The following is a 57,671-nucleotide window of genomic DNA, read 5'->3' as shown; positions in this document are numbered from 1 at the left end:
GCCGGCCCGCCGGGCCGGCGTCGAACGATCGAAGGCAGGAGGCGGTCCCACGCAAGCGGGGCCGCCTTCCGCCGTCTTGCAGGCCCACGTCTTGGAGAGGCCCGATCCCGTGAGCGCCAGGACCCCGGAGGACGCTGCGGCTGCCCGTTACCGCCTCGTCGCCTTCGACTTCGACGGCACGCTCGCCGACACCTTTCCCTGGTTCTGCGCCAACCTCAACGACGTGGCCGCGCGCTACCGCTTCCGCCGGGTCGAGGCGAGCGAGTCCGAACGGATGCGGGGCTTGAGCGCACGGGCGATCCTGAAGGATCTCCGCATTCCCGCTTGGAAGGTCCCGCTGATCGCCCGTCACATGCGCGCGCTCGCGACCCGCGACGCCCCTCAGATGCGGCTGTTTGCCGGCATTTCGGAGATGCTCGCGGGGCTCGATGCGGCGGGGTTCACACTGGCCGTCGTGAGTTCCAACAGCGAGGCGAATGTCCGCTGTGCTCTCGGCGCGTCGGCCGGTGACATCCGGCACTATGCCTGCGGTGCCTCGCTGTTCGGCAAGGCGCGCCATCTGCGCGCGGTCGCGCGGGCGGCGGGCATCGATCCCGCGGCGATGCTGGCGGTGGGCGACGAGATCCGCGACGCGGACGCGGCGGCGCAGGCCGGATGTGCCTTTGCCGCGGTGGCCTGGGGCTACAACAGCCCCGCGGCTCTGGCCGGTACGAGGCCGGCCTTCCTGTTCGCCGAGCCGGACGCGGTTGCGCGGGCCCTGGTGGGCCCGCCCGGACGCCCTTACTGACCGGCGCGGGCGCCGGGGACGACCGAGGCGCCGGCGCCGCTGCCGAACGGCTCGTAGCGGGTCAGGCCGCGGAAGAGCTGGCTGATGAATGCACGGTCGGAGCCGCTGGCCGGCGTAGTGCGCTCGATGAAGTCGAACACGCGTCCGTCCTGCAGGCCGTAGAGCGCGACGCGCTCCACCTTCATGCCGGCGTTGAAGTAGACCGCCGTGACCTTCTGGTCCTCGATCTGCTCGCCGAGGAACATCACTGTGCGGCGGGTGTTCTGGCTGATGTAGTACCAGGACTTGTTGCCGACCGTGGAGACGGTGGACGGGGTGCCGAGGATCTGCAGCACCTGTTCGGCACCCATGCCCGGCTTCACCGTGGCCAGGGCCGCCTGATCGATCTGATAGCCGTGGCGGATATCCTCGCCGATGCAGCCTGATACGCCGATCGCGACGGAGCCGAGAACGGCCGCGCGGGCAAGCGACGAGACGAGACGGCGCGACATCGGCCCCCCTGATTTCCAGCCAAAAAGGGCCTGCATCCGCGGCGCGTTTCAACTCGCGCGTCTTCGGACTTGCACCCTGGTCCGCGGTTGCCGTACCGCGGGGTTATGGCTTTGACAAGGCAAGCTCGGCCACAGCGTCGGCACATGCGGTGGGACCGAACCCATCACCGTGGATATCGGATCCGCGGAGATGGGTTCGGCCTCGATCTTCGCATCGTCTGCTTCCGAAAGCCGGCCGCCACCTTTCAGGACGACGCACGATGATCGCGGGCTTATTCCGCCGCGCCGACCGGCGGCGGCGGACGATCCAGTCGCTGCATCGGACAATCGGCGAGGCCGCACGCCGGCCCGGCCTCTATACGGCGCTCGGCGTGCCCGACACCGTGGAGGGCCGGTTCGAGGCGTTGAGCCTGCACGTCATCCTCGTGCTGCGCCGCCTCGGCCAGTTGCCGCCGCCGGCCGCGGACGTGGCGCAGGATCTGGTCGATTCCGTCTTCATGCAGCTCGACTCCGAGCTGCGCGAACTCGGCATCGGCGACATGGGCGTGCCCAAGCGCATCAAGAAGCTCGGTGCCTCGTTCTACGCCCGCGCCGGGGCCTACGGCGCTGCGCTCGATGCGGGCGACCGGGCCGGGCTGGCCGAAACCCTCGCCCGCAACGTCCTCAACGGCGTCGAACCCGATGCCGCTCGGCCGCTGGCCTCCTATGTCGAGGCCGCCGCCGCCGCGCTGGGGGCCCAAGATCTCGACGGCCTGCTCGGCGAGGGGCCGCGTTTCCCGGAGCCCGTCGGCGCGACCGCGGCAGACGATTCAGGAGACCATCGATGACGCCGAAGCCGCAGGGGCCGCTCTCCCGCTCCGTCAACGTCGAGCGCCTGCCCAAGGACCGCGCCGAGATCGTCGTCGAGGCGAATCCGGCCGAGTGCGAGGCGCTGGCCCGCGACTTCAAGATCCCCGCCCTTCGCGACCTCGTCGGCCGCTTCACCTTGAGCGGTTCGCTGACCCGGCTGCGCGCCGAGGGCCGGGTCGAGGCCGTGGTGACCCAGGTTTGCACCGTGACGCTGGAGCCGTTCGAGGCGAAGGTCTCCGAGCCCGTCGAAATCGACTTCACCAATGCCGACATCCTGGAGGACACCGACGCCGAGGATGTCGATCTCCCCGATCCGATCGTGAACGGGCGCGTCGATTTCGGCGTGCTGACCGCGGAATTCCTGGCGCTCGGCCTCGATCCCTACCCGCGCAAGCCCGGCGTCGCCTTCGATGCGGTCACGGTCGGCGAGGACCCGCTGCCGTTCTCCGATCTCGCGGCACTGCGGGCCAAGCTCGGTGGGGACAAGGGTTGATCGATGGGCCACCAGCCCTCCGGTGAGCCTCATCGCGACGATGGGTGAGTTTTTGTTTGCCCGGCGGGGCGCTGCCGCTATTTTGCGCCGCCGATTCCGGGGCCTGTGATGCCCCTTCACGCTCGCTGCCCGCCGGCTTGCCCCGCGGCGTCCCGAAGGAACCATGTCGAACCGCGTTTGCATCTCGCTCGACGCCATGGGCGGCGATCACGGCCCCACGACCGTGGTGCCCGGTGCGGCCATCGCCCGTGAGCGCCACCCCGAACTCCATTTCATCCTGTTCGGTGACGAGGCGGTGGTGCGCCCCCTGGTCGAGGCCGAGCCGCGCCTGACCGGCGCCGTCGAGATCCGCCACACCACGGTCTCGATCGCCATGGACGACAAGCCGAGCCAGGCGGTGCGCCAGGGTCGGGGCAAGTCCTCGATGTGGCGGGCGATCCAGGCGGTGCGCGACGGCGAGGCCCAGGCCGCGGTCTCGGCCGGCAACACCGGCGCCTTGATGGCGATGTCGAAGATCTGCCTGAAGACCATGGCCGGCATCGAGCGCCCGGCCATCGCCTGCCTGTGGCCGACGGTGCGCGGCGAGAGCGTGGTGCTCGATGTCGGCGCCACCATCGGCACCGATGCGGAGCATCTCGTCGAGATGGCGGTGATGGGCTCGGCCATGGCCCGGATCGTCCTCGACGTCGAGCGCCCGACAGTCGGCCTGCTCAATGTCGGCACCGAGGAGATGAAGGGCAACGAGGCCGTGAAAGAGGCCGCCCGCCTCCTGCGCGAGTCGGAGCTGGCCAATTTTTCGTATCACGGCTTCGTCGAGGGTAACGATCTCGGCCGCGGCACCACGGATGTCGTGGTGACGGAAGGCTTCACCGGCAACATCGCCCTCAAGACGGCCGAGGGCACGGCCAAGCAGATCGCCTCCTATCTGAAGGCGGCGATGGGGCGGACCCTCTCGGCCAAGATCGGCTACCTGTTCGCGCGCCAAGCTTTCGCGGCTTTGCGCGAAAAAATGAACCCGAGCCGGGCCAATGGCGGCGTGTTCCTCGGGTTGGAGGGCATCGTCATCAAGAGCCACGGCTCGGAGAACGCGCAAGGCTTCGCCGCCGCCGTCGATCTTGCCCACGACATGGCGCGTTACGACCTGATGCGAACGATCCGGGACATGCTGGAGCAGACGCCCGCGGTCGCCGCCGGGCTCGAAGCCGGCTTGGTCGAGAAGTGAGCTTGGCAGAGAAGTGAGAGAGGGACGGATCTGATGGCGCATCGGCGCTCCGTCGTGGTCGGCTGCGGGGCGTACCTGCCCGAAACCGTCGTCACGAACACAGACCTCGCCGAGCGCGGGATCGAAACCTCCGACGAGTGGATCGTCCAGCGCACCGGCATCCGGCAGCGCCACATCGCGCGCGTCGACGAGACGACCTCGGTGCTCGGCACCCGCGCGGCGCTCGCGGCCCTCGACGATGCCGGGCTCTCGCCCGCGGACATCGATCTCGTGATCTGCGCGACCTCGACGCCCGATCACACCTTCCCCTCCACCGCCACCCAGATTCAGGCGGCGCTCGGCATCGAGGGTGGCTTCGCCTTCGACCTCCAGGCGGTCTGTGCCGGCTTCGTCTACGCGGTATCCACCGCCGACCGCTACCTCGCGACGGGCGGGGCCAAGCGCGCCCTCGTCATCGGCGCCGAGACCTTCTCGCGGCTGCTCGACTGGGAGGACCGCACCACCTGCGTGCTGTTCGGCGACGGCGCGGGCGCCATCGTGCTGGAGGCCCGCGAGGGCGAGGGGACGAGTGCCGACCGCGGCGTGCTCTCGAGCTGCCTGCGCTCGGACGGCCGCCACCGGGCCAAGCTCTACGTCGATGGCGGGCCCGGCTCGACCGGTACCACCGGCAAGCTGCGCATGGAGGGCCGCGAGGTGTTCCGCTTCGCCGTCGGTTCCGTCACCGACGTGATCGAGGAGGCGTTCCGCGCCTCGGGCACCACCGCCGACGACCTTGCGTGGTTCGTGCCGCACCAAGCCAACCGCCGGATCATCGAGGCCTCCGCCGACAAGCTCGGCATCGCCCGCGAGAAGGTGGTGCTCACGGTCGATCGGCACGGCAACACGTCGGCCGCCTCGATTCCCCTGGCGCTAGACGCCGCCCGCCGCGACGGGCGCATCCGCGAGGGCGACCTCGTGATGATCGAGGCGATCGGCGGCGGATTCACCTGGGGCGCCGCGCTGATCCGCTGGTAGGCGAAAGGCCACGGGGCGGGCCTGGATTCCTGTCAACCGCAAGGTTCTGTTGACCGTCGCCCCTCTGCCGATTAGCGTGTTCGATCATAGAGATACACGGCGGGATCCTGTGTCGAGGGACCCGCACGGCATTTGAGCAGAGGCTGCATCCGCGCGTCCTGAGAAGGACGGTGCGGTTGTCGAGCAACTCGGCCGGAAGGGGGAGCGCATGGCAGGCAAGACGGTCACACGCGCCGATTTGAGCGAGGCCGTCTACCAGCAGGTCGGCCTGTCGCGGGCCGAATCGGCGGCCCTGGTCGAGACGGTGCTCGCCGAGATCTGCACCTGCCTGTCCGCGGGCGAGACGGTGAAACTGTCCTCGTTCGGCTCCTTCGTCGTGCGCTCCAAGGGCAAGCGCATCGGCCGCAACCCGAAGACCGGCGTCGAGGTCGAGATCGAGCCGCGGCAGGTGATGGTGTTCAAGCCCTCGAACGTGCTCAAGGCCCGCATCAATGGCGGCCACGTCAACGGGCTCGATATGGATGAGGACGAGTGACCCGGCCAAGCCGCTCCGGTCCTGTCCCGCACAATCTGGTTTGAGGCGCTGCCATGGGACTGCCGTTGGAATCGCCCGCCCTTGTTTCTCCCGCCGGTGACGAGCGGGGCGAGAAGAGTCCCGGCGCCTTCCGCACCATCACCGAGGTGTCCGAGGAACTCGGCGTTCCGCAGCATGTCCTGCGCTTCTGGGAGAGCCGGTTCAGCCAGATCAAGCCGACGAAGCGGGCCGGTGGCCGGCGCTACTATCGGCCGGAGGATGTCGATCTCATCAGGGGCGTGAGCTGCCTGCTGCGCGGAAAAGGCTACACGATCCGCGGGGCGCAGCGCGTCCTCAAAGAGAACGGCGTGCGCTTCGTCCAGGCGCTCGGCCGGGGCGAGGCTGAGGTCGGCGCACCGACCGGTATCGACCGGGACGAGGAGAGCGTCGAGGCCGCCGCCTCGGATCGTCGGGCGCTCGAGGGGGCGCTCGCCGAATTGCGCGCCTGCCGAGCTCTGCTCGCCGGCCTCGACGAGGCGGATCACGAAGCCGCCTGAGGCGGACCGACGGCCGCGATCGAAACGCGAAAACTCGCTTGCGCACAAGGCATTGGCCGGCCTCGCGGATTTCGGCCCGCTTGCGTGATGCGAGCTGAACTTTACCGGTGGATCGGCGTTGAGGCGCCATGGCTCCCCCTCGCTCCCGGATGTCTCCGACCCAGGAACTCATCGCCCGCGTGATGCGGATCGTGCGCGCCTGCCCGGAAGCTGCCAACGAGGTTCTGGAATTGATGTTCCTCGTCAGCCAGATCGAGGCCGCAACGACGGTCGATCGGGAGTACCGTGACGCGCGGCGGGTCATCAGCCGGCTGCGGGCGCCGCTCTGGGATATGGGCCCGGCCGACCGGGAGACGCTGCTCAAGGCCGCCGATACCATCCGCCGCGCCTGCGATCTAGGCGATGGGGACATTCCGGCTGCACCCTTCGCCGATCTCGGCGAGCGCGAGCGCGTCGAGAAGGCGTTGACTCAGGCGCTCGCCGGCCAGCTCGATGACGCGCAGATTGCGCGGGTGGCCGGCACGGTCGCCGCCGCGCTGCAGCACTGAGCAGGCGCCGCTTCCGGCAAGGTTCGGTTAGCAAGATTCGAAGGCACAAGCCTCGACGCGGGCCGCGGCCCTCCCCACATCGTCGTTGGCGCCCGGCGGCTCTCCGGCGGGTTGCCTGACGACGCTCGAGGAAACGCCGATGGATCTGCCGACCACTGCCACGAGACCGGCCACGAGACCGATTGCGGCGCTGCCCGCCGCCTTCGCCGCCGCCTGGCTTTGTCTCGCCGGGCCCGCCCTTGCGCAGACCACCGTCACCAAGAGCGAGACCGTGCCCGCCGGCAAGCAGGCTCGTCTCGTCATCGTGCCGAACCTGAAGAAGGATTGCTCTGCCGGTCCGATGCCCGAGATCAAGGTGGTGACGCCACCGAAATCCGGTTCGCTCATCACGAAGGCTGGCAAGCTGAAGACGCCGGCCAAGTACCGCTGCCCCAACAAGGACGCCGAGGTTCAGGCGATCTTCTACCAGCCCAACGGCGGCTATACGGGCTCCGACGGGGTCGTAGTGGAGATCAAGAACTCCGATGGCGAAATCGAGAAGCGCGACATTCGCATCACCGTCGGCAAGGACGATAAGTCCAAGGACGAGAAGAAAAGCGGCACCGATCTCTGATCGGATGAACCATTTCGTGCGTCGTCATGCTGCGATGCAGCAATTCTGACGTATTTCAGGGGCTTCCGGTCTTCGGCCGGAGGTTTCTGCCTCCGGTCCGGGGCCGGTCAAGCTCGGGCTAAATCCCGGCCAGCTTTGAGTGTGTCCCGTTTCACACGCAAGGCGGCGCTCCTGTGGGCGGTGCGACAAAACCCGCAATGTCAGTTGCGTTCGACCCGAGACAGGATGAAGCTGTCATCAGCCTGAAGGGGGTGTTCGAATGCCGCTGCACTCGACGAACGACCTGTTCCAGAGCTTCGCTCGCGGCTATGAAGCGCGCCGCGACACGGAGATGACGCTCTCCGAGTATCTCGAGGCCTGCCGCGACAACCCGCTGATGTATGCCTCCGCCGCCGAGCGCATCCTCGATGCGATCGGCCAGCCGGAGATGGTGGATACCGCCCGCGACGCTCGCCTCGGCCGGGTGTTCATGAACCGCACGATCCGGGTCTACCCGGCCTTTGCCGAGTTCTACGGTATGGAGGAGACGATCGAGCGGATCGTCTCGTTCTTCCGCCACGCCGCGCAGGGGTTGGAGGAGCGCAAGCAGATCCTCTACCTGCTCGGCCCCGTCGGCGGCGGCAAGTCGTCGCTCGCCGAGCGCCTCAAGGCGCTGATGGAGGTCCACCCGGTCTACGTGCTGAAGGCCGGCGACGAAGTCTCTCCGGTCTTCGAGAGCCCGCTCGGCCTGTTCGATCCCGAGGTCATGGGACGCGAGATCGAGGAGCGCTTCGGCATCCCGCGCCGCCGCCTCACCGGCCTGATGAGCCCCTGGGCCCTGAAGCGCCTCGACGAGTTCGACGGCGACATCTCCCGCTTCAAGGTGATCAAGGTCCGGCCCTCGCGCCTGCGCCAGATCGCCATCGCCAAGACCGAGCCGGGCGACGAGAACAATCAGGACATCTCCTCGCTGGTCGGCAAGGTCGATATCCGACGCCTTGAAACACTCTCGCAGGCCGATCCGGACGCCTATTCCTACTCGGGCGGCCTCAACCGGGCGAACCAGGGCGTTCTCGAATTCGTCGAGATGTTCAAGGCGCCGATCAAGATGCTGCATCCCCTGCTCACCGCGACGCAGGAGGGCAACTATGTCGGCACCGAGAATATCGGCGCGATCCCCTTCACCGGTGTGATCCTGGCGCACTCGAACGAGGCCGAGTGGCAGTCGTTCAAGACCAACAAGAACAACGAAGCCTTCATCGACCGCATCTACGTCATCAAGGTGCCCTACTGCCTCCGGGTGACGGAAGAGCAGCGCATCTACGAGAAGCTGATCTCAAGCTCCGAGCTCTCCACCGCCGCCTGCGCGCCGGGCACGCTGGAGATGCTGGCCCGCTTCTCGGTGCTCTCGCGTCTGCGCGAGCACGCCAACTCCAACTTGTTCTCGAAGATGCGGGTCTACGACGGCGAGAGCCTTCGCGAGGTCGATCCCCGCGCCCGCTCGATGCAGGAATACAAGGATACCGGCGGCGTCGACGAAGGCATGGACGGGATCTCGACCCGCTTCGCCTTCAAGGTGCTGGCCGCGACCTTCAATCACGACACCACCGAGGTCTCGGCCGATCCGGTCCACCTGATGTACGTGCTGGAACAGGCGATCCGGCGCGAGCAACTGCCGCCGGAGACCGAGAAGCGCTACATCGAGTTCATCAAGACCGAGCTGGCGCCGCGCTACGCCGAGTTCATCGGCCACGAGATCCAGAAGGCCTATCTCGAATCCTACCACGATTACGGACAGAACCTGTTCGACCGCTACATCGACTACGCGGACGCCTGGATCGAGGATCAGGACTTCAAGGATGCCGAGACCGGCCAGCTCCTCAACCGTGAGCTCCTGAACCAGGAACTGACCAAGATCGAGAAGCCCGCCGGCATCGCCAACCCCAAGGATTTCCGCAACGAGGTGGTAAAGTTCGCGCTGCGCTCCCGGGCGCAGTACGGCGGGCGCAACCCGTCCTGGACGTCCTACGAGAAGTTGCGCGAAGTGATCGAACGGCGGATGTTCTCTCAGGTCGAGGAACTGCTGCCCGTGATCTCCTTTGGATCCAAGAAGGACAGCGACACCGAAAAGAAGCACGGCGAGTTCGTCGATCGCATGACCGATCGTGGCTACACCGAACGGCAGGTTCGGCGGCTCGTGGAATGGTACATGCGGGTGAAGCAGGCGGGTTGAAGCCGAGCCCTTCGGCATCCGCCGCCGCACTTCCGCACCTTTGTCCCCGAGCGGGGACGTGAGACTTGAAGGCGCTGAGCGACCCCGGATGCACATCGTCGACCGTCGGCTCAATCCAGGTGGGAAGAGCCTCCCGAACCGCCAACGCTTCCTGCGCCGGGTCAAGGACGTCGCACAGCGCGCGGTTCGGGAATCCGCCCGAGAAAAGGATATCAAGAACCTCGGCAAGGACGGGCGCATCACCGTGCCCGGCGACGGGGTGCGCGAGCCGCGCTTCTCGCGCCAGCCGGGCACGGGCCATCAGGATTACATCCTGCCCGGCAACAAGACCTACGTGGAGGGCGACCGCATCGAGCGCCCGCCGGGCGGCGGGGGTGGCGGCGGCTCCGGCGAGGGCGGGGACGGCGGCGAGAATGGCGAGGACGCCTTCCACTTCGTCCTGACGCGCGAGGAATTCCTCGACCTCTTCCTCGAAGATCTTGAACTGCCCGATCTCGCCAAAAGGCGGCTGGCGGTGGTCGAGACCGAGGGCCTGCGCCGGGCCGGCTACACCGTCTCGGGTTCGCCGGCCAACCTCGCCCTGTCGCGCACTTTGCGCAACTCCATGTCCCGGCGCATCGCCCTCAAGCGGCCGAAGCTGGAGGAGGTGGCGGCGTTGGAAGCGGAGATCGCCGCGGCCGAGGTCGCGAACGATCCGCGCCTGCCTGATCTGCAACTTAAGCTGCTCGGCTTGCGCGAGCGCTCCAAGCGCATCCCCTACGTCGATCCGATCGACCTGCGCTTCCGCCGGTTCGAGCCCTATCCAAAGCCGATCGCCCAGGCCGTGATGTTCTGCCTGATGGACGTCTCGGGCTCGATGACCGAGCACATGAAGGATCTGGCCAAGCGCTTCTACATCCTGCTGCACATCTTCCTGACGCGCCGCTACAAGCACGTCGAGATCGTCTTCATCCGCCACACCGATAAGGCGGCCGAGGTGGACGAGGAGACCTTCTTCCGCTCCCGCGAGACCGGCGGCACGCTGGTCTCCTCGGCGCTCGCCGAGATGAAGCGCATCGTCACCGAGCGATACTCGCCGGACGACTGGAACATCTACGCCGCGCAGGCCTCCGACGGCGACAACGTCTCCTCCGACGGGCCGACCTCGACGGAATTGCTGCGGGCGCACATCCTGCCGGCCTGCCAGCACTTCGCCTATCTCGAAGTCGGCGACGAGAACGGCCCGCGTGCCGGCTTCGTCGAGCACCGCACCACCCTGTGGCGGACCTACGAGGCCCTGGCCAAGGCCGGCGAACCGCTCGCCATGCGCAAGGTGAACCACCGCCGCGACATCTACCCCGTGTTCCGCGAGCTGTTCGGTCGCAAGGATGCGCGGGCGGAGGCGTGAGCCAGCGATCGCCCTTCCGTCAGGAGGGGCGACACAGCGTCGAAGAGAAGGGCCGACATGGTCGCGAGCCTGAGCCGCACGAAGTCGACGGCGCCCAAACCGGGCGAGCTGTTGTTTTCCGGCAATGACTGGGACTTCGAGACGATCCGGCGCATCCACGATGCCTGCGAGGCGGTGGCGGGGCCCGAACTCGGCCTGTCGTGGTACCCGAACCAGATCGAGATCATCACCGCCGAGCAGATGCTCGATGCCTATGCCTCGATCGGCATGCCGCTGTTCTACAAGCACTGGTCCTTCGGCAAGCACTTCGCCCAGCAGGAGGCGAGCTACCGTCGCGGCCTGATGGGGCTCGCCTACGAGATCGTCATCAACTCCGATCCGTGCATCTCCTACGTCATGGAGGAGAACACGGCGACGATGCAGACGCTGGTGATCGCCCACGCCGCCTTCGGGCATAACCACTTCTTCAAGAACAACTATCTGTTCCGGCAGTGGACCGATGCCGAGGGCATCCTCGACTACCTGGACTTTGCCAAGAGCTACATCGCCCGCTGCGAGGAGCGCTACGGGCATCAGGCGGTCGAGCACGTGCTCGACGCCGCCCACGCGCTGATGAGCCAGGGCGTCCACCGCTATCCCCGCAAGAAGCGGCCGGATCTGGCGAGCGAGCAGCGCCGGGAGCGCGAGCGCGAGGAGCACGGCGAGCAGATCTACAACGATCTCTGGCGCACCCTGCCGGCCAAGACCGGCGGACAGAAGGGCGACCCGGCGCTGGAGCGGCGCCGGGCGCTGCTCGAACTGCCGCAGGAGAACATCCTCTATTTCCTGGAGAAGGTCGCACCCCGTCTGCGGCCCTGGCAGCGCGAGATCCTGCGCATCGTCCGCCTCGTGGCGCAGTATTTCTACCCGCAGCGTCAGACCAAGGTGATGAACGAGGGCTGCGCCACCTACTGCCACTACCGGATCATGAACGCGCTCTCGCAGAAGGGGCAGCTCAGCGAGGCGGCCTATCTCGAATTCCTGCAATCGCACACCAACGTCATCCGCCAGCCGACCTTCGATGACCGCTCCTTCGGCGGCCACAACCCCTACGCCTTGGGGTTTGCCATGATGCAGGACATCGCCCGCATCGTGGAGCAGCCGAGCGACGAAGACCGCGAGTGGTTCCCCGACATCGCCGGCCGCGGTGACGCCATGGGCGTGCTGCGCGACTGCTGGGAGAACTACCGCGACGAGAGCTTCATCGCGCAGTTCCTGAGCCCGAAATTGATGCGCGACATGCGGCTGTTCCACGTGACCGACGATCCCGACGAACCGGAGATGCGCGTGGAGGCGATCCACGACGAGCGCGGCTACCGCAAGATGCGGCGCTCCTTCGCCCGGCAGTACGACGTGGCGTGGCTCGACCCCGACATCGAGGTGGTGGACGTCGATCTGGAGGGCGATCGCCGGCTCATCCTCCACCACAAGGCGCTCAACCGCATCACCCTGCAGCGGGAGGATGCCCGCCGCGTGCTCCAGCACCTCGCCGATTTGTGGGGCTACGACGCGGTGCTGAAGGAGGTCGATCCGGCCACCGGCGCGGTGCTGGTCGAGCACTCCGCGAGCGCGCGGCCGATCTTCTTCTGATTTTTTGTCCCATCCGACCGCTCCGATCCTCATCTTTGGCGGCGGCGCGGGGCACCCTCTCGAAGAATCATCCAAGATTCGGGTGGGATTCGGCGCATCCTTCGAGAACGCTTCGCGGCCGCTCGGGACGAGGCCGCGGGCCGGAATGGGCGATGGATACGGCGCTCAAAGCGAAAGGATCGCGACCTCCGCGTCGCGCGCCTGCGCCGTGAAGCGGACTCGCCCCCCGTCCAATGCCGCGCCGCCGCCCGCGATCAGCGCCAGCGCCGCCGGGTAGAGCCGGTGCTCCTGCACGATCACCCGGGCACTCAGCGTGTCGGCGTCGTCGCCCGGCAGCACCGGCACGGCGGCCTGCGCCACGATCGGCCCGGCATCGAGTTCCGGCACGACGTAATGCACGGTGCAGCCGTGCAGCCGCACACCCGCCTCCAAGGCGCGCTCGTGGGTGTGCGTGCCCTTGAACAGCGGAAGCAGCGAGGGGTGGATGTTGATCATCCGACCCGTCCAGGCCTCGACGAAGGCATCTGTGAGGATGCGCATGAAGCCGGCGAGCACGATCAGCTCGATGCCCGCTTCGTCCAGCTCCGCCTGGAGCGCGGCGTCAAAGCTCGTCCGGTTGGGAAACGCCTTGTGGTCGATGGCGCGGGCCGGGATGCCGGCCTCCCGCGCCCGGTCGAGGCCGGCGGCGTCGGGGCGGTTCGAGAGCACGAGCACGATCTCGGCCGGATAGTCCGGCGCGCGCGCCGCCTCGATCAGCGAGGCCATGTTCGAGCCGCGGCCCGAGATCAGGATCGCGACGCGCTTCTTCGTCACCGGAGCGCTCACAGGGCGAGCTGCCCCTTGAACGTCACCGGCTCCGTGCCTCGCTCGGTGATGTGCCCGAGCCGCACCGGTGCCTCGCCGGCCTCGGTCAGCGCGTCCGCCACGGCATCGGCCGCGTCGGCGGCGGCGACCACAACCATGCCGATGCCGCAGTTGAAGGTGCGCAACATCTCGGATTCGGCGACGCCGCCCTCGCGCGCCAGCCAGCCGAAGACCGGCGGTACGGCAATCGCCGAGAGGTCGATCGCGATGCCGACACCGTCGGGCAGGACGCGGGGGAGGTTGTCGGGGAAACCGCCGCCGGTGATGTGGGCGAGCGCCCGGATGCCGCCGGCCCGCTTCAGCGCGGCGAGCAGCGGCTTCACGTAGATCCGGGTCGGCTCCAGCAGCGCTTCGCCCAAGGTCCGGCCGGGCGCGAACGGCGCGTCGGCGTCGTAGCCGAGGCCGGTCTTGGCCACGATCCGTCGCACCAGGGAGAAGCCGTTCGAGTGGACGCCCGAGGAGGGCAGGCCGAGCACGACGTCGCCGGGCAGGATGCCGGGGCGCGGCAGCAGCGTGCCGCGCTCGGCCGCGCCCACCGAGAAGCCGGCCAGATCGTAGTCGGCGCCGTCGTAGAGGCCGGGCATCTCGGCGGTCTCGCCGCCGATCAGCGCGCAGCCCGCCTGCCGGCAGCCTTCCGCGATGCCGCGCACGATGTCGGCGCCGACGCCCGGCACCAGCTTTCCGGTGGCATAGTAGTCGAGGAAGAACAGGGGTTCCGCGCCCTGCACGATGATGTCGTTGACGCACATCGCCACGAGATCGATGCCGATCGTGTGGTGGCGTCCGGTCTCGATCGCGATCTTCACCTTGGTGCCGACGCCGTCGTTGGCGGCGACCAGGATCGCATCCTTGAAGCCGGCCGCCTTGAGGTCGAACAACCCGCCGAAGCCGCCGATCTCGGCATCGGCGCCCGGCCGGCGCGTGGCGCGCACCAGCGGCTTGATCGTCTCGACGAGCGCGTTGCCCGCGTCGATGTCGACGCCGGCCTGCGCGTAGGTGAGCCCGTTTCCGTCCTGCGCCGTCATCGCCGCCCCGTCGTCCGGTAATCGCTGATCATGCCAAAACCCGCTGCCACATCGCGGCGCGCTTGGCCACCGTCACCGGCATGGGAGGGCCCGTTCGGGCACAGCATCATTCCGTGCCGTGGGCGAAAAGCGCCCCGAACAGGCTCGCAGAACGGTCCAGCCCCGCTGGCGTGAGCCGAACCGACCGTGCCTTCTCGGCGGGATCGAAGATCAGTCCCTTGGCGTGAAGTCGGCCGAGTGCGTCCCAGGAGTGCTCCTTCCAGGCGCGGTCGCCGTCGTGCAGCGTGAGCCGAAGCAGGGCCAAAACCGCGGCGTCGATCCGTTCGGTGTCCTCGGTGTCCATGGCGTCCTGTCTCCCTTGAAGTGAGGCGGCTATCGAACGCCCTCCCGCCGCGTGCGGCAAGGTTCGCCTTACAGGACCCGCCTTGACCGGGCGTGCCACGCTTCCCACTGTCCGCCCGGACGAATTCGCGGGGGACGGCATCTCGATGCGTGGGCGGGCAATCATCGGGCTCTCGATCCTCGGGGTCGTCGTCTTCCTGCTCTACGAGCTGCGCGAGGTGATGCTGCCCTTCGTAGCGGGGCTGGCGCTGGCCTACCTGCTCGATCCGTTGGCCGACCGGCTGGAACGGCTCGGCCTCGGGCGGCTTGCTGCGACCCTGCTGATCCTGGCCGGATTCGTCGTCGGGTTCGTGGTGCTGCTCATCATCGTGGTGCCGCTGGCTGCCGGGCAGATCGCCTCGCTCGTCAATTCCTTGCCGACCATGGTCGGGCGCCTGCAGAGCATACTCGTGGAGCGGGCCGGGCCGCTGCTCCAGCGCGTCGGCGGCAGCGAGGTCGTCAACGAGCTGCAATCCTCCGTCGGCACGCTGGTGGGGCAGGGCGGGGCGTGGTTCCTGGCCTTCCTGAAGTCGCTCTGGACCGGGAGCCAGGCCCTCGTCTCCATCGCTTCGCTGCTCGTCGTCACGCCGGTCGTCGCCTTCTACGTGCTGCACGACTGGGACCGGATGATCGCTGCCCTCGACGGCTGGGTGCCCCCGCGCCACCGCCCGACGGCGCGGCGGCTCGCGGGCGAGATCGACGGGGCGGTGACCGGCTTCGTGCGGGGGCAAAGCCTCGTCTGCCTGATCCTCGGCTCGTTCTACGCGATCGGCCTGTTCCTCGTCGGGCTGAACTTCGGCGTGTTGATCGGGATGATCTCGGGCTTCCTCACCTTCATCCCCTATGTCGGCACGCTCACCGGCTTCATGCTCTCGGTCGGCGTCGCTCTGGTGCAATGGTGGCCCACCGGCGATTGGCTGCATATCGGGCTCACCGTCGGCGTGTTCCTCGTCGGGCAGTTCCTGGAGGGCAACGTGATCTCGCCCAAGCTCGTGGGCGACTCGGTCGGCCTCCATCCGGTCTGGCTGATGTTCGCGCTGCTGGCCTTCGGCTCTCTGTTCGGCTTCCTCGGTCTCATCCTTGCCGTGCCGGTCGCCGCCTCGATTGGTGTCGTCGTGCGCTTCGGCATCGAGCGCTACCTCGAGAGCAAACTCTACCGGGGCGACGGGCCGCTGCTGATCGGGGAATCTGGGAACGCGACGCTGCCCGCCCGCGACTGATCGCGCGACGCCACGGAGAATCCGGCGTCGACGATCCTTCCCGATGGCCGGCAAGGGCCGTGCGGGCGTCGGCCGGTGTCGAGCAACTTGGTGTAAGGTGCGAGGATGCGCGACACAGCTCCCCCGCAGCAGCTCACCTTCGACCTGCCGCTCGATCCGCGCTTCGGCGCCGAGGATTTCCTCGTCAGCCCCTCGAACGAGGAGGCCTACGCCCTGATCGAGGCGTGGCCCGACTGGCCCGACACCGTGTTCCTGCTCCGCGGCCCGCCCGGCAGCGGCAAGAGCCATCTCGCCTCGATCTGGGCGACGCGGGCGCAAGCCTGGACGGTCTCTGCCGCCGACGTCACGATGGATCGGGGTTCCCATCTCATCTCCAACGGCGCCCTGGTGATCGAGGACGTGGAGCGCGAGGCTGGCCGCGATGAGTCAGCCCTGTTCCATCTCCTCAACCTCGCCCGCGAGCGCCGCTTTCCGGTGCTGCTCACGGCCTGCGGGCCGGTGGACGGCTTCGGGCTCAAGGTCGCCGACCTGCGCTCGCGGCTGCGGCTCGCCCCCGGCGCCGAGATCGGCCCGCCCGACGACGCGCTGCTGAAAGCGGTGATCGTCAAGCTGTTCGCCGACCGGCAGCTCGGCATCGACACCTCGGTGGTCGATGCCCTGGCCCTGCGCATCGATCGCTCGCTGGCCCGCGTCCGCGAGGTCGTGGCCGAACTCGACCGCGACGCGCTCGGCCGCCGCCGCCGCATCACCCGGCCGCTCGCGCTCGCCGTCCTCGACCGGATGGAGGCCGCCGCCGGGGGCGAGGAGGGGCAAGAGGCGGAAGGCGAGGCGGAAGACGACGTGGACGTGTTGTGAGACGCCCCTTCGTTGTCACGAAACCGTCAAACCGGTTCGGCCGCCCTATGTTAGGGACCCGCGCAGCAGAGCAGGGGGCGGAGCCGTTCCCGGTCGCATCGTGACCGGGACGCGCTTTCGAGCGGAAGGGAGCCAGGCGTTGTCGGAAGTGGAGTCGGATGTCGTCGCTCGTGATACGGAGGCGACCGAGACCGAAGAGACCAGCCTCGCCACCGAGCGGGGTGTGCGCAGCGAATCCGCCCGCGCCCGCACCGCCCGTGCCGCCCGAATCATCGCTGCGGAGAAGGCTGCCGAGAAGCCTTCGGAAGCCGACGACAAGGCGGAGAGCGATGCGGCCGAGGCTGCCCGCGAGCCGGTGCTGGAGGCGGGGCGATCGCTCCGCCATTCGCCCGAGCGCTTCGTGAACCGCGAGCTGTCCTGGCTCCAGTTCAACCGCCGGGTTCTGGAGGAATCCTCCAACCCCAACCACCCGCTGCTGGAGCAGCTCCGCTTCCTCTCGATCTCGGCCAACAACCTGGACGAGTTCTTCATGGTGCGTGTGGCCGGCCTGCACGATCAGGTCCGCGCCGGCCTCGTCGTGCCCTCGCAGGACGGCCTGACCCCCTCCGAGCAACTCGCCCGCATCGGCACGGAAGTCTCACGGCTGGCGCTGGACCAGCAGGATCGCTGGCGCGCCCTGCGCGAGGAGCTGAACGGCAACGGCATCCACCTCGCAGACCCGGCGGAGCTGTCGGCGGAGCACCTCACTTGGCTCGACGACTACTTCCTCACCTACATCTTCCCGGTGCTGACGCCGCTCGCCATCGATCCGGCCCACCCCTTCCCGTTCATCCCCAATCTCGGCTTCACCGTCGCGCTGATGATGGTGCGGCCCCGTGACGGGCGTACCCTGCGCGCCCTGATCCGTCTGCCCTCGCTGCTCGACCGGTTCGTGCGCCTGCCCGATGTGGCGGGCGACGGCACCGCCCGCTTCATCGCCATTGAGCAGGTGATCGCGAAATACGCGAGCCGGCTCTTCCCCGGCTACTCGTTGAAGGGGCAGGGCGCCTTCCGCGTCGTGCGCGATTCCGATCTCGAGATCGAGGAAGAGGCGGAAGACCTCGTCCTGCACTTTGAATCGGCGATCAAGCGCCGCCGCCGCGGCGTCGTCATCCGTCTGGAGATCGAGGCGGGCATGACGGAGGAGCTGCGCGCCTTCGTCGCCGACGAATTGGAGATGGCGCCCGATTCGGTCTTCGTGGTCGAGGGGATGCTCGCGCTCAACGAGCTGTCGCAGATCGTCGGGATCGACCGGCCGGACCTCAAGTTCAAGCCCTACAACCCGCGCTTCCCCGAGCGCATCCGCGAATCCGGCGGCGACGTCTTCGCCGCAATCCGCCAGAAAGACTTCATCGTCCACCACCCCTACGAGTCGTTCGACTCTGTGGTGCAGTTTCTGGCGCAAGCCGCCCGCGACCCGAACGTCGTGGCGATCAAGCAGACGCTCTACCGCACCTCGTCGAACTCGCCGATCGTCGCCGCGCTGGCCGAAGCCGCGGAGGCCGGCAAGTCGGTCACCGCGCTGGTCGAGCTGAAGGCCCGGTTCGACGAGGAGGCCAACATCCGCTGGGCGCGCAACCTCGAGAAGGCGGGCGCGCAGGTGGTGTTCGGCTTCGTCGAGCTGAAGACCCACGCCAAGCTGTCGATGGTGGTGCGCCGCGAGGGCGACCGCCTCGTCACCTACTGCCACGTCGGCACCGGGAACTATCACCCGATCACCGCGAAGGTTTACACGGACCTGTCCTTCTTCACCGCCGACCCGGCCATCGCCCGGGACGTCTCGCGCATCTTCAACTTCATCACCGGTTACGCCGAGCCGGCGGAGTTGGAGCGCATGGCGGTGTCGCCGCTGACTCTGAAGCCGCGCCTGCTCCAGCACATCGAGGAGGAGATCGCCCATGCACGGGCCGGGCGTCCGGCGGCGATCTGGATCAAGTGCAATTCGTTGGTCGACAGCCAGATCATCGACGCGCTCTACGATGCCAGCCAGGAGGGCGTGCAGATCGACTGCATCGTGCGCGGCATCTGCTGCCTGCGGCCGGGCATTCCCGGCCTGTCCGACACGATCCGGGTGAAATCGATCGTCGGACGCTTCCTCGAACACGAGCGCGTCTACGCCTTCGGCAACGGCGCCGGGCTGCCGCATCCGAAGGCCACCGTCTATATTTCCTCGGCTGACCTGATGCAGCGCAACCTCGACCGGCGGGTCGAATCCCTGCTGCCGATCACCAACCCGACTGTGCATCAGCAGGTCCTCGACCAGATCATGCTGGCGAACCTCCTCGACAACCGACAGAGCTGGCGTGTACTGGCATCGGGTGCGAGCGAGCGGATCAGCCCTGCCGAAGGGGAGGAACCGTTCAATGCGCACAAGTATTTCATGACGAATCCGAGCCTGTCCGGGCGCGGCAAGTCGTCGAAGAAGTCGAGCCCGCGGGCGCTCAGCCGCCGCGCCCAGCGGTCCTGACCACAGCCTGCACCGGGCCGGTCTCCGGCCCGGCACTATCGTGAGTGTCCGGCCGGTTCCGGCCCGGCACCATCGTGAGCGCCCCTTGCGGGGGTGCTTCCCTGAGAGGGGGCTGCATGGGTCCGACACGTCCCCACCTGACGCTCGCCCACTCCGCCGAACGGCCGGCCCCGATGATGACTGGCATGACGTTCGAACCCGTCGCGATCATCGATATCGGCTCGAATTCGGTGCGGCTCGTCGCCTATGACGGGCTCCAGCGTGCCTCGACGCCACTCTACAATGAGAAGGTGCTGTGCGGGCTGGGCCGCAGCGTCTTCTCCACGGGCCGCCTCAACGAGGATTCCGTGCAGCGGGCGCTCACGGCCCTCCGCCGCTTCCGCGTCCTGTGCGACACGATGCGGGTCTCCCGCATCTTCGTGCTGGCCACCGCCGCCGCGCGGGACGCGGCCAACGGCCCGGCCTTCCTGGACGCCGCGCGCGCGGCGCTCGGCCAGGAGATCCAGCTTCTCTCCGGCCGGCGCGAAGCGGAGCTTTCGGCGCTCGGCGTCGTCTCCGGCTTCTACGCGCCCGATGGCGTGGTCGGTGACCTCGGCGGCGGCTCGCTCGAACTCGTTGACGTCAACGGCACAACGGTCGGCCAGGGCGTGACCATGCCGCTCGGCGGGCTGGCGCTTCAGGATCTCTCCGAGGGCTCGCTCAAGAAGGCCCGCAAGATCGCCCGCGAGCATCTGAAGAAGGCCGAGCCGCAGCTCGACACCCTGCGCGGGCGCACCTTCTACGCGGTCGGCGGCACGTGGCGGGCGCTGGCCCGGTTGCACCAAGCGGCCCGTGATTATCCGCTCCACGTCATGCACGGTTACGCGGTGGAGCCTTCCGACGAGCTGAGCTTCCTCGAAATGGTCGAGGCGAGCGACGCCGCGACCCTGCAGGAAGTCGAGACCATCTCCGAGGCGCGCCGGCCTCTGCTGGCCTTCGGCGCGGTGGTGCTCGAAGAGATCATCCGGGCGGGCCGTCCGCGGGAGATCGCGATTTCCGCCTTCGGCGTGCGCGAGGGCCTGCTGTTCGAGCAACTCGACCGCGAGACGCGCCTCACCGACCCGCTGATCGTCTCGGCGCAAGAGTTGAACGTGCAGCGCGCACGTTCGCCCGGCCACGGCGAGGAGCTGCGCGACTGGACCGACCAGTTCATCACCAGCCTGGACGGGCCCGAGACCGCGGGCGAGCGCCGCCTGCGCCACGCCGCCTGCCTGCTCTCGGATATCGGCTGGCGGGCGCATCCCGATTACCGCGGCGAGCAGAGCCTCAACGTGCTCGCCAACGCCGCCTTCGCCGGCATCGACCATCCCGGCCGCGCCTACCTCGCCCTGTCGGGCTACTTCCGCCACGAGGGCGTGGCGCCGGAGAAAGCGAGCCCGACCCTGCGGATGCTCGCCGGCCCGCGCCTGTTCGACCGCGCCCGCCTCGTCGGGGCGCTGATGCGCGTCGCCTTCCCGGTCTCGGCCGGGATGGCGGGGCCGCTCAAGCGGATGCCGCTCACGGTGGAGGACGGCAAGGTGGTGCTGCGCCTACCCGCCGAATGGGCGGAACTCAACGGCGAGCGCCTGCTCAGCCGCGTCCGCGGCCTGGGCCGTGTCGTGGGGCTCGATGGGCGGATCGAGATCGGCTGAACCGGTCGCTCGCAATCCGCTTATCGATCCACACCCCGTCGCGCCGATGCACGTCGCCTCGGCGATCCGTTCGCTGCTCAGCCCGACAGACGGGTGTGGGCCACCGCGATCTCACGTTCGGCGTCGGCCATCAGATAGGCGATCCGCGCTCCGTCGAGGTTGGCATCCGTGAGGCGCTGGCGCAGGTCGGCCTCGTACTTCTTCTCCTCGGCGCGCCGCGGCGGCGGCAGCAGGCGCAGGAGCATCGGGCTGGCAATCTCGCTGCGGACGAGGCCGCGATGGTTGGCGAGCCGCCGCAGGCTGCTGGCGAGATCTTCGAGCTTCGATTCCGGCAGATACTGGCGAGCGGACGTTCTGGCTCGGGCAACCTGAGACATGGCGCAACCTTTCAGCGACAATCTGCAAAAGATTGCCTGCGACCGGTTCGTTTTCCCTTGAGAAAGACCGTTAACGCTCCGCCTGCCAATACGCTGCGCTCGGCCCCGGACCGGGGGCGTGCCGGTCGGGGGCGAGGGAATTCGGATAGGTGGGCCTTGCGCCGGAATCGCGGTTCCTGTTCCCCGCGCTCCCGACGCACCTGCAGCCGCTCGGCCCACTGAGCGTCACAGGAACGGCGCAGAGAACTGGTCCGCACCGCCCCGTCACTGCCGGCCCCGCCGCCACGCAGGCCCGAGAGGGCTCGCGAAACCATCGGGCGCATCGGCCGCGGGGAGGGCCGATGTAGAGGCCCACGCCGCCGACGGCAACCGTGCCGGGGCGCTCTCCCGCGACTGCGACGCTTCGCCCGAGAGCCGCGCTTGGAGCATCGTGCCTGGATATCGGATCCGGGCCGATGCTCGAGCCTTCTAATTTTGCATCGTCTTTTTCCGAAAGCCGGGGACCACCTTTCGGGACGATGCTCTAGCGCAGCGACCCGCAGAAGCGCTGGATGCGGCGGCAGGCCTCTTCCAGCGTCTTGTTGGAGGTGGCGTAGGAGATGCGCAGGTTCGGACCCAAGCCGAAGGCCGAGCCGTGGACCGCGGCGACGCCCTCGGCCTGGAGCAGCTCGGTGACGAAATCCTCGTCCGAGCCGATGGTCTTGCCGGTCTCGGTCGTCTTGCCGATCAGTTCGGCGCAGGACGGGTAGACGTAGAACGCGCCCTCCGGCGTCGGGCACTTGAGGCCGTTCGACTGGTTGAGCATCGAGACCACGAGGTCCCGCCGCTCCTGGAACGCCGCCTTGAAGCGGGCGAGGTGCTCCTGCGTGCCGTCGAGTGCCGCCACCGCCGCCCATTGCGAGATCGAGGAGGCGCCGGAGGTCTGCTGGCCCTGCACGAAGTCCATCGCCTTGATGAGCTGTTCGGGGCCGGCGGCGTAGCCGATGCGCCAGCCGGTCATGGCATAGGCCTTCGAGACGCCGTTCATGGTCAGCGTGCGCTCGTAGAGGCCGGGCTCGACCTGGGCCGGGGTCACGAACTCGAAGTCGCCGTAGGTCAGGTGCTCGTACATGTCGTCGGTGAGCACCCAGACCTGCGGATGCCGCATCAGCACGTCGGTGATCTTCCGCATCTCGTCGCGGGTATAGGCTGCGCCCGACGGGTTCGAGGGCGAGTTGAGGATGATCCACTTGGTCTTGCCCGTGATGACGCGCTCCAACTCCTCCGGCTGGAGCTTGAAGTCGTGGGCCATGTCGGTCTCGGCGAAGACCGGCGTGCCGCCGCACAGGATCACCATCTCCGGGTAGGAGACCCAATAGGGGCGCGGGATCACCACCTCGTCGCCGGGGTTCAGGGTCGCGAGCAGCGCGTTGTAGATGACGTGCTTGCCGCCGGTGCCGACGATGGTCTGCGAGACCTTGTAGTCGAGCCCGTTCTCGCGCTTGAACTTCTTGACGATCGCCTCACGCAGCGGGTTGATGCCGGAGACGGGCGGATACTTGGTCTCGCCGCGGCGGATCGCGTCGATCGCCGCCTCCTTGATGTGGTCCGGCGTGTCGAAATCCGGCTCGCCGACCGAGAGGCTGATGACGTCGACGCCCGAGGCTTTCAGCTCGCGCGCCTTCTGGGTCATCGCGATGGTCGCGGACGGCTTCACCCGCGAGAGGGCGTCGGCGAGAAAGCCCATGGGAGATCTCCGAAAGGTCTTCGAGTGTGCGGTGGCCCGAAAGATGTCCCGGGCATCGCGGCTCTCGTAATCACGTGCCGCGACACGAGCAAGCGCGGCAGGCGGGAGGCTGCTTCCCAGTTCCCGCGGCGGGAACGGCCTCTCCGCAGCCGCCGCTCGTCAGAGACCATCTGCAATTTTTCTCAATCTGGAACGAAGTGTTTTTCAGGCGTACGCTGGGAAGGTTTTCGGGTATTGTCACAGACGAAGTGTGCAGTTTCTTGCAGTGCGATAGCATAACATTGCACCGCAATGATAATTGTATGCAGAATTCAGCCGCCCCTGTGGGGCCGGGACTTGCCCGGACTCACAGGGGCGGCCGACAATATTCCGGGCGGAAGCGGCAAGAGGCGGGCGGTACCGTCCGGCCGGGCCAGGAAAGCGGAGGACGGCGGGCCCTATGAAGAAGAACAAGGTCATCACGGCCGAGGAAGCGATCGCGCTGATCCGCGAGAACGACGTCCTCACCACGACCGGCTTCGTCCAGAGCTGCATCCCGGAGGCGCTGCACGCGGCGTTGGAGAAGCGCTTCGTCGATACCGGTTCGCCGCGTGGCCTGACCTTGATCATGACCGCGGGCGCGGGCGACAGCAAAGGGCTGGGCACCGGCCGCCTGCATCATGACGGGCTTCTCTCCCGCGTCATCGCCGCCAATTTCGGGCGCATGCCGAAGGTGGCTCAGGCGGCGCAAGCCAACCTAATCCGCGGCTACAACCTGCCCCAGGGCGTGATCTCGCAGCTCTACCGCGCCTGCGCCGCCGGCCAGCCGGGGTTGTTCTCGAAGGTGGGGTTGAAGACCTATGTCGATCCGCGCCACGGCGGCGCCAAGGTCAACGAACTGACCACCGAGGACATCGTCAAGCTGGTCGAGGTCGATGGCGAGGAGTGGCTGTTCTACACCGCCACCAAGATCGACGTGGCCTTCATCCGCGCTACCTCCGCCGACCCGTCGGGCAACCTCTCCTTCGAGAAGGAGGCGCTGACCCTCGACTGCCTCGCCCAGGCCATGGCCGCGCGCAACAACGGCGGCATCGTCATCGCCCAGGTCGAGCGTATCGTCGATGACGGCTACCTGCTGCCCAAGGACGTGCGGGTGCCCGGCATCCTCGTGGATTGCGTCGTCGTGGCCGAGCCCGAGATGCACCGCATGAACTACGGCGTAGTCTACGACGCGGCGCTCGCCGGCGAGATCCGCGTACCCGTCACCGGCATCAAGCGGATGCCGCTCAACGAGCGCAAGATCATCGCCCGGCGCGCCGCCTTCGAACTGCCGCCCAACGGCGTGGTCAATCTCGGCGTCGGCGCGCCGGAGGGCATCTCCTCCGTCGCCAACGAGGAGAAGATCACCCCCTACATCACCCTGACGACGGAAGCCGGCGCCGTCGGCGGCGTGCTCGCTTCGGGTTCGAGTTTCGGCGCGGCGACGAATGCCGACTGCATCATCGACCAGAACCAGATGTTCGACTTCTACGACGGCGGCGGCCTCGACATGACCTGCCTCGGCATGGCCGAGTGCGACGGGGCCGGCAACGTCAACACCTCGAAGTTCGGGGGCAAGCTCAACGGCTGCGGCGGCTTCATCAATATCTCGCAGAACGCCCGCTCAGTCGTCTTCGCCGGCACTTTCACCGCGGGCGGCCTGGAGATCGCCGTGCAGGACGGTCAGGTGAAGATCGTCCAGGAGGGCCGGGCTCGGAAGTTCGTAACAGGGGTCCAGCAGAACACCTTCTCCGGCCCCTACGCGGTCGAGCGCTCGCAGCCGGTGATCTACGTGACCGAGCGCTGCGTCTTCCAGCTGACGAAGGATGGGCTCGAACTGATCGAGGTGGCACCGGGCATCGATATCGAGCGCGACATCCTCGCCCACATGGATTTCGCCCCCGTGGTGCGCAATCCGGTGGCGATGGACGCGCGCATCTTCCGCGAGGATCCGATGGAGCTGATCTCGGATCTGCTCAACCTCGACCTGAAATCCCGCGTCAGCCTGGATGCCGAGCGCAATATCCTCTTCATCAACCTGGAGGGCTGGTACTGCCGGGTGAAGAGCGACATGGACGAGTTGCGCATGACCATCGTCGAGGCCTGCCGCAAGGCCGGTCAGCGGGTCAACGCCGTGATCAACCACGACGGCTTCCGGCTCAACGAGAACCTCTACGACGACTATGCCGGGATGATCCAATATCTCCAGGCGAACTACTACGCGACGACGACCCGCTACGCGACCAGCGCCTTCCTCCGCCTGAAGATGGAAGAGGCGCTGACCAAGCGCGGCGTCGCCCCCCACGTCTTCGAGCGCAAGGAGGAGGCCCAGGCCTTCCTCGGCACGACCGAGGACAAGAAGGCGCGCAAGATGATCTCGCCGGCGGTGGCGTCCGCCGCCTGAGGACGAGCGTTCAAGTCTCGGGAGGCCTCCCGCGCCGAGAGCAAAGAGGATCGCAAAAGGTCTTCCGGTCCTCGTGGCCTCCGAAGCCCTGCCGCGCCGGGGACGGACCGGCGCGGCTTCGAGGGCCGCGTCGGGGTGCACCTTGAGAGTATCCGCGCGTGGCAGCTTCAGCGGTGAGTTGCCTCGTTCGAAATCTTGCCGCTTTCAAAAACAGGCATGCGAAAGCCGCCATGTTCTGTGCCGCGATGTTCGCAGGCATTTCACCGATGACGTGAGCGCACTGAGCGAAGCTGCACCTCATCTTGGCGGCGCAATCGACGTCCTGAACGCAACTTGATTTTGCACTGACGGATTACCGACCGATTTGTCGGAGGTGTGAAGGTGCAAGCAGGGACTCTTGAGCCGGCCTGACGCGATCGGGTCGGGTGCGGCTCCAAGTTGTCCTTCTCGATGCAAAGATAACTTTTATTAATCGAAATGCGCAAAGAACTCGGTGTCTCCGACTTCGACGCAGGTATCCCGTGAGAATGACACTCAAGCGCACCCTCATGGGGCTGTTTGCACTCATGCTGCTGTTCGCCGTCGGGCAGGGCGTGCTTGCCCTGGTCAAGCTCGACGCGATCGGCGAGCGGACATCGGAGATCCTGGACAGCACGATCCCGTCGATCAACGAGGCCCACACCATCAACGCGTTCGTGATTCGGACGCGACTCTGGCAGTTCCGCTACGTGACGGCCGAGAGCGAGACCGCGCGGGCCGACAGCGGCGAGAAGGTCAAGACCTTCATGCGCGACCGCAATGCCAAGGTCGAAGCTTATCGGAGGCTGATCTCCTCGCCCGAGGAGCAGCAGGTCTATAACGATCTTCTGGCCAAGCTGGAGCAGTTGAAGCCCGATTGGGACCGCCTCCGCGCCTTCCGGCCCGACCAGCAGGATGAAGCGCTCAACTATTTCCGCGGCCCCATGAACACACGCTACCTCGCCGTCTCCGAGGCGGCGCGGGCCCTCGTCGATGTCAACATGGCCGCAAGCAAGGTTGCCGACGCCGCGATCCGTGCCGAGCAAGCCACGGCGGTGAAGGTCACCCTGGTGGCGCTCTGCGTCACGACGCTGACGGCGATCGGTGCGATGATCTTCTCCTTCCTCGGCGTGTCGCGCCCGATCGAGCGGATGACGGCGGCGATGCGCCGTCTGGCCGGCGGCGACACCGATGCGCCGATCCCCTTCGCTCAGCGGCGCGACGAGATCGGGGCGATGTCCGCGACTGTCCTCGTCTTCCGCGACAACCTGCTGCGGGCCCGCGCGCTCGAAAAGGAGACCGAGCTCGCCCGCGCCTCGGCGGAAGAGCAGCGCAAGGCCGGCATGCGCGAGATGGCCGACGGTTTCGAGCACGCCGTCGGCGGCATCCTCGGCACGGTGACCGCGGCGGCGACCGAGTTGCAGGCCACCGCCCAGAGCATGACCGCGATCGCGACGGAGACCGCGGCACAATCCACCGCCGTGGCCGCCGCGGCCGAACAGGCGGCCGGCAATGTCGGCATGGTCGCCGCCGCGAGCGAGGAGCTCGGCGCTTCGGTGCAGGAGATCGGGCGGCAGGTCGCCGGCTCGGCCGAACTCGCCGGGGTCGCGGCCGGCGAGGCCGGGCAGACCGTCGCCCTGGTCCGCGATCTCTCGGAGGCCGCCGCGCGGATCGGCGATGTGGTGGCGCTGATCTCGACCATTGCCGGACAGACCAATCTGCTCGCGCTCAACGCCACGATCGAGGCGGCGCGCGCGGGCGAGGCCGGGCGCGGCTTCGCGGTGGTGGCCGCCGAGGTCAAGGAACTCGCGAACCAGACGGCGCGGGCGACCGAGGAGATCTCGACCCAGATCGCCCGCATCCAGGGGGCGACGGGCGAGGCCGTCTCGGCGATCGACGGCATCAGCAGCCGCATCCGCGAGATCAGCGGCGTCGCCACCGGCATCGCGGCGGCGGTGGAGGAGCAGGGCGCGGCCACCCAGGAAATCGTGCGCAATGTCGGTCAGGCCTCCACCGGCACGTCCGAGGTGACGAACAACATCGCCGGGGTCGCCTCGGCGGCCGACGAGACCGGGGCGGCGGCGTCCCAGGTGCTGCACTCGGCGTCGGACCTGTCCCGGCAGGCCGAGCGCCTGAACACGGAGATGTTCCGCTTCCTCGCCACGGTGCGTGCGGCCTGAGGCCTCGCCACACTGCCTCGTCAGACTGACGGAGCGCGACACGGAGTTCGACATGACGGCGGGGCTGGGACGCGGATGTCGTCCCGGCCCCGCCTTGCGTCATCCGCTCCCATCTGCTAACGCCCCGCCCATCCCACACGCGGAGCCGGCCCCATGCCTGAATGGGGCGTTTCCGGTGGCCGGCCGATTGGCCAGCTACTCCTCCGCGGCGGTATCAACCGGAGAGACCAAAAATCATGGCCGTCGATTTCTCTATGCGCCAGCTCCTCGAGGCCGGCGCCCATTTCGGGCACCAGTCGCACCGCTGGAACCCGAAGATGCAGCCCTACATCTTCGGCACCCGTAACAACATCCACATCATCGATCTCGCCCAGACGGTGCCGGCGCTGCACGCCGCCCTCCAGGCGGTGAGCGACACGGTCGCCCGCGGCGGCCGCGTGCTGTTCGTCGGCACCAAGCGCCAGGCGGCGGATTCCATCGCCGAGGCGGCCAAGCGGTCGGCCCAGTACTACGTCAACTCCCGCTGGCTCGGCGGCATGCTGACCAACTGGAAGACCATCTCCGGCTCGATCCAGCGCCTGCGCAAGGTCGATGAGACGCTCGAGGGCGGGGCCGTCGGCCTCACCAAGAAGGAGCGCCTCATGCTGACCCGTGAGAAGGACAAGCTCGAGAAGGCGCTCGGCGGCATCAAGGACATGGGCGGCGTGCCCGACCTGCTGTTCGTGATCGACACCAACAAGGAGCAGCTCGCGATCAAGGAGGCCCAGCGCCTCGGCATCCCGGTCGCGGCCATCGTCGACACGAACTGCAACCCGGATGGCATCTCCTACATCGTCCCGGCCAACGACGACGCCGGCCGCGCCATCGCGCTGTACTGCGACCTCATCGCCCGCGCGGCGATCGAGGGCATCGGCCGCGGCCAGGGCGCGCTCGGCCTCGACGTCGGCGCCTCCGAGGAGCCGACCGCCGAGGAGCTGCCGCCGGCCAACGACGACGTCGCGGCGGCCTCCGTGGCCTCCGACTCGATCGCCCAGGCCGACGTCGCCGCGCTTGCCGAGTCGACCGAGCACTTCGAGCAGCTCGCCGCCCCGCGCGGTGCGCCCGACGACCTGACCAAGCTCAACGGTGTCGGCCCGCAGCTCGTGCAGAAGCTCAACGATGCCGGCGTGTGGCACTACTGGCAGATCGCCGCCATGCAGCCCGAGGACGTGGCCAAGCTCGACGCCGACCTGAAGCTCAACGGCCGCTTTGCCCGCGACGGCTGGGTCGAGCAGTCCCGCGCCTTCGTCGAAGCTGCCGCGGCCTAAGTCCCGCGTTCGCCGCCGGGCTTTCTCGCCCGGCGGCCCGATCGTCATCTTCCTGCAAAGCCCGGTGCTTTCAAAGAGCGCCGGGCTCATTCACTTGAAGACCCGTTCTTCAAGACCCGCGCTTCAAGACCTCGAGAGGATCGCCATGGCCAACATCACCGCCGCACTCGTGAAAGAGCTTCGCGAAAAGACCGGCGCCGGCATGATGGATTGCAAGGGCGCGCTCAACGAGACCAACGGCGACCTCGAAGCAGCGGTCGATTGGCTGCGCAAGAAGGGTCTTGCCAAGGCCGCCAAGAAGGCCGGCCGTGTCGCCGCCGAGGGCCTCGTGGCCGTCGAGTCCGCCGGTCGCCACGCCGCGGTGGTCGAGGTGAATTCCGAGACCGACTTCGTCGCCCGCAACGACGGCTTCCAGGCCTTCGCCCGCGAGGCCGCCAAGCTCGCGCTGAACACCGACGGCACCCTGGAGGGCCTCCAGGCCGCGACCTTCCCCGGCTCGTCCGAGACGGTCCAGGAGAAGCTCTCGAACCTGATCGCCACCATCGGCGAGAACATGACCCTGCGCCGCGTCGCCAAGCTCGAAGTGAGCAAGGGCGTGATCGCGTCCTACGTCCACGGCCAGATCAATGATGGTCTCGGCAAGATCGGCGTGCTCGTCGCGCTCGAGTCCGAGGGGGACGTCGAGTTCCTCTCCACGCTCGGCCGCCAGATCGCCATGCACGTCGCCGCCACCAACCCGACGGCGCTCGACGCCTCGGGCGTCGATCCCGCCGTGGTCGAGCGCGAGAGCAACATCCTGCGCGAGAAGAACGCCGGCAAGCCGGACCACGTGATGGCCAAGATCGTCGAGAGCGGCCTGAAGAGCTACTACAAGGAGGTCACCCTCCTGGAGCAGCCCTTCGTCCATGATGGCTCCAAGACCGTCTCGCAGATCCTCAAGGAAGCCGCGGGCAAGGCCGGCGGCGAGGTCGCGATCAAGGGCTTCGTCCGCTACGCGCTGGGCGAGGGCATCGAGAAGGAAGAGGGGCCGGACTTCGCCGCCGAAGTCGCGAGCATGTCGCGCTAAAGGCCCGGCGAGGACGCTCGGGAGCCTGACTCGGCTCCGGTGTCGTCACCGATCCTCACAGGTCGTCATACGGGGCGGCGGCAGCGATGCCGTCGCCCCTCGACGTTCGGCCCCCCGTCTTGTTAGAAGCCGCGGCGCCCCGAACCCGAGACGACGAGGATCTTCGATGCCGGAGACGACGACCTACCGCCGCGTCCTCGTCAAACTCTCCGGGGAGGCCCTGGCCGCCCCCGACGGCTTCTGGCTGCATCCGCCGATGCTGGCGGCCCTGGCCGAGGACATCGCGGCCACGATCTCCCGCGGGATCCAGATCGCGGTGGTGGTCGGCGGCGGCAACCTGATCCGCGGGGCGCGCATCTCCCAGGCGGGCTGGATCGACCGGGCGACGGGCGACTCCCTCGGCATGATGGCGACGGTGATGAATTCGCTCGCCATCGAGACCGCGCTCAATGCCGCGGGCGTCCAGGCCCGCACCATGTCGGCCGTGTCGATGCCCACCATCTGCGAGACCTATGCCCGCCAGCCGGCGCTGCATCACCTCGACAAGGGGCAGGTCGTCGTGCTCGCGGGCGGCACCGGCAACCCGTATTTCACCACCGACACCGCGGCCGTCCTGCGGGCGGCGGAACTGCGCTGCGACGCGGTGCTGAAGGCAACGCAGGTGGATGGCGTCTATTCGGCCGATCCGAAGCACGACCCGGACGCAATCCGCTACGATCGCATCACCCACGACGAGGCCATCGCCCGCGATCTCAAGGTGATGGACACCGCCGCCTTCGCCCTGGCGCGGGAGAGCCGCCTCACCATCGTCGTGGGTTCGGTCCACGCCCCGAGTTCGATCAACGCGATCCTGACGGGCGGCTCGGTGTCGACCCGCGTGGTGCCGTAGGCACCGGCTTTCTGCTTGGATCCCTCGCCCCGCTTGCGGGGAGAGGGGGAACGCGGTGCAGGGCCGGCAAGCGCGCTTGCGGCCCGCTCCCGTCGTCGGAAAAGAATCAGCCGGCCTTCTGGGCCTTGGCGCGCTCGATGCCTTCGAGGATCAGGCGATGGGCCTCCGCCTTGTCGCCCCAGCGCACGACCTTCACCCACTTGCCGGGCTCCAGATCCTTGTAGTGCTCGAAGAAGTGCTGGATCTGGCTGATCGTGATCTCGGGCAGGTCGGTGTAGTTCTCGACGCGGTTGTAGCGCTGGGTCAGCTTGCGCGAGGGCACGGCGATGATTTTCTCGTCCTCGCCGCCGTCATCCTCCATCACCAGCACGCCGACCGGGCGCACGCTGATGATCGCACCGGGGATGATGGCGCGGGTGTTGGCCACCAGCACGTCGCAGGGGTCGCCGTCGCCCGAGAGGGTATGGGGGATGAAACCGTAATTGCCCGGATAGAACATCGGCGTGTAGAGGAACCGGTCGACGACGAGGGTGCCGGCGTCCTTGTCCATCTCGTACTTGATCGGCTCGCCGCCGAGCGGCACTTCGACGATCACGTTGACGTCGTCCGGCGGATTCTTGCCGATCGAGATGGCGTTGATGTCCATGGGCCTGTGCTCTCTGAAATCCGGCCGTCGGACGCGTCGCCCTGTCCGGCGGGTGCATCGTGCGGGGGCGGCTTACGCTGCCGCACCCATCGATCGATGTCTTAGATTGTGCGAGCGGAAAATGAAATCGTCCCTCTGGCCAAGTTGTACGCTGACCGCTCCCTCGTGGCGGAAAACGCCGGTTTGCGCTCTCCGGCCCTGATCCCGGCCTCTCGCGCCGACGCGGTCAGGTGAACAGGTAGCCGATCTTCGGCAGGCCGAAGCCGGAGACGCGCTCCACCGATTCCGGGCCGGCCACGCCGCCCAGGCCCTCGTAGAACCCGCAGGCACGGGCGTTGTCGGCGAGCGCCCAGACCCCGATGCGGGTGAGTCCGCGGTCGATCAGGTCGTTGCGCACCGCCCGGAACAGGCGGGTGCCGAGCCCGAGGCCCTGGAATTCCGGGGCGATATAGAGTTCGTCGATCTCTCCGTCCGCCCGCATGGCCCGGTCGCGCGCCCGGCCATAGGCGGCATAGCCCGCGATCCGCTCGCCGAAGGCGATGACGGCGAATCCGCGCCCGCCGCCGATCATGTCGCGCCAAGTCTCCGGTCCGCGCCGGGCCAGGAAGCGCTCCAGGGCGATCCCCGGGATCACGCCCTGATAGGCCTCGCGCCACGCATCGTCGAAGATCGCCGAGAGGTTGGCCGCGTCCGCGGCGCGGGCACGGCGGATGCTCACCGTGGTCGTCGTCATGGTGTGGTCCGATTGCGAGCCGATGCTGCATGATGCTGGCAAAGCGAGCGGTTCGGCAACAGCCTGAAACGGGGTGCGTTGTCGCCCGAATCGCGGACTGTTAGAGGGACGCTCCGACACGCCTCTCGCAGCCATCCGTGTTCAACCGCTTCCTTCCCCCCGAGACCCGCTACGCGCGGCGCATGGCCCGCATCGCGAAGTTCGAGCGGCCCATCGACGGCTCCGTTTCTCGGGCGAAGGCCTGGGCGAACATGCTGCTGGTCGATCACGGGATCTTCCGTCTCGCCTATCTCAACCGGCACCGGATCGGCACCGGGATCGTCTGGCGCTCGGCCCAGCCGACGCCGCACCAGCTCGCGTGGTTCAAGCGCCAGGGCGTGCGCACCATCGTGTCGCTGCGCGGCGGACGCGAGCACGGCTCCTGGCCTCTCCAGCGCGAGGCCTGCGAGCGGCAGGGGCTGAAACTCGTCGAGTTCGTTCTGCGCTCGCGCGAGGCGCCCTCTCGCGAGACCCTGCTGACGGCGCGCGACTTCTTCGCCGGCCTCGAATACCCGGCGGTGATGCACTGCAAGTCGGGAGCGGACCGGGCCGGGCTTGCCGCGACCCTGTTCCTGATCCTGCATGAGGGCCGGCCGGTGCGGGAGGCTTTGCGCCAGCTCTCGCCGCGCTACGGCCATTTCCGCTTTGCCAAGACCGGCATTCTCGATGCGTTCTTCGCGACCTATCTCCGCGAGGGCGAGGCGCGGGGCCAGAGTTTTCTGGAGTGGGTCGAGCACACTTACGACCCGCAGGCGATCACCCAGAACTTCCGCGCCGGTTTCTGGTCCGACGTCGTCGTCGACCGCCTGCTGCGGCGCGAGTAGGCGCCGCCTTGGCCCTCAGGCTGTCCCGGCTGCTCGGAGCCGTGTCTCCCCCCTGGATCGGACGGCGCGGGCCGGACGAGGCCGGCCTGAACGGTCCCCGGATCGCCGTGATCGGCAATTGCCAGGCGAAGGGCGTGGCGGAGGCCGTGCGCATCCTCGTGCCGGGCGCGCGGGTGCGGCTGATCCCGATGAGCACGCTGGGCAAGCGCGAGCGCAGCCTCGATGCCTTCGCCGCGGCGCTCGGCAATTGCGATTACGTCTTTTCCCAACCCTTCCCGGCGGGCTTCTTCCCGGAAGGTGGCTCGGAGGCGCTGCGCGAACGGCTGCCGCGGATGCGCCTGTTCCCCTCGATCGTCTTCACGGCGTTCCACCCGGACGCGGTCTATGTCGGCGACCTCGCCTCGGTGGCGCGGGTGAGGCTGGTGCCGTCACCGCTCGGCAGCTACCACTCGGCGATCACCCTGTTCGGCTTTCTCCAGGGCCTCTCGCAGGAGCGGATCGTCGGGCTGTTCCGCGAGGACGTGTTTTCGCGCCTCGGCTATCTCGATGCCTGGGGCTTGGCCGCCACGGACCTGATCGCATCGAGCCGTGCGATCGGCTTCGACCTCTCGGGCGATCTGCTGCGCTGGTCGCGGGGCGGCCTGTTCATGCACAACATTAACCATCCGCGCCTCAGCGTGCTGGGCGACATCGCCGGGCGGCTGCTGCGGGAAGCCGGGCTCACGCCGCGTCCTGTGGCGGTCGAGGCCTACGCACCGGATGGGCTTCTCGACGATGCGATCTGGCCGGTCTATCCGCCGGTGGCGACGCTGTACGGCGTGCCGGGCTCCACGGTGTTCAAGCGCCGCCAGCGCCGGGGCGCACCGCCCGCGACGCTCGGTCTCGACGCGTTCGTCGCGGAAAGCCTCGCGATCTATCGCGGGCAGCCGCGCGAGACCCTGACCTGCCACCGGATCGAGCACTGGGCGGCCTCCCCGGACATCCGCAAACTATTTGTGGCTTGAGCCCGTAACGGGTTCCCAAAGGGCAAGCCCTTTGGCGGGTTTCAGGGCGGAGCCCTGAGTTACCCCTCCGCGTCGTCCTTGCCCGAGCGTTCGGCGAGGCGGGCGAGCGTCGTCATCTCACGGAACCATGTCCGCACGGGCTTGGCCGGGGTGCCGCCCCAGCGCGAGCCCGGCGGCACGTCGCGGTTGACGTTCGAGGAGCCGGCGATCTGCGAGCCCATGCCGATGCGCAGGTGGCCGACGACGCCGACTTGGCCCCCGAGCACGACGTAATCCTCCAGCGTGGTCGAGCCGGAGATGCCGACGCCGGAGACGATCACGCAGTGGCGGCCGATCACGACGTTGTGGGCGATCTGCACGAGGTTATCGATCTTGGTGCCCTCGCCGACCACCGTGTCGCGGGAGGCGCCCCGGTCGATCGTAGTGTTGGCGCCGATCTCGACGTCGTCCTGAATGATGACGCGGCCGACCTGCGGCACCTTGATATGCCCGCCCGCGCCCATGGCGAAACCGAACCCGTCCTGGCCGATCCGGGCGCCGGGATGGACGATGACGCGGTTGCCGACCAGCGCATGGGTCAGGGTCGCCCCCGCACCGATGGAGCAGTCGCGGCCGATTCGCACGTTGGGGCCGATCACCGCGTTGGGGCCGAGCACCGTGCCCGCGCCGATTTCGGCGCCGGGGCCGACGACGGCGCCGGGATCGATGCGCACGCCGTCCTCCAGCCGCGCCTGCGGGTGGACATGGGCGCCGGGGGAGATCCCGGCCGCGGCAAACAGCGAGCCCGGCCGCATCGCCTCCTCGTAGAGGCGTGCCAGAAGCCCGGCATAGGCGCGGTAGGGATCGCGGGTGACGAGGGCGATGGTGCCGGCCGGCATGCGGGGGGCGAAGCGCGGCGAGACGAGGCAGGCCAGCGCCCGCGTCGTAGCCAGCGCGTCGGCGTAGCGCGCGTTGTCCATGTAGGCGAGTTCGCTCGGCCCCGCGGTCTCCAAGGGGGCGGCGCCCGTCACCGCTTGCGACGGGTCGGTGCCCTCGGGGAGCGATACGCCGCAGGCCTCGGCGACGGCCCCGAGGGTCAGGCCGGCTTTCGGCGCGATGAAGACGGGATCTGACATGAGGTTCGACGCCGGCAGGGAAGGGAGCTGAGCGCCGCTATAGCGCTCTTGCCCGGAAGGGGCATCCGCTCGGAGCGAAACGGACGGGTCGCCACAAAGCAAAAGAGCCGTGCCTGACCGGGATACGGTCAGGCACGGCTCTTTCAAGTCAATGCTCTGAGGATCAGAAGCGCGAGCCGCCGGAGAAGCGGAACGCCTGGAGCTGGTCTTTGCCGACCTTGCCCAGAGCCGTCTGGACACCTTCGTCCTTCGACAGCGCGTAGGCGTAGTCGAAGCGGATCGGGCCGAGCGGCGAGTTCCACAGGATCGAGGCACCGACCGAGGAACGGATCGTCGCCTTGTCGCGGACGTTCACGCACTCAGGCTCGACCGTGATCGCGCCGGCACCGAAGTTCGTGTAGTTGCAGCCCGATCCCGGCGCGAAGCCGTTGATGAAGTTGTCGCCGTTCACGTCGAAGTTGCGACGACCAGAGTAGCCGAACAGCGTGCCGGCATCGGCGAACAGAGCGCCCTTCAGGCCGAGATCCCGGGGCAAGCCCCAGATCGGGAACTGAACTTCGACGGTGGCGCCGAAGTAGGTCGTGCCGCCGATTGCGTTGGAGCGGGCGTCGGCGATGCCGATATCGCGCGGGCCGAGGCCGTTCGGAGCGAAGCCGCGAACGAGCGATGGGCCGAGGAAGAACTGGTCGGTGATGCGCAGCGGCTGATCGTCGAGGTTCGAGACGTGACCGCCCTGGAGGCGCACGAAGCCGACCACGTCCTCCCACAGTTCCTTGTAGTAGCGGGCGTCACCCGTCACGCGGAAGAACTTGGAGTCGCCGCCGATGCCGGCGACGTCAGGCTTCAACTCGCCGTAGAAGCCGTTCGTGGGCCGCTGGAGATTATCCAGCGTCGAGTAGGCCAGGGTGACGCCCGCGAGCGAGGTCAGCACGTTGCCCTGCTGGCCCTTGAGCGCGATCGAGGCCTCGCCGTCGAAGGCGCAGTTCGGATAGGCCGGGAGACCGCCCACATCGCGGCCGCTCGACGGGTCGATCGTTCCGGCAGGGTTCGGCTGCGTGTAGCCCGGGATCGCCACCGAGCAATCGTTATAGGGCCGTTTGATGGTGTTCGGGACCCGAAGCTCGGTGTTGTAGATCGAGTAGCGGAAGGTGACGCCGAATTCCTCGGTGATCGGCAGGCCGAGGCGGAGCTGACCGCCGTAGACGGTCGTCTCGTAGCGCGACCAGCGGGTCAGGTCGGAGTATTTGTAGAAGGCGTCGAAGCCGGCGGCGAGGCGGTAGCCGAGGAAGTACGGCTCGGTGAACGAGAAGTCGATGCCGCGGGCGAACTGGCCGCCCTGCACCGCGAGGCGGACATACTGGCCGCGGCCGAGGAAGTTCGACTCGGAGACCGAGACCTCGCCGATGATACCGTCCTGGGTGGAGTAGCCGCCCGCCACCGAGAACGAGCCCGTGGGCTGATCCTCGACGTCGATGTTGACCACCACCCGGTCCGGCGCCGAGCCCGGCTCGTTGGAGAAGCGCACCTTCTTGAAGAAGCCCAGGCCGTTCAGCCGGCGCTCGGCGCGGTCCACCAGCACGCGGTTGTAGGCATCGCCCTCGGTCAGATCGAGCTCGCGGCGAATGACGTAGTCGCGGGTGCGGGTGTTGCCGCGGATGTTGATGCGCTCGACGTAGACGCGCGGGCCGTCCTCGACCACGAAGCCGAGGGCGACCTGATGCGTGGCGCGGTCGCGCTGGCCGGTGGGACGCACCTGGGCGAAGGGGTAGCCCTGGCGGTTGACCTCGTTGGTGACGCCGACGAGCGTCTTCTCGACATCCTCGGCGTTGTAGACGTCGCCGACCTGGGCGCGGATCTGTCCGTCGAGGGCCTCGCGGTCGATGCCGGCGATGCGCGGATCCACGGCCACTGCGCCGACGGTATACTGCTCGCCTTCCTCGACGGTGACGTTGATGACCCAGCCGGCATCCTCACCGGTCTCGACGTAGCGGGCGTCGGCGTTGACGACGCGGAAGTCGGCGTAGCCGTTCTTGAGGTAGTACCGGCGAACGATGTCGAGGTCGGCGGAGATGCGGTCGGGATCGTAGACGTCGGAGGTCTTGATGAACGAGAGGAAGTTCATCTCGGACGAGGACATCAGCCCCTTGAGGGTCTTTTCCGAGTAGGCGCTGTTGCCGATGAAGTGGATCTCGCGGATGCCGGTCTTGTCGCCCTCGTCGATGGCGAAGACGACGTCGGAGCGTCCGCTGGGCAGGTCGACGAGACGGTAGCTGACCTTGGCAGTGCCGCGGCCCGAACGCTTGTAGACGTCGCGGATGCGCTCGACGTCGGCAGCGATCACCGCCGGGCTCAGGGCGCCGCGGTCCTTGGTCTCGACGACGCTCTCGAGCGTCGCCTTCTCGACCTTCTTGTTGCCCTCGAAGAAGACACGGCCGACGACGCTGTTCTCACGCACGCGCACCACGGTGGTGCCGCCGCGTCCGGAGACCTGCACGTCGGAGAAAAGGCCGGTGGCGAGTAGGTTGCGCCGCGCCTCCTCGGGAGACCCGGTGGCGGTGCCGGTGACGTAGGAGCGAATCGTGTCGGAATCGACCCGGCGGTTGCCTTCGACGACGACCTGCTGCGCCTGCGCGGCCGCGCCGCCGAGGATCACGGTGGCGGCGGTGGCGACCAGAACGATGGCACGCTCCGCCGACTTTCGCCGGCGCTTTCCCGTCATCGACATCATGTAATCGCCCGTCTCTTTTTGTCTCAGCACGGGTTCGCACCCGCAGGCAGCCGCCCTTAAGGCTCACCGCCCTCTGGTCCCGGCCACGCTTGTATCGGGATTCCCCCACGAAGCAAACGCGGCGGCCGTCCGACATACCGGGATTTTGAGGGGTCGTGGCCTTCGCGCCACTTAACGACGAAGCACCTTTTCACGGGATCTCAGATTAGCGTGAATAGGGCGTAAATATGATCGAGAACACAACTTTCCGGTTCGCGTTCTGATCGCAGTAAGGCGGCGTTCACCGCAAAAGCGAACGGCCCGGCGGGGATCGCCGGGCCGTCGATACAGGGCGGAGAGGGGGCAGGGAAGGGGTATCGATCAGGTGCCGCGCTGGCTCAGCGAGGCGCCGAGATTGAGGATGTCGTTCCAGGCGGCGAACAGCATCAGCATCAGCACGAAGGCCAGCCCGATGCGGAATCCGATCTCCTGCGCCCGCTCGCTTAGGGGGCGGCCGCGCACCGCCTCGAAGGCGTAGAACATCAGGTGCCCCCCATCGAGGAGCGGAATCGGGAACAGGTTGAGCAGCCCGATCGAGACCGACAGGAGCGCGACCAGACCGATCAGCCCGCCGACGCCGCCGACGCGCGCCACCTCGCCCGAGACGCGGGCAATGCCGATCGGTCCGGAGAGCTGGTCGGCGGATTCGCGGCCGGTGACGAGCTTGCCGATGTAGTCGAAGGTGCGCTCCACCACGAAGGCGGTCTCATGGACACCGAGCTTCAGGGATTCGAGCGGGCCGTAATGCACGAGCTTGGCCGCGCCGGCGTTCGGCCCGTTGATGCCGAGCCGGCCGAAGCGGTGGCGGCCGAAGGGCGTGCGCTCCTCGATCATGTCCGGCACGGCGGTCAGGGTCTGAACCTGGCCGGAGCGGTCCACGGTCACCGCCAGCGAGGAGCCGGCGGCGGCCGAGACGACGCGCTGCATGTCGTTGAAGGTGTTGACCGTCTGGCCGTCGATGGTGCGGATCACGTCGCCGGGCTGGAAGCCAGCACGCGCGGCGGCGCTGTTCGGCTGCACCGCCTCGACGCGCGCTGGCGTTTCGTAGCGCCCGCCGACATAGATCGCGCCCGCGAAGACGGCGATGGCCAGGATGAAGTTGGCGATGGGGCCGGCGGCGACGATGGCCGCGCGCTTAGCCACGGGCTGGGTCGGGAAGCTCACCGCCCGCTCGTGCGGGCTCATGCGGGCGACCGCCTCAGGGTCGGGCACGCTGGCGCCGTTGGCGTCGCCGACGAACTTCACGTAGCCGCCAAGCGGGATCGCCGAGAGCTTCCAGCGGGTGCCCCGTCGGTCGTTGAAACCGATGATCTCCGGGCCGAAGCCGATGGAGAAGGCGGTGACGCCGACGCCGCACCAGCGCCCGACCAGGAAATGGCCCATTTCGTGCACGAAAACGACGATCGTCAGCACGATCAGGAACGGGATCACCGCGCCGAAGAAGCCGGCGGCGTTGCCGCCCATGCCGCTCAAGAATTCCATGGCCGTTATCCTTCAGGCCGCGACCCACGTATGGGATCCGTGCGCGTCATGCGCGAGTCCCAGTCTCAACCGTCCGCCCTGACAGGGCGAGCCCATGGCCGGCAAGTCGCGGATCGTCGCACGCCTCACGTTCGAGCGCGAGATCTAATCGCGCGCGCAACCCCTGGGGCCTCGCTCTCCATCCCCGACAACACTTCGTAAAGGTTAATTTCCGCCTCAGCCCGCAGCGCGGGCGGCGGGCACCGTCTCCAGGCACCAGGCGCGCACCCGCGCGTCGATGGCCAGCGCCTCCTCTACGTCCTCCGGCGCCCGGCGGAACTCGGCGGCGAAGTGCTCGACCGCCCGCTCCACCAGTTCGGCGATGCCGTAGAACGGGATGGCCCCGCGGATGAAGGCGGCGACCGCGATCTCGTTGGCGGCGTTCATCACGGTGGGGGCCGCGCCGCCCTCGGCGAGTGCCGCGCGGGCGACGCGCAGGCAGGGGAAGCGCGCCTCGTCGGCCGGCTCGAAGGTGAGGCTGCCGGTGACGGCGAGATCGAGCGGACGGCCGCGGGCGATCTCCAGGCGGTCGCCGAGGCCGAGGCAGTGGGCGATCGGCACGCGCATATCGGGCATGGCCAGCCCCGCCGTCACCGCGCCGTCGCGCCACGCGATCAGCCCGTGCACGATCGATTGCGGGTGGACGATCACGTCGAGCCGTTCGGCCTCGATGGCGAAGAGGTGGTGGGCCTCGATCAGCTCCAGCCCCTTGTTCATCAGGGAGGCGGAATCGATGTTGATCTTCATGCCCATCGACCAGGTCGGGTGGGCGGCGGCCTCGGCCGGGGTCGCGGCGGCGATGCGCTCGCGGGTCCAGGTGCGGAACGGGCCGCCCGAGGCGGTCAGCGTCATCCGGGCGATGTCGGACACGCGGCCGTCGCCCAGTGCCTGGGCCAGCGCGTTGTGCTCGGAATCCACCGGCAGGATGCGGGCGCCGTAGCGGCTCGCGTCGCGCATGAAGGCATCACCCGCGCAGACGAGGCTCTCCTTGTTGGCGAGCGCGATGGTGCGCCCGAGCCGAAGCGCGGCGTGGGTCGGCTTCAGGCCCGCCGCGCCGCTCACCGCCGCGACGACGATGTCGGCCTCGCGGGCGACCGCCTCCAGCACTGCATTCTCGCCGGCCCCGTTCGGGATGCCGGAGCCCGCAAGCGCCTCGGCCAAAGCCGGGCCGGCGCTCTCGTCGGCCAGTGCCGCGAAATCCGGCCGCATCTCCAGGGCGAGCTTGGCCAGCGACGCGGCATCCTTGCCGCCGACGAGGGCGCCGACGCGGAAGCGGCCCGCATGCTGGGACAGGAGGTCCGTGGTCGAGCGGCCGATCGAGCCGGTGGCGCCGAGGACGGTGACGGTGAGGCTCACGGGATCAGTTCCGTTCAGGCAGTCAGGAGCCGCAGGGCGGCAAGGCACAGGCCGGCGAGCCCGGCCACGGCGAAGAAGCCGTCGAGCCGGTCCATGACGCCGCCATGGCCGGGGATCGAGCGGCCGGAATCCTTGACGCCGTAGCGCCGCTTGAGGGCGGACTCAACGAGATCGCCTCCCTGCGACAGGATCGAGGCGAGGCCGCTCAGCGCCGCGACCAGGGAGAGCGAGACGGCGGGCAGCGCGTCCCAGCCCTGGCTGCGGGCGATGAGCACGGTGAGCGTTCCGCCGACGATTCCCGCGGCGAGGCCGCCGAGCGCGCCGGACCATGTCTTCTTCGGGCTCACCCGCGGCATCAGCTTCGGCCCGCCGATGAGGCGGCCTGTGAAGTAGGCGACGCTGTCGGTGGACCAGACCACCGCGAACATCCAGGCCGGACCGACGATGCCGATCGCGGGGTCGATCCGCAGCAACATCGGCACCAGGGCGACCACCGCACCGCCGAGCAGGCCCCAGATCGGCTTGCGCCGGCCCGGGCCGTGCCCGAGGGCGAAGAGACCGAGGCTGCCGGCGACCAGGAGGAGAGCGGGGACCCAGACGGGCGCGCCGAGCAGCACCGTGGCGAGCACGGCAAACAGCGTCCCCCCGGTCACCCCAAGCAGCGGCAGCAACGGCTCGGAGCGCGTCATGGCGAGCCATTCGGCGGCGCCGACGACACCCGCGATCAGCCAGACGCCGGCAAAGGCCCAGCCGCCGACGAGGAGCGTGCCGAGCACGACTGCGCCTAGCACCAGCGCCGAGGCGACGCGCAGGCCGAATTCGCGGTTGGCGAAGGGCGCGCGCCGGGCCGGGGAAACCGCTTCGTCGCCCGCCATCAGCCGGCTCCGGCGCTGAGGCCGCCGAAGCGGCGGTCGCGGCGGTGGTACTCGCTGACGGCGGCGAGGAACGCGGCGTGGTCGAAATCCGGCCAGAAGCCCGGCTCGATCACGTACTCGGCATAGGCCGTCTGCCATGTCAGGAAGTTCGAGAGGCGCTGCTCGCCCGAGGTGCGGATCACGAGGTCCGGGTCGGGAATGCCGGCGGTGTCGAGCGCCTCGGTGATGGTCGGCAGCTCGATCGCGTCGGGCTGCAGCCGCCCCTCGGCGACTGCCGCCGCGATGCGCCGTACGGCGCGCAGGATTTCCTGACGCCCGCCGTAGTTGAAGGCGACGACCAGGGTCAGGCCGGTATTGGCGCAGGTGCGCGCCTCTGCTTCGTCGAGCAGGCTCTTGATGTCCGCCGAGAGGTCGGCACGGTCGCCGATGATCCGGATGCGGACGTTGTTGGCGTGCAGGTCGGCGAGATCACCGCGGACGAACAGCTTGAGCAGGCCCATCAGCTCGGAAATCTCCGAAGGCGGGCGGCGCCAGTTTTCGGAAGAGAAGCTGTAGATCGTGAGGTAGTCGATGCCGAGGGTGATCGCGGAGCGCACCGTTCGGCGGACCGCCTCGACGCCGCGGCGATGACCTTCGAAGCGGGGCAGCCCTCGGCTTGCCGCCCAGCGGCCGTTGCCGTCCATGATGATGGCGACGTGGCGTGGCGCCGGCTGTCCCGCGCTTCCGGGGGCGGCTCCGGCCGCCTCCCCGATCTGCCGCGCGCCTTCCGAGCGAACCAACGCAGCCTCCCCCTCTCGCCGCCGCGGTTCGGCGCGGCCCCACCCGTCTTCGTTCAATGCAGGCCGGGTGTCAGACCTGCATGATTTCCTTTTCCTTGCTCGCCAGCACGCCGTCGATCTCGTTGATCGCGTCGTCGGTGGCCTTCTGCACCTCGGTGGCCTGACGCTTCTCGTCGTCCTCGCTGATGGCGCCGTCCTTCTCCAGCTTCTTGAGGATGTCGAGCCCGTCGCGGCGGACGTGGCGCACGGCGACGCGGGCCTCCTCCGTGTACTTGTGGGCGACCTTGACCATTTCCTTGCGGCGCTGCTCGTTCATCTCGGGGATGCGCAGGCGGATGGTCTGGCCTTCCGTCATCGGGTTGAGGCCGAGATCGGATTCGCGAATGGCCTTCTCGACGTTGGTGACCATCGAGCGGTCCCAGACCGAGATCGAGAGAAGCCGCGGCTCCGGCACGCTGACGGTCGCGACCTGGGCCATCGGCATCGAGGAGCCGTAGGCCTCGACCTGGATCGGATCGAGCAGGCTCGGTGTCGCGCGGCCCGTGCGCAGCGATCCCAGATCCTTGCTCAGAGAACTGACAGCACCCTGCATGCGGCGCTTGATGTCGCCCAGGTCGAATTCCGGTGTGGCCATAGGTTCAAAGTCCCGATGCGTTCGGGTGGCAGATCGGCGCGCGGACGCGCCCGGCGCGCGGTGCCGCTACATGAACGAAAAATTGGGTGGCCGCAAATGCGGTTGAGAGCCCGCGTTGGCTTCAGGCGCTGCGGCCGTGGGACGGCGGCACTGTATCCTTCGCGGTGCAAGCCCGGCCCGACATGCCTTGCTGAAGGGCAGCATGCCTATGCATGTTGCAATTCCGGTGACGATCCATCAGCTTGTATGTGGTATACCAGTGCGTGGGACGGGTCGGTGGGGAATCTGCCCGGAGAGTTCGCGTTCACTGGCATCGATCGAGAGACTGAGGAACGCGCGCGGATGTCCAACCCCCGTGGCCCGGATCAACGCGCCGCACGATCGCACGGAGTTCGCTTGTTCAGGCCGATCCTGGCCGGGGCGACCCTGCGTGAGCGTCTGATCGCGTGCCTGGGTGCTCTTGCGGGCATCACGCTCACCGGCCTCGTTTGCGGCTGGTTCTTCGGAGAAGGCCCCCACATCCCGCTGATCGTCGCGCCGATGGGGGCGTCGGCGGTGCTGATCTTCGCCGTGCCCGCCAGTCCGCTCGCCCAGCCCTGGTCGGTCATCGGCGGCAACACCATTTCCGCCGTCATGGGTGTGCTCGCCGCGTACCTCATCCCGGATCCCGTCATTGCGATCGGCGTCGGCGTTTCCCTTGCGATCGCGGCGATGTCGCTGACCCGGTGTCTTCACCCGCCCGGCGGGGCCGCCGCCTTGACCGCGCTCATCGGCGGCCCGGCGGTCACGTCGGCGGGCTTCCTGTTCCCGCTTTTCCCAGTCGGGCTGAACTCGGTCATTCTGGTCGCGCTCGGCATCGGCTTTCACAAGCTGTCGCGCCGCAACTACCCGCACGTTGCGGTCGCCCCGCCGGTGAACACGCATGGGACGGGGGATTTGCCGGCCCCGCTCCGGGTCGGCTTCCGGCCTGAAGACGTCGATGCGGCCCTGGTCGCTCTGGACGAGACGCTGGACATCGACCGCGCCGATCTCGACCGCCTGCTCCGGCAGGTCGAACGCCACGCGCTCGTGCGCGCACGGGGGGATCTCACCTGCGGCGAGGTGATGTCACGCGACGTCGTCACCATCGGGCTCGATGGCAGCGCCGAGCGGGCATGTGAGCTTCTGATCGCCCACAACATCAGGACGCTTCCCGTCATCGACGGGGCAGGCCGGCTCGCCGGCACGATCGGCCTGCGCGAGCTGACGCTGCACGGCGAGGTGGGACTGGCGCAGGTGATGTCCGAGGCCAGAACCGCCGGGCCGGACGACCCGGTGATCGCGTTGGTGAGCGACCTGACGGACGGTCACGCCCACGCGGTCGTCGTTACCGCAGAAGACCGGCGCGTGCTGGGGATCATCACCCAGACCGATCTGCTCGCGACCCTGACGCGCCTGCTCTCCGCCAAGGCGTTCGCGCTGCCCGATCCAGTTTCGCCGTAGGCGGCGGACGCGGCCCGAGGCCACGCCTTTATCGAGCCGTCGAAACACGCGAGCCCGCGACCGCTCGGCCGCCGGAGCGTCGTCGTCCGACGCGCCCCGCCGGAGTTTGGCCCGGTTGTTGCCAGACCTCATCCTGCCCTGGCGCCGCCACGTCCGCAGGATTGAGCCGATGCAAGACGGTCCGCTTCTTCACATGCTGTACGCTGCCTTGATGGCCTCGAGCATGATGCTGACGTGGCAATTCTCCCGCCTGCGTAAGCCGTGACCGGCGAGGGGCCGCCCGCGCGCCGGGGCGAGCCGTTCGGTCGAGATCCTTAAGGGCGCCTCATAGGGCTTCACCCCGCAACAGGCGCGGCGTCCCGCTTCGCCCCGCCGATGCCTGGCCGATGAAGAAGCGCTTCAGGCCCGGCATCCGATCGACGAGGCCGAGGCCGAAGTCGCGGGTGAGCCGCAGCGCCATGCTGTCGTTCGAGAACAAGCGGTTGAGCCCGTCGGTCGCCGCCGCCATCGCTACGGAATCGAAGCGGCGCGCCTGCTCGTAATCGCGCAGCACCGCATCCGCGCCGGGATCGAGCCCGAGCCGCAGGGCGCCGGTCACCGCCTCGGCCAGGGCCGCCGCCCCGGCGAGGCCGAGATTGAGCCCCTGGCCCGCCAACGGATGGATGACGTGGGCGGCGTCCCCCAGCAGCGCGAGGCGGGGCGCCCTAAAGCTGCGCGCGAGGCCGAGATGCAGTGGATGCGCGCTCGGGCCCTGCTCCAGGGCGATGGTGCCGAGTTCGGCCCCGAACCGGCGCTCGATCTCGGCCAGCGTCTCGGCGGCATCCCCGCCGAGCAGGGCCGGCACGTCGGCGCTACGCTCGGTCCAGACGATGGAGGAGCGGTGGCCGAGCGCGCCGCCCGCCTTCAGCGGCAGGATCGCGAAGGGGCCGCCCGGCAGGAAGTGCTCGAAGGCGCGGCCCTCATGGTCGCGGGCATGCTGAATCGTCGCGACGATACCCGATTGCGGGTAGGACCAGCCGACCCAGCCGATGCTGGCGGCCTCGCGCAGGGCCGAGCGCGCCCCGTCGGCGGCGACCACGAGCGCGACCTCCTCGACGCTGCCATCGCTCAGAGTCACCCGGGTCGACCGCGGACCCGAAACAGCGGCGGCGACGCCCAGGGCGACGAGGCGGACGCCCGTTTCCCGCGCGGCGTCGAGCAGAACGGCGACCATCGGCTCGGCCTCGACCATGTGGGCGAAAGGTTCGCCCGCGTCGCGCGCCTCCGTCCCGTCGCCGAAGGTGAGGAAGACCGGCCGCACCGGATCGCCGACCCGGCTGTCGCTGATGACCAGCCGCCGCATCGGCTCCGCCGCCGGTTCGATCCGCGCCCAGAGCCCGAGCTGCTCGAACATCCGCCGCGGCCCCGCCGCGACGGCGTAGGCGCGCCCGCGATGGCGCGCGGCGCCGGCCTCCAGGCCGGGATCGCACACGGCCACGTCGAGCGCCGGCCCGTGCGCCCGCTTCAGGGCGACCGCCAGGACGAGGCTGGCGATGCCCGCTCCGGCGACGAGCAGGCGGCGTCCGGTGCGGCGATCCGTGGTGCTCATCGGCGTTCCTCTTCCTCCGGTCCGGGGCCGGCGTCGCGTCTGATCCTTCCGTTCCATAGCCTGCCCGCATCCCGCACGCATCACGGGAGGGCCAACGGGACGCGGGCCTCCCCTCTGACACCTCCGGCTGACACCTCCGGGCCCGGTATCGCCGGGTCCGGCACGTCGGGAATGGCATCGCCCGGACAAGCCGCTATGTGCGTCGGGCGTGCCCCGAACCGGGGGGATGCCGTCGTCGCAGAGCCGCAGAAGTCCTCATGTCCGATACCCTCAGGCCGGATCCCGTCGATACGCTCCTCGCGATCCTCGACCTGGAACGCCTCGAAACCGATCTGTTCCGCGGCACCAGCCCGCGCATCGGCTGGCCGCGGGTGTTCGGGGGGCAGGTCGTGGCGCAGGCGCTCGTCGCGGCCTCCCGCACGGTCGAGGCTTCACGCCCGCCGCACTCCCTGCATGCCTACTTCCTCCTCGGCGGAGATCCGGCGGTGCCGATCGTCTACGAGGTCGAGCGCATCCGCGACGGCGGCAGCTTCACCACGCGCCGGGTCAAGGCGATCCAGAAGGGGCGGGCGATCTTCGCCATGTCGGTCTCCTTCCACGTCACGGAGCCCGGCGTCGATCACGCCGCCGGTCGTCCCGACGTGCCGGGACCGGGCGACCTCGCGGATGCGCGAGCCCTCGTGCGGGATGGTGCCAGCATCGTGCCCGAGCCGATGCTGGCCTACTTCACGCAAGCCTGGCCGATCGAGCTGCGGCCGGTCGAGGCCGAGCGCTATCGCGACCGCACCCCGCGGCCCGCGCGCTACCATGTCTGGATGCGCGCGACGAAGCCTCTGCCGGACGATTGCGCGGTGCACCGGGCGGTGCTGGCCTATGCCTCGGACATGACGCTGCTCGATTCCACGCTGATCCCCCATGGCCGCACGGTGTTCGACCCCGACATCCAGTCGGCGAGCCTCGACCACGCCCTGTGGTTCCACCGCCCGTTCCGGGCCGATTCCTGGCTGCTCTATTCGCAGGAGAGCCCGAGCGCCTCGGGCGCTCTGGGCTTTGCCCGCGGCACGTTCCACGACGAGGAAGGGCGGCTCGTCGCCTCCGTTGCACAGGAAGGGCTGATCCGTCCCCGGCGCGCCTGAAACAGACCGGTTCACGCGCATTCTGCCGTGCGAAGAAACGATGTGCCTATTTAAAGTGCAGTTCTTGTAGGATCGCTGCGCGAAGGGGCGCCAAAGGTCGCTTACGATCTGAGCAGCAAGGCGAAGGCGGAAATGGTTCCGCTTGGCACGGTCCTTGAATGAGGGCGCCCGGCTGCGGGGTCATTCCGATCCCCGCGGAACCGCCGAGTCTCGGCCCGTGCGCGGCCGGCGGTGAGACGACAGGACAAAGGGGGCGCCGCCCATGAAAATCGTGATGGCGATCATCAAGCCGTTCAAGTTGGAGGAGGTCCGCGACGCTCTGACCGGCATAGGCGTGCACGGTCTGACCGTGACCGAGGTCAAGGGCTACGGCCGGCAGAAGGGCCACACCGAGATCTATCGCGGAGCCGAGTATGCCGTGAGCTTCCTGCCCAAGCTCAAGATCGAGGTGGCGGTCTCGGCCGACCTCGTGACGAGCGTGATCGACGCGATCGCGGGCGCTGCCCGCACCGGACAGATCGGCGACGGCAAGATCTTCGTGATGCCGCTGGAAAAGGCGGTTCGTATCCGGACCGGCGAGACCGACGCGGACGCGCTCTGACACCCTGTCCCGCATCGCAATCCTCTTCGATGCCCTGACAGCACTTCACCCGTTCCGGCGGAACGCGCCCGGCCGCGCCGCCCACCCTTTCTCCTCAACGCTCGACGCACTGCGATCAGGAGCTTCCTGTCCATGAAACTTCGTAACCTTCTCGCGCTCGGACTGGGAGGAGCCGCCCTCGGCCTCCTCTTCGTCGAGCCGTCGCTCGCGCAGGCGCCGACGGTCGAGCCCGCCGTCACTGCGGCCGCACCGGTGCCCAACAAGGGCGACACGGCGTGGATGCTGCTCTCGGCGATCCTCGTTCTGCTGATGACCGTGCCCGGCCTCGCCCTGTTCTACGGCGGCCTCGTGCGCACCAAGAACATGCTCTCGGTGCTGACCCAAGTCTTCGCGATCGCCTCGATCGTCTGCCTGCTGTGGGTGACCTACGGCTACAGCCTCGCCTTCACCAATGGCGGCGGCCTCAACGACTTCGTCGGCGGGTTCTCCAAGGCCTTCCTCAAGGGCGTCGACGCCAACTCGGTGGCGGCAACCTTCTCCAATGGCGTCGTGATCCCCGAATACGTCTACATCTGCTTCCAGATGACGTTCGCGATGATCACCCCCGGTCTCATCGTCGGCGCCTTCGCCGAGCGGATGAAGTTCTCGGCGCTGGTCGTGTTCACGATCCTCTGGGTCACGCTGATCTACTTCCCGATGGCCCACATGGTCTGGTACTGGGGCGGCCCGGACGTCTTCGCCGATGCGGCCCGCAAGCTCGCCGCCGCTGGTGGCGAGGCCAACGCTGCGGCCAAGGCCGAGTACGACGCGGTGCTGGGTGATGCCGGCATGCTCTTCAAGTGGGGCGCCCTCGACTTCGCCGGCGGCACCGTCGTGCACATCAACGCAGGCATCGCCGGCCTCGTCGGCTGCCTGATGCTCGGCAAGCGCATCGGCTACGGCCGCGACCTGCTGGCTCCGCACTCGCTGACCATGACCACGATCGGCGCCTCGCTGCTCTGGGTCGGCTGGTTCGGCTTCAACGCCGGTTCGAACCTCGAAGCCAACGGCGCCGCGGGTCTGGCGATGATCAACACCTTCGTCGCCACCGCTGCGGCCGCCGTCTCCTGGCTGTTCGTGGAATGGGCCGCCAAGGGTAAGCCGTCGCTCCTCGGCATGCTCTCGGGCGCCATTGCCGGCCTCGTCGCCGTCACGCCGGCCGCGGGCTTTGCCGGTCCGATGGGCTCGATCGTTCTGGGTCTCGCCGCAGGCGCGGTCTGCTTCGTGATGTGCTCCACCGTGAAGAACGCGCTGGGCTACGACGACTCCCTCGACGTGTTCGGCGTGCACTGCGTCGGCGGCATCCTCGGTGCCATCGCCACGGGTATCCTGGTCTCGCCCGATCTCGGCGGCGCCGGCATCCCCGACTACACCACCAAGCCCGGTGAGCTGACCGTCGGCGCCTACGACATGGTCGCCCAGGTCATCATCCAGGCGAAGGCGGTGGGCTTCACCATCCTGTGGTCGGGCATCGGCTCGGCGATCCTCTACAAGCTCGTCGATCTGACGATCGGCCTGCGCGTGACGCAGGAAGAAGAGCGCGAGGGGCTCGACATCGCCGACCACGGCGAGCGCGCCTACAACTACTGAGTGAGAGCCTGCCGTCTCGGCAGGCACCCTGAACCAGGGCCTCGGCGCGATGCGCCGGGGCCTTTTTCATGCGCCGCGCCGTCGATGCCGACCCGTCTTCCGCTGTGATCGCTCTCGGCCGCGACGACTGGATTGGTCAATGAAACGTAAAGATCGCGTCCGATTCTGTGGCGATTGTGCAGTTTAAGGCGCCTTAAAATATGTTGCTTTCTGGCAACATCTTCCGCGCGTAGGTTGATCTCGGCCAAAATTGACTAAAAAATGGGCACTTGCGCAAAACTTCATTTTGCGGCGCGGCGGCGAGTTCGGCACCTTGGCCGTATCGAATGTGGGGCTGACCGCAATGACAATCAAAACAAAGCTTCTGGCCGCGAGCGCGGTGCTTTCCACCCTGAGCATCAACGCGCTCCCAGTTCTCGCCGCAGACATGCCTGCTGCCGCGTCGGCGCCCGTCATCGTCGAGGAGCATTGTAAGGCTGCGATCTCCACCCCGACCTTCGGCGGTCTCATCAAGGCCAACCCGAACCCGGCCTGCTTCGTCACGGGACTGGGCGACATCTATGTCGGCGGCGCGGTCACCGGCTTCGCCTATACCCAGACCAACGCCTTCGGCATCCTCTCCCCCAGCGCCGAGCAGGATCGCTTCGGCCGCGTCGATTTCTCGAACCTCCAGGGCTGGATCCAGAAGGCCGACGGCCCGCTGCAGTTCTATGTCCATGCCGGCCTGTACTCGATCCCGGCGCTCGGCCTGCCGCTCTACTCCGCGTTCGAGCAGACCGAATCGCTGTTCGGCCCGATCCCGGTGGCCTTCGGCAAGTGGCAGATCAACGACGAGTGGTCGATCCAGGCCGGCCGGATGTTCACCAACATCGGCTCCGAGCTGCTGTTCTCCTACCAGAACCTGAACATCTCCCGCGGCCTGCTGTTCAACCAGGAGAACTTCATCAACCACGGCGTTCAGGTGAACTACGCCAGCGGCCCGTTCGCGGCCGCGCTCGCGGTGACCGACGGCTTCTACTCGGGTGAGCTGAACTGGGTGACGGGCTTCGCCACCTACAAGCTCAACGACTCGAACACGATCGGCATCAACGGCGGCACGCATTTCAGCGACTTCGACGCCTCGACCCGCAGCCCGCGCTTCCAGTTCGCCACGATCAACTCGCTGCAGAACAGCAGCATCATCAGCGTGAACTACACCTACGCCAACGGGCCGTGGATCATCTCGCCGTACTTCCAATACACCAACGTCGCGCGCAAGGAGGGGTACTTCTCCCCGATCGAGGGCGCCGAGACCTGGGGCGGCACGCTGCTGGCCGGCTACACCTTCACCGACAACTTCGCGCTCGCCGGCCGTCTCGAGTACATCGAGCAGTCGGGCACGCGGGGCGTGGTCACCGGCCGCGGCGGCACCAGCGTCCTCTACGGTCCGGGCAGCTCGGCCTTCTCGTTCACGATCACCCCGACCTTCACCTGGGACCGCTACTTCCTCCGCGGCGAGTTCGCGACCGTCCAGGCCTACGACGTGACCCCCGGCTTCGGCTTCGGCCGCGACGGCACCAAGCGGTCGCAGGAGCGCTACCTCATGGAGACCGGCTTCACCTTCTGAGAACGGGGCCGGTTCGCCGGCGGGAAACAGCCTCGCTTTGGAAGCCTCGGAGGAATCCGGGGCTTCCTGCATTTCAAGGCGCCACCTCGGTCCGGGTCTCGGCCGCCGACGGCCCACCGCTTTGCGGCGCAGACTTAGCCCCCCGTTAACCGCCCCGCATTAGCCTTACCGGATCGTTGACACCGGACCGGTCTGCGCATGCGTTCCCTTCGCCGTTCCGCGTCGCCCTACGACACCTTCGTCGACAGCCTGCGGCCGTTCCTGGCCAAGCGGCTGACGGAGTGCGGCGGCCTGATTCTCTTCACCGGCGCGGTCGCGTTGACCGTCTCCCTGGCGACGTGGTCGATCAACGACCCGAGCCTCAACCACGCCACCGACCAGCGGGCACACAACGTGCTCGGCCGTCCCGGTGCCGTCGTGGCCGACCTCGCCATGCAGCTTCTCGGGCTCGGCTCGATCGCGCTCGCACTGCCCCCCGCCCTGTGGGGCGTCCGGTTGATGCGCGAGCGCGACCTGCCGCATGGCGGCTTGCGCATCGTTCTGTGGTTCGTCGGGGTGCTCTGCGCGAGTGCGGTCGCGAGCGCCCTGCCGCCGACGGATCGCTGGCCCTTGCCCACCGGCATGGGCGGCGTCGCGGGCGACGCGCTGCTGGCCGGCACGCGGATGCTGGTCGGGCCGCTGGCGCACTTCGCCGGCTTCCTGTTCGCGGCCTGCGCCATCCTCAGCCTCACCGCCGCGTGCCGCGTGACCAAGCCGGACTTCGAGGAGGACGAGGAGGTGCCCTACGGTGCATCGCGCCCGGTGCCCCGTTCCGGCCGTGCCTCGGCCCACGAGGAGCGCCACGACGCCGACGAGCCGAGCCTCGGCATCCTGTCGCTGGGCGCGCTCGCGCAAGCCGTCATGCGGGGCCGCGCCTCGCTGCGCACCCGGCTCGAATCCTGGCAGGCCCCGCCCGACGAGGACGAGGGGCTCGCTTATGCCGGCGCCTCGCCTGCGCTGGCGGCGCGCCGCGCCTTCGCCGACCCGGAGGAGGCCCCCTGGGCGCCGCAGGCCCGCGAGCGTTCCGACGTCTCGGGCCGTCGCGAGCCGCAATTCGAACCGGAAGACGACGATTCGGACGAGGCGCCCACCCGTGCCGCCCCGCAGCGCCCCGCGCCGATCGGCACCGGGGCGGATATGGCCGCCGACGAGCCGCCCACCCGCGTTGCGCGCCCGCTGCCGCAGGCCCCGGCGGCGCGTCCGCGCCCGGCCGAGCCCCGCCCGGAGGCCGGCGAGTACCGGCCGCCCGCCCTGGAGCTTCTCGCCCGTCCCCGCGAGGCGGCGCCCGGCTCCGAGGTTTCAGCGGAGGCGTTGGAGCAGAACGCCACCATGCTGGAGGCGACGCTGCAGGACTTCGGCGTCCGCGGTGACATCCTCGCCGTGCGCCCCGGCCCCGTGGTGACGTTGTACGAACTGGAGCCGGCGCCCGGCACCAAGTCGAGCCGCGTCATCGCGCTTGCCGACGATATCGCCCGCTCGATGTCCGCCGTCTCCGCCCGCGTCGCCGTCGTCCCCGGCCGCAACGCCATCGGCATCGAACTGCCCAACGCCAAGCGCGAGACGGTGTTCTTGCGCGAACTTCTTGCCTCCGAGGATTTCGTCGAGACCAAGCAGAAGCTCGCCCTGTGCCTGGGCAAGAACATCGGCGGCGAGCCGATCATCGCCGACCTCGCCCGGATGCCGCACCTGCTGGTGGCCGGCACCACGGGCTCGGGCAAGTCGGTGGCCATCAACACCATGATCCTGTCGCTGCTCTACCGGCTCAAGCCGGAAGAGTGCCGCCTCATCATGGTCGATCCCAAGATGCTGGAACTGTCGGTCTACGACGGCATCCCGCACCTGCTCTCCCCCGTCGTCACCGACCCGAAGAAGGCGGTGATCGCCCTCAAATGGGCCGTGCGCGAGATGGAGGAGCGCTACAAGAAGATGTCGAAGGTCGGTGTGCGCAACATCGACGGCTTCAACGCGCGCCTCGAAGAGGCCCGCGCCCGCGGCGAGACCCTGACCCGGACCGTGCAGACCGGCTTCGACCGTTCCACCGGCGAGGCGGTCTACGAGGACGAGGTCATGGACCTCAACCCGCTGCCCTACATCGTGATCGTGGTCGACGAGATGGCCGACCTGATGATGGTGGCAGGCAAGGACATCGAGGGCGCGATCCAGCGTCTGGCGCAGATGGCGCGCGCGGCCGGCATCCACCTCATCATGGCGACGCAGCGCCCCTCGGTCGATGTCATCACCGGCACGATCAAGGCGAACTTCCCAACCCGCATCTCCTTCCAGGTGACGAGCAAGATCGACAGCCGCACGATCCTGGGCGAGATGGGCGCGGAGCAGTTGCTGGGCCAGGGCGACATGCTGTTCATGGCCGGGGGCGGGCGCACGACCCGCGTGCACGGGCCGTTCTGCTCGGACTCCGAGGTCGAGACGGTGGTCGCCCATCTCAAGCGCCAGGGCCGTCCCTCCTACCTCGAGGCCGTTACCGCCGACGAGGGCGAGATCCCGGCCGGGGGCGCCGCGTCCGAGGACGGCCCCGTCTTCGATGCCGGCCAGTTCGGCGGCGGCGGAGAGGGCGGTGACCTCTACGAGCAGGCGGTGGCCGTGGTGCTGCGGGATAAGAAGGCCTCCACCTCCTACATCCAGCGCCGCCTCCAGATCGGCTACAACCGCGCCGCCTCGCTGATGGAGCGGATGGAGACCGAAGGCCTCGTCGGACCGGCCAACCACGCCGGAAAACGCGAGATTCTCGTCGAGCCCGAACCGCAGGCCTACTGACCCACCTACCGCTCGCATCATCGATCGATCTTGCAGCGCGTCGCCCTCGAACGAGGGCGACGCGCTTTCGCGTTTCGGGGCCTTCCTTCGGACTCGACAACGGCTACGCTCGGATTTATAGCATCAGCTATAATTGCGAGGCTTAAGTTTTATGTCGAGAAAGCGCTATGTAGCGGGTTCCTGGGTCGGCCCTTTCGCCGGGATCGGCATCGCCAGCCTCGTCGCGTCGCCGCTTCACGCGGAAGAAGTCTCCCTCGACGAGATCAGCGTCGTCTCGGACAAGCCGGCACGGAAAGCGGGTCCGGGTGGGGCTGGATCGGAGCCGAAGCCAGCCGACCCGGTCGGCGTCCTGCCGGTGGTGACCGACCGGTTCTCGACGGTCAGCGTCGTCTCCGGAGCCGAACTTGCCCGCTCGCAGCCGACCTCGCTCGGCGAGGCTCTGTTCGACAAGCCGGGCCTGTCCGCAACCACCTTCGCGCCGGGCTCCGCCTCGCGGCCGATCATCCGCGGCCTCGACAATCACCGTGTCCGCATCCTCGAGAACGGCACCGGCGTGCAGGACATGTCCGATCTCGGCGAGGACCACGCCGTCCCGATCAACCCGCTGATCAACGACCGGATCGAGGTCATCCGAGGTCCCGCGGGCCTTCGCTACGGCTCGCAGGCGGTCGGGGGGGTGGTCTCGGTCGAGAACAACCGCATCCCGACGAGCATTCCAGCCGGCGGCGTCGCGGGACGGGTGACCACCGGCTACTCGGCCGTCGACAAGGGCCGCAACGCCGCCGCCACGGTCGATGCCGGCAGCGGCAACGTCGCCGTCCATGCCGATGCCTTCCGGAGCGTGGCGGACGACTACAACACGCCGCTCGGCATCCAGCGCAATTCCTTCAACGAATCGCAGGGCGGAGCCTTCGGCACCTCCTACCTGTTCGATCGCGGCTTCGTCGGATTGTCCTTCAGCCACTTCGATTCCGTCTACGGCATCCCCGGCCTCAGCTCCGCGGCGCAGCGCACCCGCCTCGATCCGGTGCAGGACAAGCTCCAGGCCCGCGGCGAGTACCGGCCGCTGGACGGGCCGTTCGCGGCGATCCGGTTCTGGGCGGGCGGCTCGAACTACCGCCACAACGAGTTCGGCACCGACGCCAACGGTGTCGAGGGAATCGAGGCGGTGTTCAAGAACCGTGCGGCGGAGGGACGGATCGAGTTCGACCACGTGCCGGTCGAGACCGCGTTCGGCACCTTCAGCGGACAGCTCGGCGTCCAGGCCGACCGGCGCAAGCTCCGCATCTCGGGGGCGGAAGGGGGCCTGTTGCGCCCGACCGACACACGGGTGCAGGCCGCCTACCTGTTCGAGGAACTGGCGCTCGGCGGCGGTCTGCGGTTCCAGGCGGCGGGCCGCATCGAGGGCAACCGCGTCGCCGGCACGCAGGCGCTCTTCCCCTCGGACTTCCTGCCCGAAGGCCCCGGCGACGAGCCGGTGGAATCGCGCCGCATCCGCCGCTTCGCCCCGAAAAGCGCGAGCTTCGCTGCGCTCCAGGATCTGCCCCACGGGTTCGTGGGGAGCCTGACCGGCTCCTATGTCGAGCGCGCGCCGACCTCGCCCGAACTGTTCTCGCGCGGGCCGCACGAGGCTTCCGCGACCTTCGAGATCGGCGATCCGAACCTCAAGGTTGAACGCGCCCGCACCGTCGAGGTGGCGATCCGGCGGGCGGAGGGACCGTTCCGCTTTGATGCCACCGGCTACGTCACGCGCTATACCGGCTTCGTCTTCAAGCGCCTGACCGGCTTCACCTGCGGCGACACCTTCGACTTTTGCGGGATCGGCGGCGGGGATCTGCGGCAGGTCACCTATTCGCAGGCCGGTGCCACCTTCGCCGGTGCCGAGATCGCGAGCCAGATCGACATCGTGCCGGTCGGCGATGGCTTTGCCGGCATCAGTGCGCAGTACGACTTCGTGCGCGCGCAGTTCGACGACGGCAGCTTCGTGCCGCGCATTCCTCCCCACCGCGTCGGCGGCGGCGTCTTCCTGCGGGCCGACGGCTGGTTCGCCCAGCTCAGCCTACTGCACGCCTTCGCCCAGACCCAGACCGGCACGCTGGAGACGCCGACACCGGGCTACAACGACCTCAAGGCGGAGATCGCCTATAGCCGTCCGCTCGATCCGGCGGTCCATGGTCTCAGCGAGGTGACGCTCGGCCTGCGCGGCACGAACCTGCTCGACGACGTGATCCGCAACGCCGCCTCCTTCCGCAAGGACGAGGTGGTGCTGCCGGGCCGCAACGTTCGGCTCTTCCTGACGGCGCGGTTCTGATGGCCGGGGCCCGCTTGGTTCGAACCCTCGCCGCGCGTGGCCCAATGCGCATCCCCACGCCCCATCGTGCCGGTTCTACCTGAAGGAACGCCGGTGCGGCGGCTGTTACGATGAGCGGCAGTTTCTTAGCGTTCCGGAGTAAGGACATCGCGGGTGACGGCAATCAGCCGTCGGCCGTCAAGCGTCGACTCTCTTCGATGCAGCGTAGACTGAGCGTATCTGTCGAGACAGGCCACGATTCCCGGAGGCGAGGTTCGTCCCCGATATGATCCATCTATTACCAAGTTAAGGGATGCCGTAACGAACGCGGCGCGAATGCGGCGTGTCCTGTTCTCAGCGTCTACGTAGTACGCTTCGGAAAGCTGTGCCAAGGTGCGGGATGGATGGGAGCGACACTCCACCTCCGCAGTCGATCCGCGGCGAGATGGCCGAGCGGATCCGGACGCATGACTGGGCCGCGACGGCGCTCGGTGCGGCGGACATTTGGCCGCCCAGCCTCAGGGCCACGATCAGCCTGATCCTCGGCTGCGGCTTCCCCATGATCGCGCTGTGGGGCCGGGATCTGATCCAGGTCTACAACGACGGCTTCCGGGACCTGATGGGATTGAAGCATCCGGCCGGGCTTGGTCAGCCGTCACGCGCGTGCTGGCCCGAGATCTGGCACATCAACGCGCCGATCTACGAGCGGGTCTGGAACGGCGAGACGGTCACCTTCGAGGACGCGCTCTACCCGCTGTCTCGGTCGGGACGCCTCGAAGACGCGTGGTTCACGCTGACCTACAGCCCGCTGCGGGACGACGCGGAGCGGGTCGTGGGCATCCTGGTCACCCTGCTCGAGAGCACGGCCCGCGTGCTGGCGGACCGGGCGTTGCGCGAGAGCGAGGCCGGCTTCCGGGCCGAGCTGGAACGCCAGGTGCAAGAGCGGACGGCGGAGCTTCAAGCAAGCCGCGACCTGTTCAAGGCGACCATGGACAGCTCCATGGACATGATCCAGGTCTTCAAGGCCGTGCGCGATTCGGCGGGCGAGATCGTCGATTTCCGCTGGCTCCTGAACAACCACACCTCCGAGAGTCGCTACGGCGAAGTGAGTGGGCAGAGCCTGCTGGAGCGTAACCCGGGCGTGGTGCAGGAGGGCATCTTCGACACCTTCAAGCGTGTCACGGAAACCGGCCAGCCCGCGACCGCGGAGCGCCGCTACGCCCACGAGCAGTTCGACGGCTGGTTCTTCCAGTGCGTGGTGCAGCTTGGCGACGGGGTGGCCATCACCACCAAGGAGATCTCGGCCTGGAAGGCGGCGCAGGAAGAGGTGCTCCGGCTTCGCGACGCGATCGCGCAAGCGGCCCTGCGCGAGAGCGAGGATCGCTTCCGCACCCTGGCGAGCCTCATCCC

47 protein-coding genes (1 of these 47 running past the window's edge) are annotated in these 57,671 nt (G+C 68.3%); 31 read left to right on the top strand and 16 right to left on the bottom strand.

Going from position 1 to position 57,671, the window contains the following annotated elements; genetic code table 11:
• Positions 1-91: 91 nt before the first annotated feature.
• Positions 92-787, top strand: coding sequence for an HAD hydrolase-like protein (locus J2W78_RS18745; protein WP_253372948.1), 696 nt, complete (start codon positions 92-94; stop codon positions 785-787).
• Here the strand turns inward: J2W78_RS18745 and J2W78_RS18740 are convergent.
• The gene (locus tag J2W78_RS18740) at positions 781-1,278 is read right to left on the bottom strand and encodes an outer membrane protein assembly factor BamE (protein ID WP_253372946.1); all 498 of its coding nucleotides are present in this window, start codon (positions 1,276-1,278) and stop codon (positions 781-783) included. The two genes, J2W78_RS18745 and J2W78_RS18740, sit on opposite strands and share 7 nt — an antisense overlap.
• Before the next feature lie 260 nt (positions 1,279-1,538).
• On the opposite strand from J2W78_RS18740, the gene J2W78_RS18735 reads away from it, so the two are divergent.
• The 11 genes from J2W78_RS18735 (at position 1,539) to J2W78_RS18685 (ending at position 12,316) form a co-directional block, all read left to right on the top strand.
• Positions 1,539-2,105, top strand: coding sequence for a ubiquinol-cytochrome C chaperone family protein (locus J2W78_RS18735; RefSeq protein WP_253372945.1), 567 nt, complete (start codon positions 1,539-1,541; stop codon positions 2,103-2,105).
• On the top strand, positions 2,102-2,620 hold the full coding sequence (locus tag J2W78_RS18730) for a YceD family protein (protein WP_253372943.1): 519 nt from the start codon (positions 2,102-2,104) through the stop codon (positions 2,618-2,620). Before J2W78_RS18735 ends, J2W78_RS18730 begins: the two co-directional genes overlap by 4 nt.
• Before the next feature lie 163 nt (positions 2,621-2,783).
• Positions 2,784-3,842 carry a phosphate acyltransferase PlsX gene (plsX, locus tag J2W78_RS18725; protein ID WP_253372941.1) on the top strand — a complete coding sequence of 353 codons (1,059 nt, stop codon included), beginning with the start codon at positions 2,784-2,786 and terminating at the stop codon, positions 3,840-3,842.
• Positions 3,843-3,875: 33 nt separating this feature from the next.
• Positions 3,876-4,856, top strand: a complete 981-nt coding sequence (locus tag J2W78_RS18720; RefSeq protein WP_253372939.1) for a beta-ketoacyl-ACP synthase III — start codon at positions 3,876-3,878, stop codon at positions 4,854-4,856.
• 208 nt (positions 4,857-5,064) lie between these two features.
• Complete coding sequence (locus J2W78_RS18715) at positions 5,065-5,391, top strand: integration host factor subunit alpha (protein ID WP_253372937.1); 327 nt, start codon at positions 5,065-5,067, stop codon at positions 5,389-5,391.
• Between the two features lie 53 nt (positions 5,392-5,444).
• On the top strand, positions 5,445-5,927 hold the full coding sequence (locus J2W78_RS18710) for a MerR family transcriptional regulator (protein WP_253372936.1): 483 nt from the start codon (positions 5,445-5,447) through the stop codon (positions 5,925-5,927).
• A gap of 128 nt (positions 5,928-6,055) precedes the next feature.
• A complete protein-coding gene (locus tag J2W78_RS18705) occupies positions 6,056-6,475 on the top strand; it encodes a hypothetical protein (protein ID WP_253372934.1) in 420 nt (139 codons plus the stop codon).
• 139 nt (positions 6,476-6,614) lie between these two features.
• On the top strand, positions 6,615-7,088 hold the full coding sequence (locus J2W78_RS18700) for a 4-aminobutyrate aminotransferase (protein ID WP_253372932.1): 474 nt from the start codon (positions 6,615-6,617) through the stop codon (positions 7,086-7,088).
• Between the two features lie 259 nt (positions 7,089-7,347).
• A complete protein-coding gene (locus J2W78_RS18695) occupies positions 7,348-9,300 on the top strand; it encodes a PrkA family serine protein kinase (RefSeq protein ID WP_253372930.1) in 1,953 nt (650 codons plus the stop codon).
• Positions 9,301-9,388: 88 nt separating this feature from the next.
• Entirely contained in the window at positions 9,389-10,687 is a 1,299-nt protein-coding gene (locus J2W78_RS18690) for a YeaH/YhbH family protein (RefSeq protein WP_253372928.1), read from the top strand.
• A gap of 57 nt (positions 10,688-10,744) precedes the next feature.
• Positions 10,745-12,316: a SpoVR family protein gene (locus J2W78_RS18685; RefSeq protein WP_253372927.1), complete on the top strand. Its 1,572-nt coding sequence runs from the start codon at positions 10,745-10,747 to the stop codon at positions 12,314-12,316.
• Between the two features lie 165 nt (positions 12,317-12,481).
• Here the strand turns inward: J2W78_RS18685 and purN are convergent, their stop codons facing one another.
• The 3 genes from purN to J2W78_RS18670 form a co-directional block, all read right to left on the bottom strand.
• The gene (gene purN / locus J2W78_RS18680; protein ID WP_253372925.1) at positions 12,482-13,141 is read right to left on the bottom strand and encodes a phosphoribosylglycinamide formyltransferase; all 660 of its coding nucleotides are present in this window, start codon (positions 13,139-13,141) and stop codon (positions 12,482-12,484) included.
• The gene (gene purM, locus J2W78_RS18675; RefSeq protein WP_253372923.1) at positions 13,138-14,205 is read right to left on the bottom strand and encodes a phosphoribosylformylglycinamidine cyclo-ligase; all 1,068 of its coding nucleotides are present in this window, start codon (positions 14,203-14,205) and stop codon (positions 13,138-13,140) included. The genes purN and purM overlap by 4 nt, the downstream gene beginning before the upstream one ends.
• A gap of 106 nt (positions 14,206-14,311) precedes the next feature.
• Positions 14,312-14,548 (bottom strand): DUF6429 family protein, encoded by a 237-nt coding sequence (locus J2W78_RS18670; protein ID WP_253372921.1) that lies wholly within the window; start codon positions 14,546-14,548, stop codon positions 14,312-14,314.
• 145 nt (positions 14,549-14,693) lie between these two features.
• Between J2W78_RS18670 and J2W78_RS18665 the strand changes: the two genes are divergently transcribed.
• From J2W78_RS18665 to ppx, 4 genes are all read left to right on the top strand, one after another.
• A complete protein-coding gene (locus J2W78_RS18665; RefSeq protein ID WP_253374084.1) occupies positions 14,694-15,806 on the top strand; it encodes an AI-2E family transporter in 1,113 nt (370 codons plus the stop codon).
• Positions 15,807-15,911: 105 nt separating this feature from the next.
• Positions 15,912-16,661 carry a hypothetical protein gene (locus J2W78_RS18660; RefSeq protein WP_253372919.1) on the top strand — a complete coding sequence of 250 codons (750 nt, stop codon included), beginning with the start codon at positions 15,912-15,914 and terminating at the stop codon, positions 16,659-16,661.
• A gap of 139 nt (positions 16,662-16,800) precedes the next feature.
• Positions 16,801-19,167, top strand: coding sequence for an RNA degradosome polyphosphate kinase (locus J2W78_RS18655; RefSeq protein ID WP_253372917.1), 2,367 nt, complete (start codon positions 16,801-16,803; stop codon positions 19,165-19,167).
• A 116-nt stretch (positions 19,168-19,283) separates the two neighbouring features.
• The gene (gene ppx, locus J2W78_RS18650) at positions 19,284-20,837 is read left to right on the top strand and encodes an exopolyphosphatase (RefSeq protein ID WP_253372915.1); all 1,554 of its coding nucleotides are present in this window, start codon (positions 19,284-19,286) and stop codon (positions 20,835-20,837) included.
• 77 nt (positions 20,838-20,914) lie between these two features.
• Here ppx and J2W78_RS18645 read toward each other — a convergent pair whose 3' ends face one another.
• The gene (locus J2W78_RS18645) at positions 20,915-21,214 is read right to left on the bottom strand and encodes a hypothetical protein (RefSeq protein WP_253372914.1); all 300 of its coding nucleotides are present in this window, start codon (positions 21,212-21,214) and stop codon (positions 20,915-20,917) included.
• Between the two features lie 523 nt (positions 21,215-21,737).
• Positions 21,738-22,940, bottom strand: a complete 1,203-nt coding sequence (locus J2W78_RS18640) for a pyridoxal phosphate-dependent aminotransferase (protein WP_253372912.1) — start codon at positions 22,938-22,940, stop codon at positions 21,738-21,740.
• Between the two features lie 439 nt (positions 22,941-23,379).
• Here J2W78_RS18640 and J2W78_RS18635 point away from each other — a divergent pair, with 439 nt between their 5' ends.
• The 5 genes from J2W78_RS18635 (at position 23,380) to pyrH (ending at position 30,822) form a co-directional block, all read left to right on the top strand.
• Entirely contained in the window at positions 23,380-25,362 is a 1,983-nt protein-coding gene (locus tag J2W78_RS18635) for an acyl CoA:acetate/3-ketoacid CoA transferase (protein ID WP_253372910.1), read from the top strand.
• Between the two features lie 527 nt (positions 25,363-25,889).
• Positions 25,890-27,560, top strand: coding sequence for a methyl-accepting chemotaxis protein (locus J2W78_RS18630; RefSeq protein ID WP_253372908.1), 1,671 nt, complete (start codon positions 25,890-25,892; stop codon positions 27,558-27,560).
• Between the two features lie 236 nt (positions 27,561-27,796).
• Positions 27,797-28,867 carry a 30S ribosomal protein S2 gene (locus tag J2W78_RS18625; RefSeq protein WP_253372906.1) on the top strand — a complete coding sequence of 357 codons (1,071 nt, stop codon included), beginning with the start codon at positions 27,797-27,799 and terminating at the stop codon, positions 28,865-28,867.
• Positions 28,868-29,012: 145 nt separating this feature from the next.
• Complete coding sequence (gene tsf, locus J2W78_RS18620) at positions 29,013-29,933, top strand: translation elongation factor Ts (protein ID WP_253372904.1); 921 nt, start codon at positions 29,013-29,015, stop codon at positions 29,931-29,933.
• 166 nt (positions 29,934-30,099) lie between these two features.
• Positions 30,100-30,822 (top strand): UMP kinase, encoded by a 723-nt coding sequence (gene pyrH, locus J2W78_RS18615; RefSeq protein ID WP_253372902.1) that lies wholly within the window; start codon positions 30,100-30,102, stop codon positions 30,820-30,822.
• Positions 30,823-30,928: 106 nt separating this feature from the next.
• On the opposite strand, the gene ppa is transcribed toward pyrH, so the two are convergent.
• Together ppa and J2W78_RS18605 are read right to left on the bottom strand one after the other, a co-directional pair.
• Positions 30,929-31,468, bottom strand: a complete 540-nt coding sequence (gene ppa, locus J2W78_RS18610) for an inorganic diphosphatase (RefSeq protein ID WP_253372900.1) — start codon at positions 31,466-31,468, stop codon at positions 30,929-30,931.
• A 226-nt stretch (positions 31,469-31,694) separates the two neighbouring features.
• Complete coding sequence (locus J2W78_RS18605) at positions 31,695-32,201, bottom strand: GNAT family N-acetyltransferase (RefSeq protein ID WP_253372898.1); 507 nt, start codon at positions 32,199-32,201, stop codon at positions 31,695-31,697.
• A 137-nt stretch (positions 32,202-32,338) separates the two neighbouring features.
• On the opposite strand from J2W78_RS18605, the gene J2W78_RS18600 reads away from it, so the two are divergent.
• Both J2W78_RS18600 and J2W78_RS18595 read left to right on the top strand, forming a co-directional pair.
• Positions 32,339-33,064 carry a fused DSP-PTPase phosphatase/NAD kinase-like protein gene (locus J2W78_RS18600; protein WP_253372896.1) on the top strand — a complete coding sequence of 242 codons (726 nt, stop codon included), beginning with the start codon at positions 32,339-32,341 and terminating at the stop codon, positions 33,062-33,064.
• 8 nt (positions 33,065-33,072) lie between these two features.
• A complete protein-coding gene (locus J2W78_RS18595; protein ID WP_253372895.1) occupies positions 33,073-34,068 on the top strand; it encodes a WcbI family polysaccharide biosynthesis putative acetyltransferase in 996 nt (331 codons plus the stop codon).
• Positions 34,069-34,127: 59 nt separating this feature from the next.
• On the opposite strand, the gene lpxD is transcribed toward J2W78_RS18595, so the two are convergent.
• The 7 genes from lpxD to frr form a co-directional block, all read right to left on the bottom strand.
• A complete protein-coding gene (gene lpxD / locus J2W78_RS18590) occupies positions 34,128-35,183 on the bottom strand; it encodes a UDP-3-O-(3-hydroxymyristoyl)glucosamine N-acyltransferase (RefSeq protein WP_253372893.1) in 1,056 nt (351 codons plus the stop codon).
• 163 nt (positions 35,184-35,346) lie between these two features.
• The gene (gene bamA, locus J2W78_RS18585) at positions 35,347-37,911 is read right to left on the bottom strand and encodes an outer membrane protein assembly factor BamA (RefSeq protein WP_253372891.1); all 2,565 of its coding nucleotides are present in this window, start codon (positions 37,909-37,911) and stop codon (positions 35,347-35,349) included.
• Between the two features lie 360 nt (positions 37,912-38,271).
• Complete coding sequence (rseP, locus tag J2W78_RS18580) at positions 38,272-39,432, bottom strand: RIP metalloprotease RseP (protein WP_253372889.1); 1,161 nt, start codon at positions 39,430-39,432, stop codon at positions 38,272-38,274.
• Between the two features lie 216 nt (positions 39,433-39,648).
• A complete protein-coding gene (dxr, locus tag J2W78_RS18575) occupies positions 39,649-40,827 on the bottom strand; it encodes a 1-deoxy-D-xylulose-5-phosphate reductoisomerase (RefSeq protein ID WP_253372887.1) in 1,179 nt (392 codons plus the stop codon).
• Between the two features lie 14 nt (positions 40,828-40,841).
• Complete coding sequence (locus J2W78_RS18570; RefSeq protein ID WP_253372885.1) at positions 40,842-41,702, bottom strand: phosphatidate cytidylyltransferase; 861 nt, start codon at positions 41,700-41,702, stop codon at positions 40,842-40,844.
• Entirely contained in the window at positions 41,702-42,481 is a 780-nt protein-coding gene (locus J2W78_RS18565) for an isoprenyl transferase (RefSeq protein ID WP_253372883.1), read from the bottom strand. The genes J2W78_RS18570 and J2W78_RS18565 overlap by 1 nt, the downstream gene beginning before the upstream one ends.
• Positions 42,482-42,551: 70 nt before the next feature.
• Entirely contained in the window at positions 42,552-43,115 is a 564-nt protein-coding gene (frr, locus tag J2W78_RS18560; protein WP_253372881.1) for a ribosome recycling factor, read from the bottom strand.
• Positions 43,116-43,457: 342 nt separating this feature from the next.
• On the opposite strand from frr, the gene J2W78_RS18555 reads away from it, so the two are divergent.
• The gene (locus J2W78_RS18555; protein ID WP_253372879.1) at positions 43,458-44,597 is read left to right on the top strand and encodes an HPP family protein; all 1,140 of its coding nucleotides are present in this window, start codon (positions 43,458-43,460) and stop codon (positions 44,595-44,597) included.
• A 325-nt stretch (positions 44,598-44,922) separates the two neighbouring features.
• On the opposite strand, the gene J2W78_RS18550 is transcribed toward J2W78_RS18555, so the two are convergent.
• Positions 44,923-46,185: an FAD-dependent monooxygenase gene (locus J2W78_RS18550; protein WP_253372878.1), complete on the bottom strand. Its 1,263-nt coding sequence runs from the start codon at positions 46,183-46,185 to the stop codon at positions 44,923-44,925.
• A gap of 257 nt (positions 46,186-46,442) precedes the next feature.
• Between J2W78_RS18550 and J2W78_RS18545 the strand changes: the two genes are divergently transcribed.
• From J2W78_RS18545 to J2W78_RS18515, 7 genes are all read left to right on the top strand, one after another.
• Positions 46,443-47,321: an acyl-CoA thioesterase gene (locus J2W78_RS18545; protein ID WP_253372877.1), complete on the top strand. Its 879-nt coding sequence runs from the start codon at positions 46,443-46,445 to the stop codon at positions 47,319-47,321.
• Positions 47,322-47,583: 262 nt separating this feature from the next.
• Positions 47,584-47,922, top strand: a complete 339-nt coding sequence (locus tag J2W78_RS18540; RefSeq protein ID WP_253372876.1) for a P-II family nitrogen regulator — start codon at positions 47,584-47,586, stop codon at positions 47,920-47,922.
• A 132-nt stretch (positions 47,923-48,054) separates the two neighbouring features.
• Complete coding sequence (locus tag J2W78_RS18535; RefSeq protein WP_253372875.1) at positions 48,055-49,551, top strand: ammonium transporter; 1,497 nt, start codon at positions 48,055-48,057, stop codon at positions 49,549-49,551.
• Positions 49,552-49,894: 343 nt separating this feature from the next.
• Complete coding sequence (locus tag J2W78_RS18530) at positions 49,895-51,157, top strand: outer membrane beta-barrel protein (RefSeq protein ID WP_253372874.1); 1,263 nt, start codon at positions 49,895-49,897, stop codon at positions 51,155-51,157.
• Positions 51,158-51,355: 198 nt separating this feature from the next.
• Positions 51,356-53,971 (top strand): DNA translocase FtsK, encoded by a 2,616-nt coding sequence (locus tag J2W78_RS18525; RefSeq protein WP_253372873.1) that lies wholly within the window; start codon positions 51,356-51,358, stop codon positions 53,969-53,971.
• Between the two features lie 151 nt (positions 53,972-54,122).
• On the top strand, positions 54,123-56,282 hold the full coding sequence (locus J2W78_RS18520) for a TonB-dependent receptor (RefSeq protein WP_253372872.1): 2,160 nt from the start codon (positions 54,123-54,125) through the stop codon (positions 56,280-56,282).
• Positions 56,283-56,661: 379 nt separating this feature from the next.
• Positions 56,662-57,671: the 5' portion of a PAS domain-containing sensor histidine kinase gene (locus tag J2W78_RS18515; protein ID WP_253372871.1), read on the top strand. 958 nt of this gene lie beyond the right edge of the window; only the first 1,010 of its 1,968 coding nucleotides appear in the window; the start codon lies at positions 56,662-56,664; its stop codon lies off the right edge, out of view.

Origin of the sequence: Methylorubrum extorquens, from assembly GCF_024169925.1 — a bacterium.
Taxonomy (GTDB): domain Bacteria; phylum Pseudomonadota; class Alphaproteobacteria; order Rhizobiales; family Beijerinckiaceae; genus Methylobacterium; species Methylobacterium extorquens_A.
The sequence above is the reverse complement of the archived record's forward strand: the minus strand, read 5'-3'. Positions and strand labels throughout refer to the sequence as shown.

Coding starts and splice junctions, on each gene's coding strand:
- J2W78_RS18710 (WP_253372936.1), top strand. CDS start 5,445: ATGGGACTGCCGTTGGAATCGCCCGCCCTTGTTTCTCCCGCCGGTGAC.
- J2W78_RS18540 (WP_253372876.1), top strand. CDS start 47,584: ATGAAAATCGTGATGGCGATCATCAAGCCGTTCAAGTTGGAGGAGGTC.
- J2W78_RS18645 (WP_253372914.1), bottom strand. CDS start 21,214: ATGTCTCAGGTTGCCCGAGCCAGAACGTCCGCTCGCCAGTATCTGCCG.
- J2W78_RS18705 (WP_253372934.1), top strand. CDS start 6,056: ATGGCTCCCCCTCGCTCCCGGATGTCTCCGACCCAGGAACTCATCGCC.
- J2W78_RS18630 (WP_253372908.1), top strand. CDS start 25,890: ATGACACTCAAGCGCACCCTCATGGGGCTGTTTGCACTCATGCTGCTG.
- bamA (WP_253372891.1), bottom strand. CDS start 37,911: ATGATGTCGATGACGGGAAAGCGCCGGCGAAAGTCGGCGGAGCGTGCC.
- rseP (WP_253372889.1), bottom strand. CDS start 39,432: ATGGAATTCTTGAGCGGCATGGGCGGCAACGCCGCCGGCTTCTTCGGC.
- J2W78_RS18640 (WP_253372912.1), bottom strand. CDS start 22,940: ATGGGCTTTCTCGCCGACGCCCTCTCGCGGGTGAAGCCGTCCGCGACC.
- J2W78_RS18605 (WP_253372898.1), bottom strand. CDS start 32,201: ATGACGACGACCACGGTGAGCATCCGCCGTGCCCGCGCCGCGGACGCG.
- pyrH (WP_253372902.1), top strand. CDS start 30,100: ATGCCGGAGACGACGACCTACCGCCGCGTCCTCGTCAAACTCTCCGGG.
- lpxD (WP_253372893.1), bottom strand. CDS start 35,183: ATGTCAGATCCCGTCTTCATCGCGCCGAAAGCCGGCCTGACCCTCGGG.
- J2W78_RS18665 (WP_253374084.1), top strand. CDS start 14,694: ATGCGTGGGCGGGCAATCATCGGGCTCTCGATCCTCGGGGTCGTCGTC.
- J2W78_RS18520 (WP_253372872.1), top strand. CDS start 54,123: ATGTCGAGAAAGCGCTATGTAGCGGGTTCCTGGGTCGGCCCTTTCGCC.
- J2W78_RS18740 (WP_253372946.1), bottom strand. CDS start 1,278: ATGTCGCGCCGTCTCGTCTCGTCGCTTGCCCGCGCGGCCGTTCTCGGC.
- J2W78_RS18570 (WP_253372885.1), bottom strand. CDS start 41,702: ATGGCGGGCGACGAAGCGGTTTCCCCGGCCCGGCGCGCGCCCTTCGCC.
- J2W78_RS18530 (WP_253372874.1), top strand. CDS start 49,895: ATGACAATCAAAACAAAGCTTCTGGCCGCGAGCGCGGTGCTTTCCACC.
- J2W78_RS18555 (WP_253372879.1), top strand. CDS start 43,458: ATGTCCAACCCCCGTGGCCCGGATCAACGCGCCGCACGATCGCACGGA.
- J2W78_RS18660 (WP_253372919.1), top strand. CDS start 15,912: ATGCGCGACACAGCTCCCCCGCAGCAGCTCACCTTCGACCTGCCGCTC.
- J2W78_RS18695 (WP_253372930.1), top strand. CDS start 7,348: ATGCCGCTGCACTCGACGAACGACCTGTTCCAGAGCTTCGCTCGCGGC.
- J2W78_RS18730 (WP_253372943.1), top strand. CDS start 2,102: ATGACGCCGAAGCCGCAGGGGCCGCTCTCCCGCTCCGTCAACGTCGAG.
- ppx (WP_253372915.1), top strand. CDS start 19,284: ATGGGTCCGACACGTCCCCACCTGACGCTCGCCCACTCCGCCGAACGG.
- J2W78_RS18550 (WP_253372878.1), bottom strand. CDS start 46,185: ATGAGCACCACGGATCGCCGCACCGGACGCCGCCTGCTCGTCGCCGGA.
- J2W78_RS18625 (WP_253372906.1), top strand. CDS start 27,797: ATGGCCGTCGATTTCTCTATGCGCCAGCTCCTCGAGGCCGGCGCCCAT.
- ppa (WP_253372900.1), bottom strand. CDS start 31,468: ATGGACATCAACGCCATCTCGATCGGCAAGAATCCGCCGGACGACGTC.
- J2W78_RS18670 (WP_253372921.1), bottom strand. CDS start 14,548: ATGGACACCGAGGACACCGAACGGATCGACGCCGCGGTTTTGGCCCTG.
- J2W78_RS18720 (WP_253372939.1), top strand. CDS start 3,876: ATGGCGCATCGGCGCTCCGTCGTGGTCGGCTGCGGGGCGTACCTGCCC.
- frr (WP_253372881.1), bottom strand. CDS start 43,115: ATGGCCACACCGGAATTCGACCTGGGCGACATCAAGCGCCGCATGCAG.
- plsX (WP_253372941.1), top strand. CDS start 2,784: ATGTCGAACCGCGTTTGCATCTCGCTCGACGCCATGGGCGGCGATCAC.
- J2W78_RS18685 (WP_253372927.1), top strand. CDS start 10,745: ATGGTCGCGAGCCTGAGCCGCACGAAGTCGACGGCGCCCAAACCGGGC.
- J2W78_RS18535 (WP_253372875.1), top strand. CDS start 48,055: ATGAAACTTCGTAACCTTCTCGCGCTCGGACTGGGAGGAGCCGCCCTC.
- J2W78_RS18700 (WP_253372932.1), top strand. CDS start 6,615: ATGGATCTGCCGACCACTGCCACGAGACCGGCCACGAGACCGATTGCG.
- J2W78_RS18635 (WP_253372910.1), top strand. CDS start 23,380: ATGAAGAAGAACAAGGTCATCACGGCCGAGGAAGCGATCGCGCTGATC.
- J2W78_RS18735 (WP_253372945.1), top strand. CDS start 1,539: ATGATCGCGGGCTTATTCCGCCGCGCCGACCGGCGGCGGCGGACGATC.
- J2W78_RS18690 (WP_253372928.1), top strand. CDS start 9,389: ATGCACATCGTCGACCGTCGGCTCAATCCAGGTGGGAAGAGCCTCCCG.
- J2W78_RS18545 (WP_253372877.1), top strand. CDS start 46,443: ATGTCCGATACCCTCAGGCCGGATCCCGTCGATACGCTCCTCGCGATC.
- J2W78_RS18525 (WP_253372873.1), top strand. CDS start 51,356: ATGCGTTCCCTTCGCCGTTCCGCGTCGCCCTACGACACCTTCGTCGAC.
- purM (WP_253372923.1), bottom strand. CDS start 14,205: ATGACGGCGCAGGACGGAAACGGGCTCACCTACGCGCAGGCCGGCGTC.
- J2W78_RS18715 (WP_253372937.1), top strand. CDS start 5,065: ATGGCAGGCAAGACGGTCACACGCGCCGATTTGAGCGAGGCCGTCTAC.
- tsf (WP_253372904.1), top strand. CDS start 29,013: ATGGCCAACATCACCGCCGCACTCGTGAAAGAGCTTCGCGAAAAGACC.